This is a genomic window from Streptomyces iranensis (genome assembly GCF_017874715.1).
Lineage (GTDB): Bacteria > Actinomycetota > Actinomycetes > Streptomycetales > Streptomycetaceae > Streptomyces > Streptomyces iranensis.
Genome location: NZ_JAGGLR010000032.1, coordinates 114,726 through 170,794, shown reverse-complemented (window position 1 = coordinate 170,794; position 56,069 = coordinate 114,726). Strand labels below are relative to the sequence as shown.

The window sequence follows — 56,069 nt, the reverse complement described above, 5'->3', positions numbered from 1 at the left end:
CCGGGCCCCCCCCCGGGAGCGGGGCCGCCGCGCCGCGCGACCCCCGCGGCCCGGCCCGCGGGGGCCGGGTGTCCCCCGCGGGGCGCCCGCCGGCCCCCGCCCGCGCCGCCCCCACCCCGCCGGCCGGGTGATTCAGCGGGCTTCACAGGCGTCGACCAGGCCCCACTCCAAGGCGGTGCGCACATCGATCGATGCACCGCTGAGGACCAAGTACGCCGTTCGCCACCGCCCGATGCGCCGCGTCACGCTCACCGTGCCACCCGCCCCGGGAACCAGCCCCATGCGCAGCTCGGGGAGCTGGAAGGAGGCCCCGGGGATGGCCTCGACCCGGCCCGCGAACGCCGGGACCTCGATGCCGGCACCGATGCAGGCGCCGTGCACCCGGACCCGGATACGGCCGGCAGCCCGATGCACGGCATGGCCGGCGCTCTGCCGGACGCGGATCAGATGGGCGGTCGCCGCGTCGGGGGTCGTACCGAACTCGTCGAGGTCGCCACCGCTGCAGAACGACGGACCGTTGCCGCTCAGCTCCACTTCGGTGATCGTCGGATCGAGACGAGCGAGGTCGAGGGCCTCGAGGAGGCCGTCCCGCACCTCCCGGCTGAAGGCGTTGTGGCGTTGCGGCCGGTTGAGGGCGACACGCAGGAGGGAGCCTTCGCGGGAGAGCAGGACCGGGTCGGGATGGCTCGGCACCGGCCGTCGGGGCGAGCGTGCGCGCCAGGCGCTGAACTCGGGACCGGCCAACAGTGTCGAGTAGGCCAGCGACTCAGCGGTCAGGCCCTCGGCGACCGGCAGCCGTTCGGTGAGTCGGAGCAGGCCGACCAGCGTCACGGCGGCTCGGGGCGCGGCCCCCGCGTACTCGGCGACGCTCCCGGCGGTTGCCCAGGGGTCGGCCACGCCGACCCGCTCGGGCCCGCCGGCGCCCTGTCCCGCCGGTACGAGCGTGAACGCCAGCGTGTGCAGCAGGGGCGAGAGGCGGTCCGGCAGGGGGGCCTCGGCCACTCCGATCAGTACGCGGTGCGGCTCGTCGGCCGGTACGGGCACCGGATCGTGCGGGCCCCAGCGATCCAGGTCGACGAAGACGACCGGTGCGACCGGGTCCCCGTCCGGGGCCAGCTCCAGGCGCGTGATGCCTTCGTCCGCCAGTTCACGGGGGCCGAGGCGGTCCTCTGCGGGCATCGACGCCTCAGGTGACCGGGTGCCGGGCCGCCAGCAGCAGTCGGCACACGCGTTCGTAGTGCGGGGCGGCGTCGCCGTACAGGACCTCGTCGGCCTTGACGCGCCGCAGGTACAGGTGCAGATCGTGTTCCCAGGTGAAACCGATCCCGCCGTGGATCTGGAGGGCCTCGCCGGCGAGTTCGCTCGCCTTCTCGGAGGCGAAGGCCTTGGCGATGCTCGCGGCACGGCCGGCGTCGGGTGCACCGGCATCGGCGGCCATGGCGGCGTAGTACACGGCGGCCCGCATGCCCTGAACGGCCATGCGCATGTCGGCGGCCTTGTGCTTGATCGCCTGGAAGCTGCCGATGGGCCGCCCGAACTGGACCCGGACCTTGGCGTAGTCCAGCGTGGCGTTCAGCAGCCACTCGGCCGCGCCCAGCGCGTCCGCGGCGGTCAGGACGGCTCCCGCGTCGCGGAGGGCGCTCACGTCCGGGGGCCCGCCGTCCAGCCGATGACCGACCGGGACGTGCACCCGGTCCAGGGACACCTTGTACAGATTGCGGGTCAGGTCCATGGACTGCTGGCGGCGCACGATGACGCCATTGGCGTGGCGGTCGACGAGGAAGTTGGCAGGCTCGCCGTCGAGCAGCGCTGTGACCAGCAGCCAGCGGGCGCTGCCGGCGTCCTGCACGGTGGACTTGGTGCCGTGCAGCAGGAAACCGTCCTGTCGGGGTGTCGCCTTGGTGAGCAGGTGCCGCGTGCTCCATTGGCCCCCTGGTTCCGCGAATGCCCAGGTCGCGCGGGCGGCTCCGGCCGCGATAGCGGGCAGGACCTCGGCCCGCAGCTCGGCGGAGCCGCCGCGGCTCACGGCGAGTCCGACGAGGGCGCTGGTGAGGAACGGGCCGCGGGCCACAGCCCGTCCCAGTTCCTCGGCCGCGAGGGCCAGCTCCGTCAGTCCCTGGCCCGTGCCTTCGTACTCCTCGGGAAGCGCGAGGCCCGTCCAGCCCAGGTCCGCTGCCAGCTGCCACAGCCCGGGGTCCACGTCCTCGTCGGCGTTGAGCAGGTCCCGTACCCGGTCGGGTCCGGCGTGGCCCCTGAGGGTGGCCCGAATGACGTCTCGGAGCATCCCCTGCTCTTCGCTGGGTTCGAAATCCACCGTGCTCCCTCTCTCCGCCGGGTCGAGGCCCGACACGCGGCTCCACCAGATGGGGAGGTTATGCTATCACTAAGTTAACCAAGTCGATGAGGTCTATGAGGGCCTCGGCGCACCCGATGGAGGCCACCCATGCGACTCGACACCTCCCCCGAACTCGATGCGTTCAGGAACCGTGTGCGTGCCTTCATCACCGATCATGCGCCGGGAATCAAGGCACATACAGGGGTACGCGCTCCGGAGCCCTCGCTCGTTCCGGCGATTCGGGCCTGGATGGCCCAGCTGTACGCCGAGGGTTTTCTGGGGATCGACTGGCCGGAGCAGTACGGAGGCCGCCCGGACGCTCATCCTCTGGAGGCCTTCATCGTGGCCGAGGAGCTCACGCGGGCGCGCACCTGGGAGCCGATCGGTGCCGCCGCGCTCGCCGCGGCGGCCGTGATCAAGTACGGCAGCAAGGAGCAGCAGGGCCACTTCCTGCCTCGCATCAGGGGGGCCGTGGACATCTGGTGCCAGCTGTTCAGTGAGCCGGGCGCGGGCAGCGACCTGGCGGCGCTGAGCACCAGGGCCCGACGGGAGGGCGACGAGTTCGTCATCGACGGCCAGAAGGTGTGGACGACCAACGGCCAGCACGCGGACGTCGGCTACCTACTGGCCCGTACCGACCCGGAAGCCCCCAAGCACAAGGGGATCACGGCCTTCGCCCTCGATATGCGCTCGCCGGGTGTCGACATCCGCCCGCTGCGCGAGATCACCGGCACCACGGACTTCAACGAGGTCTTCCTCGACGGCGTGCGGATCCCCGCCGACCGTGTCATCGGCGAGGTCGACGACGGATGGCGCGTCGCGATGTCCAGCCTCGCCCACGAGCGCACCGGGGTGGCCGGGCATGCGGCCGAACTCTTCCTGTACCTGGACGACGTCCTCGGCGTCGCGGCGAACGCCTCCGTCGCGGAGGGGCCCGCACTCGACGACGCCTCCGTGCGGCAGGACATCGGACGGCTCGCCACCCGGGTGCATGTGAACAACCTCATGAACAAGCTCCAGCAGTCACAGATGCTGGCGGGCCGGGAGGATCCCGCGGCGGCTCCCCTCGGCAAGATCTTCTTCGGTGAGACCAATCTGGCGCTGGCCGAGTTCGGCATGGCGCTCCAGGGTGCCGACGCCCTGCTGACCGAGGGCGACCCCGACGCGGTGTCCGGCGGTTGGTGGCAGGACGCCTTCCTGTACGCACGGGCGTACACCATCGCCGGCGGCGCCAATGAGGTGCTGCGCACGGTGGTGGCCGAGCGGGCGCTGGGGCTGCCTCGAGAACCACGGTGACGGTCGGGGCGGCGACGGGGGAGGAGGTCCGCCCGCGCCGTCCGCTCGGCCGGGCGGCGCCAGGCTCGCCCCGGTGGAGCCGCGGATCGCCCTCCTCGTTCCCCGTCACTCAAGATTCATCTAACTTAGTTTACTATGATAGCCCTGTCGGGATGGAGTGCGAGAGCGGGCGAAGAGCGGAGTGAATGTCATGTCACGGCAATCGATACCGGCGGATGTCCTTGGGGCGCGCCTGGCGAGTTCATCGCCCGTCGGCCTCCGCGTCGCCGCCCTGGAGCACGGGCACGCCCGGCTCGTCTTCCACGGTGCCGCCTCGGTCGCCGAGGTGACGGTCGCGGAGCTCCACCGGCGCGCGGACAGCGTCGCCGCGGGATTCGCGGCGCTGGGCGTCGGCCGGGGTGACGTGGTCGCCGTGCAACTGCCGCACCGGGTCGAGGAGGCCGTCGCCCATGCGGCGGTTCTTCTGCGAGGCGCCGTTCTGATGCCGCTCGACCTCGCCTGGGACGCGGGGGAGGTGGCTCGCGCGCTGCGTCGATCGCGAGCCGTGGCACTGATTACCTCGGCCTGGCGTTCCCATGACGTGCTCCGGGTGCGCAACGCGGCGGACGGCCTGCCGCATCTGCGGCACGTCGTCGCGGTCACCGGAACCTGGCCGATGGCGGGCGTGCCCGCGGACGGTCTCGAATGGGAGACGCTGGAACGCTTCCGGCCGCTGCCTCCCGAGGCGACTGCCCGCCCGGACGACGTGGCGTTGCTCCTGCACGCACCGGCGACCCGGGCGACACCGTCGCGAGCCGTCCTGCACACCCACGCCTCGCTGTCCGCCGAGCTGGCCACGATGCCACCGGCGGGTGATGTCCGCCGCCATGTGCACCTCGCCCCGCCGGGCTCGGGTGACCTCGCGGGCACGACGGCCCTGCTGCGCGCGCTGGTGACCGGGCTGCCGACAGTGTTCCTCGAGCGCTGGGACGCGCACGCCGCGGTGGAGCTGGTGCACCGACATCGCGTCACGTCAGCCGCTCTGAGCCGCTTCCATCTCGCCGGGCTGCTGGACGCGGCCGCCCGCAGCGGGGACGGCTCGGCCGGGATGGCCGAATGCCACGTCCTCGGGGCGATCACCCCTGCGGTCGTGGAACAGGCCGAGCGGGCCGGTGTCGCGGCCTATGGCGGCTACGGCCGGGTGGAGCATCCCACCATCGCCGTGGGGTCCCCGCGCGATCCTTTGTGTCTGCGCGGTGCGGAGGGCGGGCGCCTGCTCCCGGGCAGCGAGGTGCGGATCGTGGACTCCACGGGCCGGGACGTGCCGCCGGGACAGGAAGGACGCATCCTCAGCAGGGGGCCTGAGCTGTTCCTCGGTTACCTGGAGCAGTCCGGGGAGCCGCTGACCGCCGACGGATGGTTCGCGAGGGGCACCGCCGACAGATGGTTCGCGACCGGCGACCACGGCGCGCTCGACACCGAGGGTCGGCTGTGCCTGTCCAGGGTGGCCCGGCCGGAGGAGCCCGCGGGGGGCATGACCGAACAGTCAACATAGTTTACTAGGTAACCTGCCACGGGGTAAGGTAGCCAGGTAATAGCTCCCCCGCTTTCAGGAGGTCTCCATGCGTATTGCGGGAATGTCCGCCGTGGTCACCGGCGGTGCGTCCGGCCTGGGTCTGGGAACGGTCAATCGTCTCGCCGGGGCCGGCGCCCAGGTGGTCATCGCCGACCTGCCCTCCTCTCCGGGACAGAAGGTCGCCGACGAACTGGGGGACCAGGTGCGGTTCGTCCCCACCGATGTGACCGACGAGGACCAGTTCCGTGACGCCCTCGCCGCGGCGGGTGAGGCCGGTCCGCTGCGCATCCTGGTGCACTGTGCCGGTATCAACCACACCCTCCGGACGGTCGATCGGGACGGGCGGCCCGGGGAACTCGCCGGGTTCGGGAAAGTGATCGAAGTCAACCTCGTGGGGTCCTACAACGCCCTGCGCCTGGGCGGCGCGGCCATGGCGGCCACCGAGCCTGTGGACGGTGAACGGGGCGTGATCATCCTGACCGCGTCCGTGGCGGCGTACGAGGGCCAGATCGGTCAGATCGCCTACAGTGCCTCCAAGGGCGGAGTGGTGGCGATGACGATCGTCGCCGCGCGGGACCTCGCCGGCCGCTCCATCCGTGTGAACACCATTGCCCCCGGTCTGATGAAGACCCCGCTGTTCGACGCCCTGCGCGAGGACGTCCAGACCTCCCTGGCGGCGACCGTGCCGAACCCCAAGCGCTTCGGCTCACCCGACGAGTACGGCCATACGGCGCAGTTCCTGATCGAGAACGCGTACGTCAACGGCGAAACCGTCCGCCTCGACGGTGCCATCCGCATGGCGCCCCGCTGACTTCTGAAGGAGATCCCCGAGCAATGTCCGACGAGGTACTGGTCGAGCACGCCGACGGCGTCACGCTCATCACCATCAACCGGCCCGAGGCCCGCAACGCCGTCAACCGCGCCGTCAGTGAAGGCGTCGCCGCGGCCCTGGACGAGTTCGAGTCCCGCAGGGACCTGACAGCCGCCGTCATCACCGGTGCGGGCGGCAGCTTCTGCTCCGGCATGGACCTGAAGGCGTTCGTGGCCGGTGAGACGGTGGCCCTGGAAGGCCGGGGCTTCGCCGGTATCACCAGGCGGCCCCCGCGCAAACCCGTGATCGCCGCGGTCGAGGGGTACGCCCTGGCCGGTGGCTGCGAGATCGTCCTCGCCTGCGACCTGGTTGTGGCCGCTGAGGACGCCAGGTTCGGAATTCCCGAGGTCAAGCGCGGTCTGGTGGCCGGAGCGGGCGGGCTGCTGCGGTTGCCGAGGCGGATCCCCTATGCCGTCGCCATGGAACTCGCCCTCACCGGTGACTTCCTCCAAGCCGCACAGGCTCACCGCTACGGCCTGGTGAACAGGGTGACCGAGCCCGGCAAGGCCCTGGAAGGAGCCCGGGAGCTCGCAGCACGCATCGCCGCCAACGGGCCGCTGGCGGTCGCCGCCACCAAGGAGATCATCGTCCGCTCGGCCGACTGGTCCGCCGACGAGGCGTTCGACAGGCAAGCCGCGATCATGACCCCCGTGCTGCAGTCCGCCGACGCGCGCGAGGGCGCGATCGCGTTCGCGGAGAAGCGCCCGCCGGTGTGGCGGGGCGAGTAGACAATCCGACTCTGAGACGAGGAGCAGCAATGGAGCTGGCTGGTGGAGTCGCCCTGGTCACGGGTGGTGCGGGCGGACTCGGCGAGGCAACGGTACGGCGTCTCGCGGCTGCCGGGGCCAAGGTCGTCATCGGCGACCTCGCCGATGAACGCGGCGAGGCGCTCGCCAAGGAACTCGGTGACGACGCGGTCTTCGCCCGGACCGATGTGACCGACGAGGACAGTGTCCTGGCGGCGCTCGACGTCGCACGCGGTCTGGGCGAGTTGAGGATCGCCGTCAGCACGCACGGCGGTCCGGTCGCTCACGCCCGCGTGCTGGATCGGGAGGGCAACCCGTACGCCCTCGACCTGTTCAAACGCACTCTGGACGTGTACCTCACCGGCACGTTCAACGTGCTGCGTCTGTCGGCCGCGGCGATGGCGAAGAACACGCCGAACGGGTCCGGCACCCGTGGCGTGGTGGTCAACACGGCCAGCATCGCCGCCTTCGAGGGCCAGATCGGCCAGTCCGACTACGCCGCGGCCAAGAGCGGGGTCGTCGGCCTCGGCCTCGTCGCCGCTCGCGACCTGGCGGCGGTCGGCATCCGCGTCATGACCATCGCGCCGGGCACCTTCTTCACGCCCGCCTTCCGCACCCCCGAGGAGCAGGCGCAGGAGACCTGGGGCTCCAAGGTGCCCTTCCCGAAGCGTATGGGGCGGCCGGAGGAGTACGGGGCCCTGGTCCAGCACATCGCCGAGAACGACTACCTCAACGGCGAAGTGATCCGTATCGACGGCGCTCTGCGCTTCGGCCCCAAGTGACGAAGGCGGCGACGAAGTGACGAAGGCGGCGACGATGAGTACGGCAGCCGAAGAACTCCGGGCCCACCTCGACGGGATCGCCCCCGGCCTGCACCGCGCCTGGCCGGACAACCGCTCCTTCGAGGCCCGCCTCGCCTGGCAGCGCGCTCTGCACGAGCGCGGCTGGGCGGCCCCGCACTGGCCCGTCGAGGACGGCGGCCGCGGCCTCGGCATCCTGGACCGCCTGGAGTGCGACGCGGAGCTCGCCCGCGTCGACGCCCCGGCCATCGCCGGAGTCTTCGGCATCAAGAACGTCGGCCCCACCATCTCCCGCTTCGGCACCCCCGCACAGCGCGCCTCACTTCCCCGGATCCTGTCCACGGAGGAGATCTGGTGCCAGGGCTTCAGCGAGCCCGACGCGGGAAGCGATCTCGCGTCCTTGCGCACCCGGGCGGAGCCCGACGGGGAGGGCTTCCGTATCAACGGCCAGAAGGTGTGGACATCGGACGGCATGCGGGCCACCCACTGCGTACTCCTGGCGCGCACGGACCCCGAGGCCCGGCCGCACCAGGGCATCTCGGTCCTGCTCGTACCGCTGGACACACCCGGCATCGAACGTCGTCCCCTGCGCCAGATCACGGGCGACTACGAGTTCGCCGAGCTGTTCTTCACCGACGTGCACGTCCCGGCGGGCGCCCTGCTCGGCCCGCTCAACGAGGGCTGGCGTGTCACCATGACCACACTCGGTCACGAGCGGGCGGGCGTCGTCGAACTCGCCAACTCCCTGCAGCGGGACGTGAAGAGAGCGGTGTCCGGCTTCCCGGACGGAGTGGCCGACCCCGTGCTGCGTCAGGAGCTGGCCCGGCGTTACGTCGAGGCCCGCGCCCTCGGCCTGCTCGGCCGGGATGTGCTGCACGCCCTGAGCGCGGGAGCACAGCCCGGCCCCGCCCAGTCCGTCATCAAACTCGGCTGGAGCCTGACCACGCAGCGTCTCAGCGAGACCCTGCTGGATGCGGCGGGCCCCTCCGCCATCGCGGGCGGGGACGGTCCCGAGGTCCACCGCTACCTGCGGGGACGGGCTTCGACCATCGCCGCGGGCACCACCGAGATCATGAAAAACATCCTGGCCGAACGCGTCCTCGGCCTGCCGAAGGGATGAGCGCCGTGAGCGACCGGAACGACGGGCACGAGGAACTCCGCAAGGCCGTCCGTGCCTTCCTGAAGAACGCCTCGCCGAGCAGCGAGGTACGACGGCTGATGGCGACCGCCGAGGGATACGATCCCGAGGTCTGGCGCCGCCTCGCGGACGAGCTGGGTCTGGTCGGCCTGATCGTCCCCGAACGCTTCGGAGGAGCCGGTGCGGGCGCCGCCGAACTCGCGGTCGTCATGGCTGAGATGGGCCGCACGCTGCTGTGCTCCCCGTACCTCTCCTCGGCGGTGCTCGCGCCGGCCGTGCTCCTGGAGAGCGGCGACGAGGCGGCGTGCGCCGCGCTTCTTCCGGGCATCGCGGACGGCTCGGCCCTGGCGACCCTCGCGGTGGCCGAGGACAACGCGGATATCCGCGACTTCGACGCCATACGGACGACAGCGCGGGCCGACGGAGACCGGCACCTTCTCCACGGCACCAAGGAGCGGGTCAGCGACGGATGTACGGCGGGGCTGCTGCTGACCGTCGCGCGCACGGACAAGGGCCTCTCGCTCTTCGCCGCTGAGCCGGAAGGGGCGGAGCGCGAGCCGCTGCCCGTGCTCGACCCCACCCGCAAGCTGGCCCGAGTCGGCTTCGACGGGACACCCGCCCGGCTGATCGGTGCCGAGGGTGCGGCCGCAGCCGTTCTCGGCAGAGCGCTTGACCTGGGGACTGTCGCGCTCGCCGCCGAACAGACGGGCGGTGCTGAGCGGTGCCTGGAGCTGTCCGTGGAGTATGCGAAGACACGGGAGCAGTTCGGGCGGCCGATCGGCGCCTTTCAGGCGATCAAGCACAAGTGCGCTGAACTGCTGCACGAAGTGGAGTCGGCGAAAGCGGCCGCGCAGGATGCGGCGCGCCTGTGGTCGGATCCGACCACAGGGGAGCAGGGGCTGGCCGCGTCGGTCGCAGGGGCCTACTGCTCCGAGGCGTACGTCCACGCCGCCGCCGAAACCATCCAGATCCACGGCGGCATCGGCTTCACCTGGGAACACGACGCCCATCTCTATCTGCGCCGGGCCAGATCCTCGGCACTGCTTCTCGGCAGTACCTCCTGGCACCTCGAAAGGGTCGCCGAGGACATCGGTCTCGTCCCCACCGCATAACCCCCTGACCCTTCGACCCCAAGGAGGCCCGATGCCCAGCGCCACGGCTCAGGACACCGGCACGCCCTCCGCGCGCCGAGCGCACTGGAGCGTGCGACTCGCGGAGTTCCTGGACGCCCACGCGGGCAGGCCACCCCGCGACAAGACCGAGCGCCTGGCCTGGGCCCGTGCCTTCCACGCCGAGCTGCAGGAGACCGGCCTCGCCGCTCCCGGCTGGCCGACCGAGGCCGGCGGCATGGGGCTGGACCTGGCCGACCAGATCGCCTACCACCAGCAGATGACGGCCGTCCGGGCTCCCAAGCACCCCTGCGGGCTGTCGTTCATCGTGGCACCCACGCTCATCAAGCACGGCACCGCTGAGCAGAAGAAGCGGTTTCTGCGCCCACTGCTGCGCGCCGACGAGTTCTGGTGCCAGGGCTTCTCCGAGCCGGACGCGGGCAGTGACCTCACCTCGCTGACCACCCGGGCCGAACGCGCCGGCGACGAGTACATCGTCAACGGACAGAAGCTCTGGACCACCATGGCCCACCTGGCCGACTGGATGTTCGCCCTGATCCGCACGGGCCCCGCCGGACCCGGCGGAGCCGGGATCTCCTACCTGCTCATCCCCATGAAGAGCCGGGGCATCACCGTACGTCCCCTGAAGGACATCAGCGGCGGCACGCACTTCTCCGAGGTGTACTTCGACGACGTGCGCGTGCCCGTGGAGAACCTGGTGGGGGAGGAGCACGGAGGCTGGGCCATCGCCCGCACCAGTCTGGGCCACGAGCGCGCCACCGCGTTTCTCTCCGACGAATTCCGTTTCCGGCGAGTCGTCAACGAACTGCACCGGCTCGCCAAGACCTCGGGCGCTGCGAACGACCCTCTCGTGCGGCAGGACCTGGCCAGGATCGAGGCATCGGTGCGGGTTCTCGCCTCCAACAGCCGACGAGCCCTCGACGCCGTGCTCCAGGGCCGGGACCCCGGCCCCGCGGCCTCGGTCAACCGGCTGGTCCGCGCCGAGTTCGACCAGCGCCTGCACGAGGTCGCGCTGCGGGTGCTCGGACCCGACGCCGTGCTGGGCCAGCGTGAGCCGACCGCACCGGAAGGCGGACGGTGGACCTACGGATATCTGATGAGCCGCTCCTCGACCATCGGGGCCGGCACCGCGGAGATCCAGCGCAACACCATCGCCGAGAGGGTCCTGGGATTGCCCTCGGGGAGGAAGCAAGCATGACGACCCCACCACCGGGCACGAACGGGCTGCCGGACTTCCGGACGATCCTCGCCGAACTCGGCGAGGACCACGTCCTGACGGTGACTCTCAACCGTCCCGAGAGGTTGAACGCGTTCAACCAGCAGACCCTGGACGACTTCTCCGCCCTGTGGCGGTACGCGGCCGAGGAGGACGCCGTTCACGTGGTGGTTCTCCAGGCGGAGGGCGAGCGGGCCTTCTGCACCGGCGTCGACGTGGTGGAGGGCATCGACCGGCACGGCAACCCCTTCAGCGACCTTGATCCGGGCACCAGCCTGTCGCCCAAGCTGAACCGCTGCTGGAAGCCCCTCGTCTGCGCGGTGCACGGCATGGTGGCCGGCGGGGCCCTCTACTGGCTGAACGAAGCCGACATCATCATCGCCGACGAGGACGCCACATTCTTCGACCCGCACACCACCTACGGCATGGTCGCGGCTCTGGAGCCGATCGGGCTCGCCCGCCGCATCCCGATCGGGGAAGTGCTGCGGATGGTGCTGCTCGGCAACGACGAGCGGATGTCGGCACGCCGGGCCTGCGAGATCGGCTTCGTCAGCGAGGTCGTCGAGCGGACGCGGCTGAGGCAGCGGGCGCACGAACTGGCCGCGCTGATCGCGGCGAAACCGCCCGTCGCGGTCCAGGGGAGCGTGAAGGCGATCTGGGAATCCCTGGACACCGGACGGAGCCAGGCGCTGGCCACCGGCCTTGCCTACACCCAGATCGGCAACCCGATCGGCAAGGCCCAGACCGACCGCGAAGCCGCCAAGAGCCGGAAGTACGAGGTGCGCTGATGACCGCCGACGCGGAGACCGAGAAGGAACTGCGGGAGACGCTCGGCGGACTGCTGCGCCGGCGCTGCGACATCGAGACGGTGGCCGCCCTGGCCGACGGGCCCGAGAGCTGGGACCGGGACTTGTGGCGGGAGCTCGTGGCCATGGGTGTGCCCGGACTGACGGTCCCGGAGGAGAACGGGGGAGAAGGCGCCGGCTTCTCACTCGCGGTCGCCGCGCAGGAGGAGCTGGGGCGCCGGCTCGCGCCAGTGCCCATGGTGTCGGTGGTCGCCGCCCGGACCGCGTTGGTGGCGGCGGGGACCGACGAGGCCGCGCGGTTGCTGGGCCGCGTCGGGAGCGAGGGCATGACGGCCACGCTCGCCGTCGGACGCACCACTGACGGCTGGACTCCGGCCGAAGGGGTGCTGGCCGTGGAAGGCTCCGCTGGATGGACCCTGGACGGAACCGTTCCGGTGATCGCCGACGCGCCGTGCGCCGCCGTGTTCCTGGTCGCGGCGGAGACCGGTGTGGGCCCCGCGCTCTTCGCCGTGGAACCGCAGGACCGCTGCGTGATGACGCCTGTCGATGCCCTGGACCCGACCCGTCCATTGGGCGCCGTCGGACTGACGGCCTGCCCGGCCCGGTTGGTGGCCGGCCCCGACGCCTTCGACGACGTACTGCGCTCCGCCGAACGCGCCGCACTGGTCCTGCTGGCCGCGGACGCCGTGGGAGTCGCCGCGGAAGCGATGGACCTCGCCGTGGAGTACGCCAGGACCAGGCAGCAGTTCGGCCGTGCCATCGGTTCCTTCCAGGCCGTCTCGCACCGCTGCGCGAACATGCTCGTCGCCGTCGAGTCGGCGCGGGCCCTGGTCGCCGCCGCGGCCGGCGCACTCGACGAGCTCGGCCCGGACACCGACACCGCGGTGTCCTTGGCTGCCGCCGAGGCGCTGGAGACAGCGGTCGTCGTGGTGCAGGGCTGCCTCCAGGTGCACGGGGGCATGGGCTTCACCTGGGAGCACCCCGCCCACCGTTATCTGCGCCGCGCCAAAGCCGCCGAAGCGCTGGTCGCGCTGCCGGACCGGTTGCGGGAGCGGGCCGCGACCGGCATGCTCCCGGCTGCGTAGGTCACGGAGTCCCACCACGCCGTCGCAGGACGCCGTACGTATCAGGGGCGTCCGTACGCTCGGCGAGCACTCACGTCCATCACGGTTACCCTGGTCGTCCCGGGTTTTCGTGCGGGGTAGCTGGAGAGGAGGCCGCGCCCGTGCCGACGGAGTCTGCTGAGCGCGAGCGGATCATCAAGGCGGCCTACCGCTGCCTGGCCGAGGTGGGGGGCGCAGGCGCCTCGGTGGGTGAGATCCTGCGTACCGCCGGGCTGGGGACACGAGCGTTCTATCGGCATTTCGACTCCAAGGACGATCTGCTCCTCGCCATGTTCCGGCGGGACAGCGAGCGGCTGCTGACCGAGCTTCAGAGTGCTGCGGCGAGTGCGGCCACCCCCGTGGAGGCGCTGCAGGGCTGGGTCGAGGCGATGCTGCGCCTGACGTCAGAGGCGCGCCGACGCCAGCACGTGCGGATTCTCTCCTCCGAGGGAGCCCAGCGCACCGCGGGTTACGCCGCGGAGCGGGCCCGGGTGGCGGCAGGGCAGGAGGCCGCTCTGGCACAGATCCTGCACCGAGGGCGCCAGGACGGCTCGTTCCCGTGGGCCGAGCCCGAGTCCGACGCCCGGTTCATCCGGGCCGTCATCGCGCAGGCATTTGACGAGCAGATGGCGCCGACGGCGTCCATGAGCGCGACCGAGGCCGCCGCCCGTGTGCGCGACTTCGTGCTGAGGGCGCTCGGAGCGACGACAACGGTTGCGGCGGCAGGCTGGCAGGAGCGGCCCTGACGGTCTATACGCCGGTGACCCGGAGCCCGGCGGGTGCCTTCTTCGGGTCCTGGAGCAGGACCGTCGGCGCGATTCGATTCAAGGATTGAAAATAATGTTTTCGGTGTGTGTCGCAAGTGTGGCGTCGGGCGGACGGAAGCTTACATGGACCTGCGAGATCGGACAGCGGTTGTCGGCGTCGACGCGCCCTCCGCTCCGTATGCGTGTCCGTATGCGTGGGGGCCTGCCCCCGCATGGCCGACCGCACTGCGCCGGGAGCCGCTGACCGAGGAGAATCATGACCAGCCCGCCGCGTGAACTGCACCCCCGGCACGGCATACACGAGCCGACGTGGGGCAGCCCTGCCCGCTCACCAGGATCGATTCGTCGTACCACCACCATCGACATGCTCAGGCCCGCCGGTTCGGACGGTCCGCTCGTTCTGGCCGGCCGGGGCCGCGATCTCCGCACCGCCGCCGATGGGACGGTGAGCGTGGTGGCGGAGGCTGCCTGTCATGCCGTGGTCGACTTCGCCGGTGCGCGGGTGCTTGAGGAACTGACGACCGAACCCTTTCGCCCAGGGCTCGCCGCCCTGATCGGCACCCGTACCTCCTCGGGGTTCCGGGCCCGACTGAACGAGTGCGACCCGTCGCTGACCGCCGAGCACGACTTGCTCCATCTGCTCCTGGACGACTTCCCCGTGGTCACGCTCGTCTCCGGGCACGCGGTGAACGCGGACCGCACCGGCCCGGTCGAGTCGGGAGGCCGTCCGGCGTTCCGGGAGAACCAATGCGCCGGCTTCGCCACGGGTGGGACCATCATGGTCGAGCTGCGCCGCGAGAGGAAACCGCCCGTCGTCACGGGCCCTGAAGCCCTCCCGCTCACCGTCGTGAACGACCCACTCGCCTGGCACGACACCGCCGAACTGCCGCCAGGAGCCATGCGCAGGGCTCGCCGCACAGACGTGCGCCCAGGGCGCGGCGCGACCGTCGACGGGCTTTTCCGGGACTCATACGTGCTGCCGGACGGCACCGAGACCGTCATCCATGAGTACCTGCTGAGCGCGGTCATCGACACGTCCGCCGCCACGGTCGTCTCCTGCGAGGCGGCACCTCGCGTCCTGCCCTGGGTCGAGTGCCCAGCAGCCGCGGCGAGCGCGGGCGGCCTCGCCGGCCGGCCGCTCTCCGGACTGCGCCGCCACGTCCGGGAGACCTTCGGTGGTACGAGCACCTGCACCCACCTCAACGACATGTTGCGAGGACTGGCCGACGTACCGGCCCTGTTGTCCGTCCTGGAAACCCGGCCGATCGGCCTCGCTCCTTCGGAGGTGACCACGAGTTCCACCAATGGCTGACCGACACGGTCCGCGGCGGCGCTGCCCTTCCCACCTCGTCCGTCGGGGCGTTGGCCCGTCACCGCCTGCCCGACGGTGAGCCGCTGGACATCGAGGTGGCGGCATGGGTGGGGCCGAATCTCCCGTACTGGGTCTGCTGTCCTTCCGGGCGCCCCTGCGCGTCACCGCCATTCGGTGAACGGACAGCCGGCTGTGTGACCGATGACACGATCGGTGGCCCGTACTCAGTGTGCACAATGAGGAACTGAGTCCGGAATTAGCTGACTGAGGTAACTGAGTGCCGAAGGTGATCGCCGGCTGACCTTGCGATAACACGGACTCACGTCGTCGGCACACATCAAGCACTGCGAAGGGGCACTTGGTGAGCCTGAGAATCGTCGTCACTGTGAAGTATGTGCCCGACGCCACTGGCGACCGGCACTTCGCCGATGACCTGACCGTCGACCGGGACGGCGTGGACGGTCTGCTCTCCGAGCTCGACGAGTACGCGGTCGAGCAGGCGTTGCGGATCGCGGAGGCCGCCGACGCCGCCGAGGTCACCGTGCTGACCATCGGCCCGGAGGACGCCAAGGACGCGCTGCGCAAGGCGCTGTCGATGGGCGCCGACAAGGCGGTCCACGTGGAGGACGAGGAGCTGCACGGCACCGACGCCATCGGCACCTCGCTGGTGCTGGCCAAGGCGATCGAGAAGGCCGGCTACGACCTGGTGATCTCCGGGATGGCCTCCACCGACGGCGCCATGGGTGTCGTACCCGCGCTGCTGGCCGAGCGGCTGGGCGTGCCGCAGGCGACCCTGCTGTCCGAGGTGTCGGTCGAGGACGGCACGGTCAAGGGCCGCCGGGACGGCGATGCCGCCTCCGAGCGGCTTCAGGCGCGGCTCCCGGCCGTCGTGTCGGTGACCGACCAGTCGGGTGAGGCGCGTTACCCCTCGTTCAAGGGCATCATGGCGGCCAAGAAGAAGCCGGTGGAGTCCTGGGACCTGGCCGACCTGGAGATCGACACCGAGGAGGTCGGTCTGGGGGGTGCCTCCACCACGGTCGAGGCCGCGGCGGAGCGTCCGGCGCGCGCCGCGGGCACGATCGTCAGGGACGAGGGCGAGGGCGGCAAGCAGCTCGCCGAGTTCCTCGCGAGCCAGAAGTTCATCTAAGGCTCATGAGCCTCACCACCCGTCCCTCAGACTGCGCAATCCGCGAGGAGATCCGTTCCCATGGCTGAAGTTCTCGTCTACGTCGACCACGTGGACGGTGCCGTCCGCAAGCCCACGCTGGAGCTTTTGACCCTGGCCCGTCGCATCGGCGAGCCGGTCGCCGTCGCGCTGGGAGGCGGCGCCGCCGACACCGCCGCCACGCTCGCCGAGCACGGCACGGTGAAGGTCCTCACGCACGACGCCGCCGAGTACGCCGAGTACCTGGTCGTGCCGAAGGTGGACGCCCTGCAGGTCGCCTACGAGCGGGTGTCCCCGGCCGCCGTCCTGGTCCCGTCTTCCGCGGAGGGCAAGGAGATCGCCGCGCGTCTGGCGCTGCGCATCGGCTCGGGCATCATCACCGACGCCATCGACCTGGAGGCCGGCGACGAGGGTCCGGTGGCCACCCAGTCGGTGTTCGCCGCCTCCTTCGTCACCAAGTCCCGGGTCAGCAAGGGCACCCCGGTCATCACGGTGAAGCCGAACTCGGCAGCCGTGGAGGCCGCCCCGGCCGCGGGCACGGTCGAGGCCCTCGCTGTGTCCTTCTCCGAGAAGGCGACCGGCACGAAGATCACCGGCCGTACGGCGCGTGAGTCGACGGGCCGTCCGGAGCTGACCGAGGCCGCGATCGTGCTCTCCGGTGGCCGTGGTGTGGGCGGTGCGGAGAACTTCGCGCTCATCGAGACCCTGGCCGACTCCCTGGGCGCGGCCGTCGGCGCCTCGCGTGCCGCGGTGGACGCGGGCTGGTACCCACACACCAATCAGGTCGGCCAGACCGGCAAGTCCGTGTCCCCGCAGCTGTACATCGCGAGCGGCATCTCCGGGGCGATCCAGCACCGCGCCGGTATGCAGACCTCGAAGACGATCGTGGCGATCAACAAGGACGCCGAGGCCCCGATCTTCGACCTGGTCGACTACGGCGTCGTCGGCGACCTCTTCGAGGTCGTCCCCCAACTCACCGAAGAGATCAAGGCCCGCAAGGGCTGAGGGAGCCGACACAGACCCTGGACGCCCATCGCATCGAGAACATATCGAGGCCCTGCTGCGGGCGTTCCCGTAATTGATCTTCCATGATTGATCAGCGGGTTGTTTTCCCGGCGGGGAAAGGGGGGTTGGTGTCCAACTCTCGGCATAGTGATGATGTTGGCCATGAGTCTCTTGATCGCGCCTGTCATCTCGGCGGGAAGTCTGTCCGGTTCGGTCCAGCCTTCGCTCCTGTCGTCCGATGGGAGGCTGCTGTTGCGGCCTTGGGCGGTCGATGACGCCCTGGTCTTGCGGAGTGCCTTCGAAGACGCGTCGATCCGGCGCTGGGCTGTGCGTCGCATGACCTCGCGGGCGGAAGCCCAGGAGTGGATCGTGGCCGCCGGCCGGCAGTGGCGGGAGGAGCGCGGGGCCCAGTGGGCGGTCACCAGCGCAGTCGGTGGCGAGGTCCTGGGCCGGGTGGCCTTGCGCCGGATGGACCTCTTTCAAGGGCTTGCTGAATGTGCGTACTGGGTTCTGCCCCACGCACGCGGCCAAGGGGTTGCCCCGCGCTCTCTCACGGTGTTGTCCATCTGGTCAATGAAGGAGGCGGGCTTCCACCGTCTGGAACTTGCGCACTCCGACCGCAACGAGGCGTCTTGCAAGGTGGCGACCAAGGCCGGCTTTGCGTTCGAGGGCATTCGGCGCAGTGCGCTTCTGCATGAGGATGGCTGGCATGACATGCACCTGCACGCCCGGATTCAGGGCGATGCCTGAGTCGCTACCCAGCGAGGGCGAGGTTGTGTAGACGGGCGATGCCCTGTTGTCGTTCTCTTGCCGGGCCGGGAGCTGGCCCTGCCCGGCCTGGCACCGGCGCGGGATGATCAAGGTGCGGTCTTCGAGCGAGAGCTCCCGCGGCCGCCGCCCTCGCCGCCCGTCGCTCGCGGTTACGGCGTACCGCGGTAACCAACTTGCAGAAGGAACGCGGACTCAGCCCGGTGAACGGACCTGTCCAGGACGACTCCGACGCCGTGATCACACCTGCCACATCTAGATCGCCTCAACCGGGCCCAGTCGCTACGGGACAGCCCCTCCGGTCTCCGTGCCGACGTCGGCCTCCGCCTTGCGGGCGCCACGGAGCCGCGAGGGCGTTCTACGTGTGAGGGCGTTCTACGTGTTCCGCGGCTGAAGACTCACGACAGCGGCCGGGCGTCGTACTCCTCGCGGGCCGCCAGGATGTCGTCCATCGAACCCTCCACGCAGTGGATGAGGTCGAGTAGCCGCTCGGCGACCTGGCGGCCCAGGCGAGTCAGGTCGTAGTCCACGCGGGGCGGATTGGTCGGCCGGGCCTTGCGGTGCACCAGGCCGTCGCGCTCCAGCGCGTGCAGGGTCTGGGACAGCATCTTCTCGCTCACCCCGTCGACGCGGCGGCGCAGCTCGTTGAAGCGCAGCGAACCCTCGTGGAGCGTGCCGAGCGTCAGTCCGCCCCAGCGGCCCGTGACGTGCTCCAGCGTGCCGCGCGACGGGCATCCCTTGTCGAACACGCTGTACGCGAGGTCGATCTGCTCCTGCTCCTCGGTCATGCCGCTCATGACGTAAGCATACGCGAAGACAGCGCTGGCCATCAGGTTGCGCTAACCAGAAGTTAGTGCTTTCCTGTGGTCACTGCTTTCGAGCTGCCCGTTCGGGCTATGCGAATGCCCCCAGAGGAGTAATTCATCGTGACCACCCCCGCCCCCGTAGTGTCCATCGCGTACCACTCCGGCTACGGCCACACCGCCGTGATCGCCGAGGCCGTCCGCGCCGGCGCCGCCGAGGCCGGCGCCGAGGTGCACCTGATCAAGGTGGACGAGATCACCGACGAACAGTGGGAGACGCTGGACCGCTCCGACGCGATCGTCTTCGGTTCGCCCACCTATATGGGCACCGCGTCCGGCGCCTTCCATGTGTTCGCCGAGGCGTCCTCCAAGCGCTGGTTCCAACTGGCCTGGAAGGACAAGCTGGCGGCCGGCTTCACCAACTCCGCCTCGAAGAGCGGCGACAAGCTGCACACCCTGCAGTTCTTCCAGATCCTCGCCGGTCAGCACGGTATGCACTGGGTCAACCTCGGTCTGCACCCCGGCTGGAACAGCAGCACGGCATCCGAGCACGACCTCAACCGCCTCGGCGTCTTCGCGGGCGCGGCCGCCCAGACCAACAGCGACGAGGGTCCGGAAGCCGTGCACAAGGCCGACGTGGCCACGGCCGGACACTTGGGACGCCGGGTGACCGAGACGGCAAAGGTGTTCGCGCGCGGGAGCGTCGCCGCGTAGACGGGCTGCGGGCCCGAACCGATCCCGAACCGATCCCGGGCCGTTCTCGTATGCGCTGTCCGCACACCGTCCTGGCCCGCGGACCGGCCCGACGCCCGGATGCCGCCCCCTTGCTGCCAGGCAGCAAGGGGGCGGCATCCGTCATGGTGCCGTGTGGCCCGCGGATTTGATCGCCGCTGGTGGGCTCGGGTGTTGTCGTCCGGGTTCCGGATGACACGCCCTGTCCTGGCGCTGGCACGCGCGGCGACCGTACTTGACATCCCGCTGGTCGTCACCACCACCGCGGCCGACAGCATGTGGGGGCCGACCGCGCCTGAAACTGGTCCAGGCGCTGCCGGGGCAGGAGATCATCGACCGCAGTACGGTCAACGCCTGGCACGACGGCCGGGTCCGCGAGGCCATTGAGGCCACCGGCCGGAAGAAGCTGATCTTCGCTGGCGTGTCGCTCGAGGTATGCGCGGCGCTGCCCGCGATCGCTGCCACGGCCGCCGGATACGACGCGTACGTCGCCGTGGATGCTTCGGGCACCTTCAGTCAGGCCAAGCGGGAGGCCGGGCTGCTGCGCATGCAGCAGGCGGGCGTCATCGTCAGCGACTACGCCACTCTCATGGTGGAGGCTCTGGCCGACAACGCCGCCGCTCAATCCGGCGCCCTCTACGCCGCCCTCGACATGCCGTTCGCCGTCCTGGCAGGCCAGGTCTCCGCCGCCTACCGGGCCTAGAGAGCCACCTGGGCGCGGACGGCCGCTGCCGCCCGCTGTCCGAGAGGTGGCGGTCTCGAGCCCCGTTGTCGGACCGCACCACTACGGTGGCGGGCGTTCACACACCCACCACGGGAGGCTGGCGATGGGCGCGAGCGGCTGGGACTACCTGACTCGGTACCAGGGCGGTGTCGAGGCGACGTTGGTCGCGGTGCAGAAGCAAGTCCTGGCGAGCGGCGACTACATCTGGCCCTGGGAAACCCGGGCCGAATACGGCGTCGCGGGCGACGAGTCGTTGCCGCGACCGTCGTCGTTGGACGAGCTCGACGCGGCCAAGGAAACCGATGAGTTCTGGGACGAGGGCACACACACGATCCTCGACATCGGCGAGGTGGTCCACACGGCCGAGGCACCCGACCCGTACGATCCCGACGACTCCGGGACGCTACGGCCACTCCGGCACGAGCGCATACGGCATCACTTCGGCACCGACCGGCCGACGCCTGCCCAGTTCCAGGAACTGCTCGCCCGCAACAGGGACGGGTCGATCCAGCCGAACCTCGACCAGGTGCTGACCGACGAGTGCCGGATGCGGTGGACCGGCTTGTACGTCATCCTCTACACCGACGGCGAACCCAGCCACGTGGGAATCTTCGGATACTCGGGGGACTGAACGAAAGGCAGCGATCCGCCCGCCCGCGGCGCCACGTCTGTCGTGCTCAGTCGAGGGGCCTTGAACGGCCGGAGGAAAGGGTTGTCGATCGCCCTTATAGGGTCCCATCAACAACGTCGGATGAGAAGGTTGCCAGCCGTGCCACTGCCGAATGATCTGGTCGATGTACTGCACACACCGGCCATCTGTTTCCTGACGACCCTCATGCCCGACGGTTCGCCCCAGATCACCGAGACCTGGGTCGACACCGACGGGCAGAACATCATCGTCAATACGGTGGCCACCCATCAGAAGACGCGGAACATCGAGCGTGACCCGCGAGTCGCCGTCGCCATCGCGGACCCGGCCGCGCCAGCGCGTTACTGGGCGGTCCGCGGCCGAGTCGTGCGCTCCACGACGGAGGGCGCCGAGGAGCACATCAACGAGGTGGCGCACAAGTATCTGGGGCGACCGTACCCGTGGTTTGGTGGCCGGGCACAGAAGCGTGTGTTGCTCTTCATCAGCGTCGACAAGTTGCACACTCCGCGTGCTTGAGTCAGCCGGCGCGGCGGGATTTCCAGCTCCGACCAGGATTCATCCCGTGCCTCTTGTGCTTCCCGGAGACCGTCGGGGCCGCCGAGTTCGTCCGCGTGCGTCTGCAGGCCGCTTCGCCCGCCGACTGATCAACGCCTCGGCGCGCCGGCGGTCGGTGCCCAGGACCCGTCGAGCGTCACGCCCGCGGCTTCGGCAACCCGGGCGCGGGACTCCAGCAGCCGGGTGCGCAACGCCGGCAGGTCGGCGTCGAGCAGCCGGCCGTTTCGCTTGACCGGCTTTCCGGCGATGAAGACGCTGTCCACCAGCCCGGGGTGACCGGCGGAGACGACCGTGCCGATGGGATCTGTGACCGGGAAGACCGTGAGGTCCTCGGCGTCGAGGAGGATGAAGTCGGCGTCCTTGCCGACGCTGAGGCTGCCCGTCCGGGCGTCGAGTCCACACGTGCGGGCGCCGTCCACCGTGGCGAATTCGACGAAGTCCCGCGCCGTGAGGCCGCCGTTCAGACCACGCTGGACGGAGAACGCCGTGCGCATGGTGGCGAACATGTCGCCACCGGCGGACGGGCAGTCGTCGACGGACAGTGACGGGCGGATTCCGGCGGCCAGCATGCGGCCGGTCTCGGGCCAGCCGAAGCCCATCTTCAGCTCGACGTCCGGGCTGATCGACACGGAGCAGCCCGCGTCGGCCATCATCGCCACCTGGTCGTCGGAGATGCCGTTGCCGTGTACGAAGGTCGTGCGGTCGTCGAGCAGTCCGCGGTCACGCATGTCCGCGATGGGGCGGTCACCGCTGGGCCAGCCCGTGGCGGCGTGTACGTGGACGCTCACCCGCAGCCCGAGTTCCCGTGCCAGCGCGACATCGGCGGCGGTAGTGTCCATCGAGGACCGCTGCGGACCGCGCAGCCCCAACGCCATGCCCTCGTCCGGCAGTTGGGACCGTACCCGCTTGACCTCGGTGGCGATCGACTCGTCGGCCACGCCCGCGCCGTAGCAGAACACCGAGTGGCCGGGCGCGTCACGCAGCGCCTGGATCGCGGCGTCGGCGTTCTCCGGGCGGTCGGAGCAGTGGAACCAGTCGAGCATGGTCGTGACGCCCGAGCTCAGTGCCTCGATCCGGCCCAGCAGGTTGCCCAGGTACACGTCCTCCGGCCGGTAGTGCGGCCGGAGCGTGCCGTGCATGGCGACGCCGTACTCGCGGAATGTCCAGTTGGCGCCGATGCCACGGAAGGCGGTCTGCCAGGTGTGCCGGTGGGTGTCGACGAAACCGGGCATCACGATCTTGCCGCGGGCGTCGACGACCTCCGAGTCGGCCGTGTCCACGTCGGCGGCGACCGCCGCGATCCGGCCGTCCTCGATGAGCAGGTCCCCCTGCGGGAGATTGCCGACGGCCGGGTCCATGCTGACCACCATGCCGCCGCGTACCAATGTCCTCATCGGGTGAGCTCCTCTCACGCAGTTGACGCATCAACTCTAGGCGATGGTGTTGATGCGTCAACTGTGTGGGCTCCGGCGGGTAGGATTTCCGCCATGACGGAGACCCGCGACCTGGACCCCGAGGAGTGGGAGCTCTGGGGCGCTTGGACGCGCGCGCAGCGGCTGCTCGCCCAGGAGCTCGACCGTGCCCTCCAGCGTGAGTTCGGCATCTCGAAGGCCGAGTTCAGCGTGCTGATGACCTTGTGGCGCGCGGCCGGGCCCGAGCTGCGCGTCGGCGAGCTCTCCGAGTCGCTCGGCTGGGAGAAGAGCCGAGTCTCGCACCAGCTGACCCGCATGGAGAAGCGCGGTTTCGTGGCACGGACCGAAAGCGGCGCCCACGGCCGCCGTACCGGGATCAAGCTGACCGCCGAGGGGCGTAGTGCCGTGCAGAGTGCCATCATCGGGCACGCCGGCAACATCCGCCGCCACTTCTTCGACACGCTCACTCCGCGGCAGGCCGATGCCATCCGGGCATGGAGCGAGCAGACGATCGAGCGCATCGAATCGCACGGCGACGTCTCCGCCTGACGGCCATCGGAGACAGACGGCCATCGGAGACAGACGGCCATCGGAGACCGACGGCCATCAGCCACAGAGGTCCGTCACGCATGCGACGCACCTTCACAAGAAAGCCGTCAACATGGGCGGTGACGGCCGGACAGCCACGCCGGATCGTGTCGAGGCTTCTCAGGAGGCGGTCGCATCGCTGGGGTCGGCCGTACCAGCGGCCGCTTCCGGGGCGGCAGCCGAGTAGTAGACCGACCTCTGCTGCTTGGTGCGGTGTGCTTGGCCCTTGGCGACGAGTGACTCGAGGGTGCTGCGCACGACTGTGGCCTTGATCTCGCGGTCCGGGAGGACTTGGGTGAGGGCGGCGGTGATTTCGGCCGCGGAGCGCGGTTCACCGTGCTGGGTGAGGTCGTCGCGGAGGAGGTCCCCGAGCGTGGGCACACCCTCTCGCGCCCGCTTGGTCCGGCTCCTGCCGGACTCCGCCTCTTTCCTCTTTCCGCTGGTCGTGTCGGGCTTCTTCTTCGGCTTGCGTGCCGACAGCGGCGCGGACTTCCGTGTGGGGGACGAGCCGTTCTGCAAACCGCTGACGCCGGTGTCGTCCGGTGCGTCACCGGTGGCCTCGGTGTCGAGGGTCTGCCGCATGCTGAGCAGGAGCGCCCGGTTGTTCTCCAACGCCGACAGTTGTCCTTGCATCGTCGCGATGTCGGCGCTGAGGCGTTCGTGTTCGGCTGCGTTGCGTTCGAGGTCGGCGGTGATCTGTGCCGTGTACTGGGTTTTGAGGCTGGTGTTGTCGGCAGAGGTGGCCATCACAAGCTCCTTCGTCTGGGCGCCTTTTCATGTTGGTGGTGGATGGTACCTCTGCGCGACGGCTACGCGGTTACTGACTTCAGCGGACAGGTGTGTACACGTGTGCAGGTGACGCGTCCGTCGTCCACCGCATCCCTCTTGTGATCGAGGGGCTCCGCCGAGCACTGCGCCCACCCGTTTCCCGATTTCCGGTCACTGTTCCGGGGCCTTCTCGATGACGCGGCTGCGCCCGCGAAACTCGGCGATGACTGTCGCACCCCGTAGAACGGTCACGTCGTAGATTCCGCTGCGGCCGAATCGGGTGCGTTCACCGGCGGATGCTGTCAGGACGTCGCCTTCCTCGACGGGGGCGGTGAACGCGATGTCGGCGCCTGCCGCGACGGTGACGGGGCCGTGGCTGTTGCAGGCACAGGCGAACGCTGTGTCGGCGAGCGCGAAGATGTAACCGCCGTGGGCGATACCGTGGCCGTTGATCATGGCCGCTGTCACGGTCATCCGGACAAGGGCAGAGCCGTCCCCCGTCTCCAGGAGTTCCATGCCCATGCCCTGAGAGGCCCAGTCGGTGGCGAACATCGCACGTGCCGGGTCGGTTTCCGGGGCCGGATCGCCTCTCACAGGGCCACCTCCAAGGCGTCGCCGACCGGCCCACGGTGGTGGCGGGCGATGTCGGACAGGCGTGTGAGGATCAGTTCAATGTCGTTGCGGGTGGTGCGGTGGTTGGTGACACAGGCCCGTATGCCGTGGCGGCCGTCGAGGCGTGCCGGGCCGAGGAGCGCGGTGCCTTCCTCGATCAGTGTGGCGAGTACGGCGGTGTGGTCGGCCTCGGTGGCGCCCTTGATCCGGAAGCAGACGGCTGTCAGCGGTACGGGCGCCATGAGCTCCAGATCCGGAGCTGCCTCGATGAGGTCGGCCATGTACCGGGCGAGGTCGAGCATATGGTCTATCGCGGCCCGGAAGGCGTCGACGCCGAAGGACTGCAGGGCGCTCCATACCTTGAGCGCCTTGAAGCCGCGGGACAGTTGGGGTCCGTAGTCCATGTAATCGACCATCAGGGGGTCTTCTGCCACGGTGAGGTACGAGGAAGAGAAGGCGTAGGCCTGCGCCAGCTGGGTGCGGTCGCGTACCAGTAGACAGCCCGCCTCCAGGGGGGCGAACAGCAGCTTGTGCGGGTCGAGGGCGATGGAGTCCGCTCGAGCGCACGCCGCGAAGGCCTCACGTTTGCGTTCGGACAGCACGAACAGCGCGCCGTATGCGCCGTCAAGGTGCAGCCACAGATCCTGGCGCGTGCACACATCCGCTATGTCGGCGATCGGATCGATGGAGCCGCTGGTGACCGTTCCCGGGGTGGCGACGGCGCAGAACGGCTCCAGCCCGGCTGCCCGATCAGCGCGGATGGTCTCCTCCAGGACGTCGACGCGCATGCGGTACCGGTCGTCGGTGGGGATATGGCGGACGTTGTTCAGGCCGATGCCCAGGATGGCGGCGGCCTTGTCGACACACCGGTGTGCTTCAGCGGAGGTGTACACCACCAGCTGGGAACCGGCCGTCTGCAGGCCCTGCTCGCGGAAGCGGGGGCGGCGGGCGTGCAGGGCGGTGGTAAGGGCGTTGAGGGTGGCGATCGAACCGCCTCCGGTGAGGATCCCGCCCGCCTGATCACCGTAACCGAACAGCCCGCACAGCCAGGTGATGACGGCGCGCTCGACCACGCTCGCGGCCGGCGAGAGCTGCCAGAAGTTGCAGTTCTGGTTGATGGTGGCGGCGATCGCCTCAGCGTATGGCGCGATGCCGTTGGGCGGGCCGAGCACGTAGGCGAGGAACCGCGGATGGGCCACTGTGGTCGAGTTCGGGAGGATCTTCTGGTTGATCTCGCGGAAGAGTCCCTCCACTCCGATGCCCTTGTCGGGGAACGGCGTCGCCAGCAGGTCGGCGAGAACCTCGCGGTCCACCTCGGGCACGAGGGGACGCTGGGCAATGGACTGCTCGTAGTCGTCGAAGAACGCGGCCAGGAGTCGGTCTGCCGTCTCTCTGTCGTCCTTGTCCAGTCCGAGTATCGGCTTGTCGGGCATCAGCGTCTCCGGGTACGTGGTGGGCGCGTTGATAGGGGCATGCTAGCCACGACCCTGCCGCACGGGATGCCAAAGATGCCCTCAATAGTCGCAGTCGTTAGCATGGAATGCTATGGATAAGACGGATCGAGCAATTCTCGCGCACTTGATGGAGAACGGGCGCCTCGCGAACACCGAGCTGGCCGACCTCGTGGGCCTGTCCCCTTCTCCGTGCCTGCGCCGGGTGCGGCAACTCGAAAGCAGCGGCGTGATCACCGGCTACCACGCGGCGGCCGACCCTGCCGCCGTAGGCCGCGGGTTCCACGTGCTGCTGCACGTCGAGATGGCGGTGCAGGACAGAGGCACCATCGAGGCGTTCGAAGCCGCAGTCGCCGAGCTCGACGAGGTGGTGCACTGCTTGCGGCTGTTCGGCCAGCCCGACTACCTGCTATGGGTCGCCGTACCCGACCTCCAGACCTACGAGCGCTTCTACATGGCCGAACTCACCGGTCTGCCGGGGGTGGCCCGAACCAACTCGCAGTTCACCATGAAGACGATCAAGAGCACCCCAGGGCTGCCCATACCCTCACCGTGAGACTTCCCTGCCCGCGCTGTGCCCCGCCCCGGCCGGCGACCTGGCCCGCTTCGTCCCCAACGACCACGGGCAGCCCCGGACAGCCGCCTCACCGACGGATTGGTGTGACGCGGGGGGCGGACTACGGTGTGCGTCATGGCGAGAGAGACCGATCGTGCCGCCCTGGCCGCTGAGGTGTGTACCGCGCTGAAGAGATGTTGCCCGGGGTCGAGTGCGGAGCCGACCGGCTCGCTGGCATCAGGGAAGGCGGACTCCTTCAGCGACATCGATATCGCGTGGGTGGTGCCGGACGCGCGGTTCCCGGACTGCCTGGCTCGTGGGGTGGAGGCGCTGGGAGAGGTCCGGCCGTTGGACAGCGTGCGCAGTGACCCGGACTTCCACCGCTCCGATCGCCGGCGCCTGCTGTTCGCCCGCTTCGCAGGGGTGCCGCTGTTCTGGCGGCTTGATCTGGACGTCCGCACCGCATCGGTCGCGGATGACCCGCTCTACGACGCGGGGAACCCGGCAGCACGCGCCCGTGAAGACGAGTGGTCGCGGCCGGCCAGCGCCCTGGCCAATGCCGTCGGCGCAGTCAAAGCGGCTGCCCGGAAGAGGGAGGACGAGGCCCGCGGTCTGCTGGACCGGGGGTTCGCCCGGATCAGCGAGGATGACCGGGCCACCGGCGACTGGGCAGCCGACGTGACCCGACTCGCGCACGCCGCCGCACTGCGCGATTCCGCCTTGACGGACCTGGCCGCCCAGGTCATCGAGCTCGCAGCCCGGCACCTCGGCGGCAGCAGCGCCTGACGCGCCTTCAACGCCTCGTGCGGTTGCCCGAGTGTCCAGGATCTGCCGGGCAGCCGTCGATCGATCGCCTGCGCACCCCGGACGGGCCGCCGGTGTAGCCCCGGCAGGCGCCCGAGAAGGCGACAGACAGGTGCGGCCTGAATCCGCCGGCGCTCTCGACACACGTGGCGGGTACCGGCTGTCCTTCCGGGCTTGACCTTCGGGTCGGGTCGAAGGTTTACGTTCGGGGGCTGTGAGCATGATGCGGATCTCTCAGCTTGCCGAGCGCACTGGCTTCCCGGCCACCACGTTGCGCTTCTATGACGACGCGGGACTGCTGCCGGCCGGACGGAGTCCGGCCGGATACCGCCTGTACGGCGAGGACGCGGTCGCGCGGCTGACGTTCATCGGCGCGGCCAAGCACCTCGGCCTGCCGTTGCAGGAGATCGCCGAATTGCTCGCCGTTTGGGAATCCGGTGCCTGCAAGGAGGTCAAAGCCGACCTCGAGCCCCGGATCACCGCCCGCCTGGACGACGCCCAGCAGCGCATCGCCGAACTGTCGTCCCTCACCGCCTCGCTGCACGCCGTGCTGGAGCACCTGGAAACGCTGCCCGACCGCGACCAGCCATGCGACCGACACTGCGGCTTCCTGAACTCGCCCCGCCCGGCGGCCACTGCGGTGGAGGAGGCGCTCGAAGCCAGCCGCCAGGTCCCCGAGCAGGAAACCGAACGGTGGCGCGGCGCCCCCGTCGCCTGCTCCCTGACCGGTGGCCAGATGGCCGAGCGCGCCGCCTCCTGGCGCACCGCCGTCGAGGGCGCCGAGCGCACACCGGTCCCCGGCGGGCTGCGGTTGACCCTGCCCGCCGACCGAACGGTCACCGTCGCCGGTCTCGCCGCGGCCGAGCAGCGGTGCTGCCCCTTCTTCGACTTCCGCCTCCGCCTCGACGGCCGGGTCCTCCACCTGGAAGTCCGCGCCCCGGCAGACGCGGCCGACCTGCTCGCCGAGCTGTTCGGCCCGGCCGCCTGACCGTCCCCGACGGGTGGTGCGCTCCTGGCCGTACTTCGGCGGGCCCGGGGTTGCCCGGACCCGCCGAACTGAGTGGGTCGGGGTGCCGACGCCGTACGGGTCGGGAAAATCCACGATTCAGCGAAGCCATGCGGGAGCGGGGTCAGTGCGGGAATCGGCGCCCTGGACGGGGCATGGTGCGGCCGCTCAGCGGGGACGTGGTCACACCGTGACCACGATCTTGCCGTGGACGTGGCGTCCGGCCTGCAGCGTCACGGCGTCACGGATCTGCTCGATCGGGAAGGTCGCGGCGATCGGCACGGTGATCCTGCCGGCGAGGATCCCGTCGGTGATGCGCTTCAGGGCGTCCGGCCCCGCGTCGGTGCCGCCGGTCGCGCGCACGCCGCCGGGAGGGTTGGGTCCTGCGGCGATCGTGGAAATCCGCTTTGGCGGTACGCCGAGCGCGAGCGCGGTCTCGGCCGTCTCGGTGCCGAACAGGTCGGTCGCGGCGGTCACGCCATCGGGAGCCAGTGTCCGTACCCGGTCCGCGAGCCCCGGGCCGTATGCCATGGGCTCGGCACCCAGCTGCCGCAGGAACTCGAAGGTGCTCTCCGATGCGGTACCGATCACTCTGGCTCCGGCGCGCTTCGCGAGCTGTACGGCAAACACGCCTACACCGCCGGCGGCGCCGCCTATCAGGACGGTGTCGCCGGACCGCAGGTCGATCGCCGCCAGAGCGGCGGCGGCGGTCAGACCGGCCACCGGAAGCGTGCTCGCCACCTCGTCGCTGATGCCCTCCGGCGTGTGAAAGAGCGCATCGGACGCCTCGGTGGACGTCTTGACCACCACGAAATCGGCGGCGGCTCTGCCCACCGCGCCTCCGTAGACGCGATCGCCCACGGCAAAACCCGTGGCGCCACCGCCGACCTCGTCCACAACGCCGGCGAAGTCGCATCCGAAGCCGGATGGCACGGTGACGCCGAACTGATCCGCCACTTCGGGCAGAGAGGCAAGGAGCCAGTCCATGGGATTCAGTCCGACGGCTGCTACGCGGACACGCACCTCGCCCAAGCCGGCGTGCGGCTCCGAAACGTCTCGCAGTTCCAGCACCTCGGGGCCTCCGAACGCCTGATAGATGACGGCTCGGCTCATGGGTGGACCTCCAGTTGAGCGAACAAACCCGTGATGGGACTTGGTCCCGTCGCTATACATAGGTGACGGGACCAAGTGCCGTACACTGTCGTCATGGCCCGCTGGCAACCCAACGCACCCGAGCGACTCGCTGTCGCCGCCCTCGAACTGTTCGAGGAGCGGGGCTACGAGAACACGACGGTGATCGAGATCGCGGAGCGCGCGGGGCTGACGAAGAGCACTTTCTTCCGCCACTTCCAGGACAAGCGGGAAGTGCTCTTCGGCGGGGGCACGATGGCCGGACTGCTCGCCGAGGGGATCGCCGCGGCTCCGGCGACCGCCGAGCCGTTCGAGGCGGTGGCTCATGCTCTGGACGCGGTCGGGAGGGACGCGTTCCACCCCGCTCGCCGCGAATGGAGTGCCCGCAGGCGGGCAGTGATCGCCGCCAACCCGGAACTGCGGGAACGCGAGGCGCTGAAGGGCCTCGGCCTCACCGCATCGATGACCGACGCACTCAAGCGGCGCGGCGTTCCCGAACTGACCTCGTGCGTGGCCGCGGAACTGGGTGCGCTCGCGTTGAAATTCGCCTATGAGCGCTGGACTGACACGACTGACGGCGACGACTTCGGTGACGTCGCGCGGCGTGCCCTCCGCGATGTGCGGGCAGCCAGCACCCTGTGCTGACGCGGACGGAGCGGTGCAGTGAACGGGGGGCGGCGCTCGGCCCTTGGAATCTCCGTGCTCCTGCGCTGTCTCCAGCCGCCGCGGCCGCCCGGATCGACGGACGACCTCCTGCCGATGCCAGGCAGAGAGCCTGGCTCAACTTGTCAGCCAGTCTGTTGCGGATCTGGCGACTGGGGTACCTGCGCGTTCATGGTTTCCCATATCGAGTGGGCGGCGTTCTTCCCGTCGGCGGTCTTGCTTGCTGCTACGCCCGGAGCCAATCAGTTGTGGATCCTGCGTAACGGGTTACGCCATGGTCCGCGTCCGGCGATCAGCGCTTCCACGCGGCCCTCGGGGGGGGCGGCTGAGGTGGATGGGGCTGACTCAGCGGATCCGAAGGCTGCTTGACGCGCTGACCGGGGCGGCGATGCTGGGACTGGCCGGCCGGCTGGCGGTGGAAAACCGGTAGCAGCCCGGCTCGTTCCGTTTGTCGCGGTATCAGCCGCCGGTTGTGACCGGGGGATGGGGGTCCTCCCTCGGCGGCGGTAGGCGGCGGGGCGGGTGGGGGCATTGTGTGGTTCCGTTCAGAGGGCTTTGAGGAGGCGTTCGGCCAGGTGGGATGCCGATGCGGGGTTCTGTCCGGTGTACAGGTTGCGGTCGACTACGGTGTAGGGCTTCCATTTCTCGCCCTTGGTGAAGTCGACGCCGAGTTCGATGAGCTCGGTCTCCAGTGTCCAGCGGGCCCTCTTGGCGAGGCCGACTTCCTCCTCTTCCTCGTTGGTGAAGCCGGTGACCCGGTAGCCGGCGAATGGCGATTTCCCGTGAATCCTGGTCGCCAGCATCGCTGCCGGGGCGTGGCAGACGATGGCGAGGGGTTTGCCGGAGGGCAGGGCCGCCGTCAGCAGGCGGCCGGCGTCGGCGTCGGCGCTCAGGTCTTCCATGGGGCCGTGGCCGCCGGGGAAGTAGACGGCGTCGTAGTCGTCCAGCCGGACGTCGGCGAGGTGGATCGGGCGCCGCATCACCTCCGCGGAGCGGATGATCGCCTCCAGATCGAGTGCGATCTGCGCGCTGCCCGCCATATCGGGCCGCAGGCTCATCATGTCCACCGTTGGAACGGCCCCGCCGGGGGTGGCGACGGTGATCTCGTGGCCCGCCTCGGTGAGGGCCTTGTAGGGGGCGGCGAACTCCTCGGCCCAGTATCCGGTCGCGTACCTGGTGCCGTCCTTGAGCGTCCAGTACGGCGTGCCGGTCATCACGAAAAGTATCTTGGCCATCGCGCAACCGCCTTCCTGTCCGTATTCAATACGTTTAGCGCATATATCTCCTTTAAGGCATGGTATGAGCGAGCGGTGGTCCGCCGCACCCGCGGTGGCCGTAGGCACGTAAAGCCGCAGCTGACCTGCACCTACCTCCAGGGTCGGACATGACCGGTCTTCGGCATTCCGGCGTGAGAGAACGGACAGCGAGGGGCGCTGGCGCCATCGGATGGAACACCACTCCGGCTGACTGGGGGAGCCTCCGACTCCGTCGGCATTGCGTTGGTTCTACGGCCCGCGCGAGCGGTCCGCCGCGCCGGTCCGCGCACACGACGCGAGGATGCGGGTTTCCGCGAGGCGGGGGAGTGGGTCGAGACCGGCACCCGCCTGGCGCTCCGGACCGAGCCGGGGGCGTCCGGGGCCGGCTGCGGGTTTTGCTGGGTCAGGGGATGAGTGAGCGGTGTGTGGGTGCCAGTCTCAGTGTCCGGGGAGCTGCTGTCTGTTCTCTCTCAATGCCCGTGAGGATTTCCCGGGTGCGGGGGTGGGCCTGTATCTCGGCGAGGTGCCGCTGATGCGCGTGTTCGTCGGGGTAGGAGGTGAAGACGGCGGCGACGTTTTCCGCGGTGCGGACCGGCAGCCTGGCGAAGGTGTTGTGCGCGGTCTCGGTGGTCAGGGCGGCCAGTGGTGCGGGTCCTGTTTCGTGGAGGAGGGGCAGGAGGCCGTTGCGGATGAGCGTGATGCCCTCGGGCTCTCCGGGAGGGAAGGACCATACGGTGGCGGAGATGAACTCCTCCGGTGCCGGTGCCGGTGCCCCGGGTCGGGGCCGGTGTGAGGGGCGGACGGTGAAGCCGCTCCCGGCGGTCAGGGGCCGCAGCAGCAGGACGTCGTCGGAGTCGGTCATGGTGGCGTTGGCTCGGGGGCCGTGTTCGGCCCAGACGGGTCCGTCGTAGAAGGCTGCAAGCGCATGGTGTCGTACCGTCATGTCCTGGAACCCGCGCAGCCAGACGAAGCGGTCCGGGTCGTCGAGGTCGCGGAACTGGCCGAGTACGACCATTCCGGTCTCTTCCTGGGTCTCGATGAATTCCCGGTCGAAGAGTTCGATGAGTTCCTCACGCCGGCCGGGACGCAGCGTGTACTGGCGGAGCTCGATCACAGCAGGCTGACGGTCGGCGTCGGCGTCGGCGTGGGTGGGGGTGTGGGTGTGGGTGTGGGACACGGTGAAACTCCCGTCCGGGTGCTCTTCTCCAGGGTGTGTCACGTCCGGCTGGTTCGGTGGCAGCCGGACGTGTATGGACGCTAGGGGACCGGTGTGCCACCTGCTGTCAGGGTTTTCCGGGGAGAATGGCGTCCATGTCCGCTGGCCGGTTGCTGTCGCTGATGTTGTTGCTGCAATCCCGTGGCCGTCTCTCCGCACGCGCCATCGCCGGAGAGCTGGGGGTGTCCGTGCGGACCGCCTACCGTGACCTGGTGCGCCTGCAGGCCGCCGGGATCCCGGTCTACGCCGAGCCGGGCCGTGGGGGCGGCTATCAACTGCTCGAGGGCTATCGCACCCGCCTGACCGGAATGAGCGAGGGCGAGGCACGGGCACTGTTCTTCGCCTCACTGCCCGGCCCCGCCGCCGACCTGGGCCTCACGGCGGAGGTGACGGCGGCACGGCTGAAGCTCCTGGCCGCGCTGCCGGCCGGGCTGCGCGAGGAGGCGGCGCGGACCGCGGCGGTCTTCCACCTGGATGCCCCCGCCTGGTACCGGGAACCCGAACCGACCCCGCTCCTGCCCTTGTTCGTGGACGCGCTGCTCACCGGACGCGCGGTGGACGTGCGCTACCGCCGCTGGCGCGCACCGCAGGAGGTCGGCCGCCGCCTGTGCCCTTACGGTCTGGTGCTCAAATCCGGTGTCTGGTATCTCGTGGCCGCCGGGGGGAGCAGGATCGCCACCTACCGGGTCGCCCAGGTCCTCGAAGCGGTGCTGAGCGAGGAGCGGTTCGACCGGCCGCAGGGATTCGACCTGGGCGCGTACTGGACCTCCTACCTTGAGGATTTCCATGCCCGCCGCTGGACCGGCACCGCCACCATCCGCCTCTCTCCGCGGGGACGACGGCGCCTGCCGGACAACGTCCCCCCGGAGGTGGTGCGGGCAGTAGACTCCACCGCGGTCCCCGTCGGCGACGACGGATGGGTCGAGGCCGTCATCCCGACCGAGAGCACCGACCACGCCTGCGGCGAGCTGCTGCGGCTGGGTATCGACATCGAGGTCCTCGCACCGGCCGAACTGCGCCAGGCCATGACCGCCACCGTGGGCGCACTCGCCCGCGCCTACGGACTCCAAGACCAACATGGTCCACGACCACCACGCACCATGGAGGAAGAAACAGTGAAGCGCATCGGCATCATCGGAGCGGGCGAGATCGGCCGGGCCATCGTGACGGGCCTGTGCGACGGGGGCGACAAGTCGCCGGAGGTGTTCCTCTCCCCCCGGGGAGCCCGTACGGCCGCGGAGCTGTCCGCGCGCTACGAGGGCGTACAGGTCTGTGCCGACAACCAGGAGGTGGTGGACCGCTCGGAGTTGGTGATCATCGCCGTACGCCGTCAGGACCGGCACGGAGCACTCGCCGGCCTGAGGGTGGACGACGACAAGATCGTGGTCAACGTGATGGCCGGCGTCGCCAACGACGAGCTGCGCCGGACCCTGGCCACCGACGCCCCGCTGGTACGGGCCATCCCCCTGCCCGCCATACGCGAACGCCGCTCCGTCACGGTGACGTACCCGACGCACCCGGTGGTGGATCCTCTCTTCGAGTGCCTGGGCGGAGTGCTACCGGTCGCGGACGAGGCGGCCTTCAACGTCTTTTCCGCACTGACGGGGACGCTGACCACCCATTACTCCTATCTCGCCACGCTCACGTCGTGGGCTGCCGACCAGGGCATCGCCTCCGACCACGCCGACCGCTACATCCGCGGACTCTTCCAGGGCGTCGGCCGCGCCCTGAGCGACGAGACCCGCTCCCTGCACCAACTCGCCGCCGACCACGAGACTCCGAACGGAAACAACGAACGCATCCGCACCACGTGGTTCGGCCCGGCCAACTCCGAAGCCCTCCACAAGGCCCTCGACGGCCTCCTCGCCGATCTGACGTAGCCCCGGGCAAAGGGCTCGCACCCGAGCCCTCCGGCCGGCCCCGGGTCATCGTGGACGACATGCCGCACACCGTGCTGTGGCGCCGCGCGGCAGAGTCCCAAAGGCCGGCTCTTCAGGAGTTGGACTCCAGTGAGGGCTTTCGCGTCGCCAGGGGGGCCTTGGACCAGTCGGGCTCGCGGTAGTCGACCGATGCCGGCAGGGCGAAGAGAGCGACCAGGATGGACACCACGCATGCGGCCGTCATGTACCAGCCGAAGCTGATGTCATCGCCGGTCAGGTCGTGCAGCCAGACCGCGACCAGGCCGGCGGTCGAGCCGATCAGCGAGGTGCCGATGTTGAAGTTGAGCGCGGCCGCGCTGGAGCGCACCTCGGGCGGAAAGCTCAGTACATAGGCGATGTTCAGGGGCGCGGCCACCAGATTGTTGATGATGGTGAACACCACGACGGCGATGGCGGCAAGGACGATGGACTCGCTGTCGATGGCCATGAAAGTCGGCACGGTGAGCGCCACGAACAGGCCGTAGCCGACCAGCAGCGGCAGCCGGGCGCCGTAGCGGTCCGCGAGTACGCCGCCCCAGACGCTGGGCAGTGGCCCGACGGCATAGGTGAGCATGGAGGCCAGCAGCGCCAGCGAGGTGGGAAAGCCGGCAGTGATCAGGGCGGTGACGAAGTACGCCTGAATGGTGTACGAGCCGATGCGCTGGCCCGCGCCGAGGCCGATGGCCTTGAGCATGTCGCGCCAGTAGAGGCGCACCGCGTCCCTCAGCGGTGCCTGCTTCGTCTCGGCGGCGGCGATCTGGCGCTTCATCTCCTCGAACTCAGGTGTCTCATCGAGCCTGTTGCGGATGTAGAAGCCGACGGCCGCGATGGGGATGGCGAGCAGGAACGGGATGCGCCAGCCCCAGCTCTCGAAGGCCGACGCCGGCATGGTGACGATGAGCACGAAGGAGACGGCGGAGCCGAGCAGGGAGCCGACCGAGCAGGTGGCGTTCATCAGGCCCGCCAGGTAGTTGCGGCGGCGGCTGCCCGGTTCGTGTTCGAGCATGAACTGGGAGGCGGTGGTGTACTCCACGCTGGCGCCCAGCCCTTGGAGCACCCGGGAGAACAGCAGCAGGATCGGAGCGGCCGCGCCAATCGCCGCGTAGGTGGGCAGCACACCGATCCCGGCGGTGCCGATGCTCATCAGCAGGATGGTGAGAGTCAACACCGTCCGGCGGCCCCTGCGGTCGGCGAGCGGGCCGAGGAACAGGGCACCGAGCGGGCGGATGAAGTAGGACAGCGACACCCCGACATAGGTGGAGAAGAGCGCGACCGTCGGGTCGTCGGACGGGAAGAACAGCTTGGCCAGCACCGCCGCCAGGGTGCCGTACAGCGTGAAGTCGTAGTACTCGACGATGTTGCCGATCATGGTGGATGCGTACACCCGGCGGCGGGTGCTCTTCGCGGGGATGTCGGCGCCCATCAGCGTTCCTTGGGGGAGGTGCGGTGCCCGGGGTAGTGGCGTCCTGCGGTGCGACCGGAGATCTTGCCTGCTGCGAGGTCCCGGTCGATGGCCTCCGGGCTGCGATCCTCCGGACGGCCGTAGCCGCCCGCCCCCGCCGTCTCGATGGTCACGGTCTGGCCCGGCTGCAATACCGTGTATCCGTGGTCGACCGGCCGGGCGCCGTCGCTGAGGACGATGTTCGCGGTGGCTCCCCCCGTACCGCCGCACAGTCCCCACGGGTGGGACTTCTGCCGGCTGGTGTCCACCCAGAAGTGCACGTCGTCGCATTCCACGCGAACCCGCCGCCGGATGCCGAGGCCACCGCGGAACTCACCGGCGCCGCCGGAGTCGTCGATCAGCTCGTACGCCTCGATGATCAACGGGTACTCCGTCTCGAGGCTCTCCACCGGCAGATTGGAGGTGTTCGTCATATGCACCTGCACTCCGTCCAGCCCGTCCTTGGTGGCCCGCGCGCCGGAGCCGCCGCCGATGGTCTCCAGGTAGACGAACTCCTTTTCGGACAGCGGATTGTGTCCGGAGAAGTGCACGCCGGTGTTCGCACCATTGCTCGCCGCGGTGACCCGGTCCGGGACCGCGGTTGCCAGGGCACCATGGATCAGGTCGACGATGCGCTGGCAGGTTTCGCTGCGCCCGTTCACCGCCGCGGGGTAGCCGCAGTTCACGATCGAGCCAGTGGGCGCATCGATATGGATGGCCCGGTACATGCCGGCATTGGGCACGATGTCGGCGTCGATCAGGCTTTTGACCGAGTAGTAGACCGTGGCGTAGAGCGCGGTCCACACCACATTGACGCTGGCCCGCACCTGCGGCGGATTGCCCGCGAAGTCGAAGAAGACCTCGTCGCCGGCTACGCGCACGGCCACCCGCAGCTCCAGCTCCTCGTCCAGCTCCGGGCAGTCGAAAAGATCCGTGAACCGATAGGAGCCGTCAGGGATGGCGGTGATCGCGGCCCGGGTACGCCGCTCGGTGTAGTTGAGCAGCTCGTCCCCGGCACGCATCACCATGTTCCGGCCATAGCGGTGGCACAGCTCGCGGTAGCGCAGCACGGCGAGCCGGTTCGCCGACGCCTGCGCACGCAGGTCCGCGCGGCGCTCGTCCGGCACCTGGCAGTTGAGCAGGATCAGCGCGAGCAACTCGTCCTGCTGCACTCCCGCGCGCACCAGCCGCACGGGCGGAATGCGCAGCCCCTCCTGGAAGATGTGCGCGTGCCCGCGGTCACCGAAGTCGGCGTGGTGTGCCAGGGTGGCCGCCCACGCGGTGAGCTCGCCGTCCACGAAGACCGGGGTGGCCAGCACGATGTCCGGCAGATGTGAGCCGCCACCGTTGTACGGGTCGTTGCCGATGAAGACGTCGCCGTCCTCGATCTGTTCGACCGGGTGGCGTTCCAGAATGCTGCCGACAATGCCCATCAGCGAACCGAGGTGCAGTGGTGAGCCGCCCTCGTCCTGGGCGATTCCGTTGCCCGCGGTGTCGAACAGCCCGGCCGTGCAGTCACGGCGTTCCTTGATGTTGGTGGAGAACGCGGCCCGGACGAGGGTGCCGCTCATCTCCTCCACGACGGTCGCCAGTGCCGAGCCGATGACCTCGACCAGCACACCGTCCAGTTCCCGCTGTGTCGTCACGGTCAGACCCCTCGGGTTCGAATGATCAGGTTGCGTAGTTCGTCCACTTCGCAGGTCTCACCGGGCAGCAGCAGGGTGGTGCTGTCCATCTGCTCGATGACCGCGGGCCCTTCGAGGCGGTGTCCCACCTCGAGCCGGGCCCGGTCGTACACGGGGCAGTCCACTTCGGCGCCGGCCTCCTTCAGATGCACTCGGCGGCGGGTCGTGACGGCCTCGTCGGGTGTGCCGCCCCGGGGGGCGGAGCGCACCAGCTCGGCGCGGGAGACCGCGCCCACGGCCTGTGCCCGGAAGGTCACCGCCTCGACGGACTCCTCCGCCAGTTGGTAGCCGTACATCCGGTCGTGCGCGTCCCCGAAGTCCGCCAGCAGTTCGCGCACCGTGTCCACGGTGACCGGGCCGTCGTCCGGAAGGTCCACGCCGAGTTCGTAGTTCTGGCCGCGGTAGCGCATGTCCACGGCACGGGTGATGCTCCGGCGGGCGGGGTCGATGCCCTCGCTGTCGAACCATTGCGTCGCGCTCGCGACCAGCTCGTCCAGCACCTCGGACAGCTGATCGGCGGTGCCCTGGTGCACCGGCAGCCGACAGGTGCGCATGAAGTCGCTGCGTACATCGGTCATCAGCAGCCCCAGCGCGGACTGCGCGCCCGGGGTCTCGGGGACCACGACGGTGGTGCAGCCCAGCTCGGCGGCGAGCCGGGCCGCGTGCAGCGGGCCGGCCCCGCCGAACGGCACCAGCGCGTAGTCGCGCGGGTCATAGCCGCGGTGGACGGAGATCACCCGGATCGCCCGTGCCATGTTGGCGGTGACGACATCGATGATGCCCTGCGCGGTTTCCGGTACGGACAGACCGAGCCGCTCCGCCAGGCGCCCCACGGCGCGGTGGGAGGCATGGTGATCGATCTTGAGTTGGCCGTTGAGCAGATACTCGGGGTTGAGCACCCGCAGGACCACATTGGCGTCGGTGACGGTGGCTTCCTCGCCGTGGCCGTAGCAGGCCGGCCCGGGGAACGCTCCGGCACTGGCCGGCCCGACCCGCAGGTGCCCGCCGCTGTCGATCCACGCGATGGAACCGCCGCCCGCGCCCACGGTGTGGATGTCCAGCATCGGCGAGCGCACCGGACGTCCGTCGATCTCCAGACTCGCGGTGACCTTGGGCTCGCCGTTCTGCACCAGCGACACATCCGAGGAGGTGCCGCCCATGTCGAAGGTGATGACGTCGCCGAAGCCGGCCGCCGAGCAGATCGCCGCGGCGCCGACCACCCCGGTGCTCGGCCCGGACAGCACCAGCCGGACCGGCAGCCGTTCGGCGGTGACGAACGGGATGATGCCGCCGTTGGACTGGGTGACATGCGGTTCGCAGCGCAGCCCCGAGGCGGTCAGGGTGCCGCGCAGCCGTGCCAGGTAGTCGGCGACCACGGGGCCTATGTAGGCGTTGGTGACCACCGTGGACAGCCGCTCGAACTCGCGGAACTCCGGCAGCACCTCACAGGAGAGCGAGATGTGGGCGTCGGGCATCTCGGCGCGGATGATCTCGCCGATCTTCCGCTCATGGTCCGGCCGGACGTAGGAGTACAGCAGACAGACCGCGATGGCCGCCACGCCCTGTTCCTTCAGCACGCGCACGGCCTGGCGCACCTCGGCCGGGTCCAGCGGGATCTCCACCCGGCCGTCGTGCCGGACCCGCTCGGTCACCTCCAGGCGCAGATCGCGCGGCACGAAGGGGGCGGGCTTGTCGGCCTGTGCGTCGTACATGTCCGGGCGGCGCCCGCGGCCGAGTTCGAGCAGGTCCCGGAAGCCCCGGGTGGTGATCAGGCCCGTGGGCACGCCCCGCCCGGTGAGCAGCGCGTTGGTGCCCACCGTGGTGCCGTGGGCGAAATAGCCGACCTCGGCCATGTCCCGGCCGCCGATCTGGCCGAGCAGCTCGTGAAGTCCGCGCACGATGGCCCGGCCGGGGTCGTCCGGAGTGGACGAGACCTTGCGTACGTGGATCTGTCCGGTCGCCTCGTCATACGCGCACACGTCCGTGAAGGTGCCGCCGGTGTCCACACCGATTCTCAGGCTCATGGATGCCTTGCCTCGTGAGATGTCCAATGCGCCGGGATGCTGGTGGCCCGACCTTCATTCCGGGAACGTTCCCGGAAGAGTGGCGTCACTCTAGGTGGGCCTGATTCGCGGGGTCAAGACCCGCGCAGGCCCCTGTAGTGCGACGAAACATGTCGATAACGCAACGATCACGGCGCCGTCGTTTGACCGCTCTCGACGGCGATGCATATGGTCGGCACAGGAGATTCCGGGAACGTTCCCGGAGTGAGGGCAGGTTTCCGGACGGCGGTCCCGCAGCCGACGGACAAGGGAAGAAGAGGCATGACTTCCACAGCACAGGAGATTCGCGTCGCCGTTGTCGGCGGCGGCATTCTGGGCGTCTCCACGGCATACCGGCTGGCCCGGCGCGGCGCGGCCGTCACGCTGGTGTCGGACGGCGCTCTGGCCGGGGGAGCCTCCGGGCGCTCGCTCGCCTGGCTGAACTCCGCCGCCGTCCGCTCGCCCGAGTACCACCGGCTGCGGGTGCTGGGCATCGACCGCTACCGCACGCTGGCCGCCCGCGAGCCCGGCCTGGACTGGCTGCGCTTCGACGGCGGGCTGGCCTGGGGTACGGCGGAGCAGGAGGCGGATTTCCGTGAGCGGCTCGCCCACCAGAGGGCCAACGGCTACGAGGCGGACTGGCTGAGCCCCGCGGAGATCGCGGGGGTGACGCCCGGTGTCAATCCGGCGGCGGTGCCGGGATGTGGAGCGATCTTCAACCCGGGCGAGGGCTGGGTGGACCTGCCGCCGCTGATCGAGCTGCTGGCCGAGGAGCTCACCGGACTCGGCGGCGAGGTCGTCACCGAAGCGGGGCCGGCCACCGTACGGACCGCGGGCGGCCGGGTGACCGGCGTGACCACCCGGTCCGGGCTGAGCTGGGACGGCGACGCGGTGGTCCTGGCCACCGGCGCCAGCACACCGGCCATGCTGAGCAGGCTCGGTGTGTCTCTCGGCGACCGCACTCCCATCTCGCTGCTGGTGCGCACCGAACGGGTGAACGCCCCGCTGCGCGCCGTGTTGAACACTCCGCGCGTATCGATCCGGCCCACCCCGGACGGCGCTTTGGTACTGGACTCGGGATGGTCCGAGGAGGAAATCGTGCGGCATGAGGACGGCACCTTCGAGGTGCGTCAGTCCACCGTGGCGGGCCTTCTCGCCGAGGCGTCAGCCGTGCTCGCGGGCACGCCCAGGCTCCCGCTCCAGTCCTATGCGGCCGGTCCGAAGCCGATTCCCGCGGACGGTGAGCCCGTGTTCGGACGCCTGGAGGAGATCGCCGGCTGCCATGTCGCGTTCACCCACAGCGGTGCCACCCTCGGCCTGATCGCGGGCGAGCTCCTGGCCGACGAGATCGTCACCGGCCGCCCGCACCCGCTGCTGTCCGCCTTCCGGCCGGGGAGGTTCCGCCGATGACCATCCGTACCGCGATCATCGGCTTCGGTACGGCGGGCCGGGTCTTCCACGCCCCCTTCGTCGCCGCTGATCCGCACTACGCGCTCAGCGCGGTCGTCACCCGGGACGAGGGCCGCCGGGCGGAGGCCGTCGCCCGGTATCCCTCCGCGCGTGTACTGCCGGATGTGGACGCGCTGCTGACGTTGGCGGCCGACGAGGACTCCTTCGTAGTGCTGCGGCACGACTCGGGAGTGCACTCGTACCTGTGGATGAACGGTCTGGCGGCTCAGGTCGGCCCGCGCTTTCATGTGCTGGGCTCGCGGGGCGCGTACACCAAGTACGGGCTGGACCCACAGCTGGACCCACAGGAAGCGGCACTCAAGGCCGGTGCCGCGCCCACCGACCCGTCGTTCGGCGGTGAACCGGAGCCGGCGTGGCGGCTGCTGGGCATCGACGGCGCGGCCCGGCCCGTACCGACGCTGGCCGGCAGCTATGCGCAGTTCTACGCCCGGCTGGCCGATGCCCTGCTCTCCGGCGGACCGCTGCCGGTGGACCCGCGGGAGGCGGTCCGGGTGATCGAGCTGGTGGAGCGGATCCATCAGCGATCGGTGGTTCAATGTGGTCCGGCCGCGCGGCCGACCGCGTGACGGGTAGGGGAGGGAGGTGGGAGCTGTCGTGACACGGCCCGCTCAGCAGTCCGTCACCATCGTCGATGTGGCGAAGGCCGCAGGGGTGTCGAAGTCCACGGCCGGGCGCGCGCTCACCGGTGCCGGCGAGGTCAGCGCGCGGACCAGGGAGAAGGTCGCCCGGGTAGCGGCGGAGCTCGGCTATCGGCCCAACGGTGTGGCCCGCAGCATGATCACGGGAAACACCGAGACAGTGGGCGTCGTCATCCCGGACATGAGCAACCGGTTCTTCTCCGCCGCACTGCAGAGCATCGCCCGAACGATCCGTCAGCACGGTTATGAGTTGCTGGTCAGCAGCACCGAGGGCGAGCCCACGCTGGAACGCCGGTCGGTGGAGGTGCTGGCCACCAAGCGGGTGGACGGGCTGATCGTGGCACCTGTGGGCGGGGCCGACACCCACCACTTGAGGCAACTCGCCGAGAGCGGCACCGCGCTGGTCCTGCTGGACCGCCCGGCTCCGAAGATCACCGGAGCGAGCTTTGTCTCCGTCAACAACATCGAGGCGTCCCGGCTGGCAGTGAACCATCTGATCGGGCTGGGGCACCGTCATATCGGGATCATCAGCGAGGCGCGGTACGACGCCGCGTCGGCCGGGGACGCGGTTCCCGCCCCCACCGTCGACCGGCCCAGCACCCTGCGGCTCGCCGGCTATGTGCGGGCGATGGCCGACGCGGGTCTGACAGTGCGGCCCGAGCACGTCGCGCACAGCGCCTACTCCAGCACGGCCTCCTATGCGGCGACCCGCAGGCTGCTCCAGACCACGCCCCGGGTCACGGCGATCTACTGCACGGACAATGTCCTGTCCGTCGGCGCGTTCGCGGCCCTGCAGGACAGCGGGCGGCGTTGTCCGCAGGAGGTGTCGTTGATCGGTTTCGACGACCATGAGTGGGCACCCCTGGTCCGGCCGCGCCTGACCGTGGTGGCCCAGCCGACGGAGGACATCGGGGTCACCGCCGCGGAGGACCTGCTGGCCGCCATCGCCGACCCCACCCGCGAACCGGCGACCCGTCTGCTGCCCGCGCGGCTGATCACCAGGGACTCCACCGCGTCCCCGGACCACCCCGGCTGACCTCCCATCGCCCGCCCGGCCCGCTGCGGGGTGGCGCGGGATCGATGCATTTTGGCGGCGGTCTGCGTGGGCGGCGGCGGCCCGGAGGCGGCGCAAGACATCGCCGCGCTTGGACATCACCCAGGTCGCCGACCCATCTAACGGACCGCAGGCGGTCTCATCCTGCTGCTCGGTCGCCGTGGCGACGGGGTCGATGCGTAGGACGTAGCCGGAGTGGCGGATGTAGCGGGTGGGGTTGTTGTACTCGGCCGTGGTGATCGTCGTGATGCCGCAGTGCTTGGAGTTGACGGGCTGGGTGTAAGTCCTCTGGTCGAGCGCGGTCCAGGTGCCGGAGGCGAGGTCGGTGCTCCGCCAGGCGTAGAAGAGACCGTTGGGGGTGTAGGTGTCTCCCCACAGGGGTGGTGTTGGGGGTTATCGTGGTGTGTGGCGGCAGGCTCTGGTGGGTTGCCTGCCGCGCGGCGGTGGGGCTCGCCGTATCCGAACTGCAGCAGTGTTGCCGCCAACGGTCCCTGCTTGTGATGACACGTGCCGACGGTTTGTGGGTGCGCCGCACGAGTAGGAGAGGTATGTCCCCTCGATTCCCGGTCCTCATGTGGCTGGGTCAGGTGCCCTTTTCGCTGGAGGGTTGGTGTCTGCTCGGTGGTCTGCTGCGCCGTTGCATGGGTGGTGGCCGGTGGTGGCTGTGTGGTGGCGGGTGTGTTGATGGTGGTGGCCACCGGAGTGTGGGCGGTTCACTGGCTGGTGTATCCGTTTTTCGGTACGGGTGTGCTGGGTGGTTTCACCACGTTTTCCGCTTGTGTGGTCGATGTCTGGCATCTGCTCCGGGGGGGGTATGTGTGTACGGGTCTGGCCTGTCTGGTGCTGAATGTGGCCGTGGTGCTGGCCGCGGTGTGGTGTGGGGCTGCCGTGACCTGTGGCCTGGCCGTGTGGAGGCGGGGATGACGGGGCTGGCCGGGGCGGGCGTCTGCCGCGGTGTTGAGGGCTTCCGTGCCGAGAGGGGTGCGGCGTTCTTTGTCGAGCGCCGACATCGCCGCCGACATCGCCGTCGGCGTGGTCGCCGGCCTGGGGGCCGTGTTCACCGGTGCCGCTCTTGCGCGGGCCGTCTGGGTTTGACTGTCCAGGGCCGCTGTGCCGGGGCTTGAACTCTGGCCACAACGTAGAACGGGGAAGTGGGGAATTGATGAGATTCGGAATACACCTGGGGCTTCCGTACACGACGCCGGCCGAGGTCAGGGATCTTGCGCAGCAGATCGAGGATCTGGGCTTCGACTGGATCTCGATCTTCGATCACATGTACTCGAGTAATGGTACTTCTGATCGTCACTGCCTTGAGGCGGTGGCGATGCAGACGTTCTTGGCGACGGTCACGAAGCGCCTACGGATCGGCTGCCTGGTGTATGTGGCCGGTTATCGCCCGCCGGGCACGCTCGCCAAGTCGGTTGCGACGATGGATCACATCAGCGGCGGCCGGATCACCCTCGGGCTCGGCGCCGGATGGAACCGCAGAGAGTTTTCTTCATTTGGGCTGCCGTTCCTTCCCCCGGCCGAGCGCAGTGACCAGCTGGAAGAGTATGTCGCGGTGGTCCGGTCGCTCCTGGTCGGGAGTGGGCCGGTTACCTTCGCGGGTTCGCATTTTTGTGTGGAGGCGGCTGTGTGTGAGCCTCGGCCTGTGCAGTCGCGGTTGCCGATCTGGATAGGTGGCACTGGTGAGCGGCGGACGCTGCCGATGGTTGCCCGGCTGGCGGATGGCTGGAATGCGCCGTTTCTGTCTCCTGAGGCGTGTGCGAAGAAGCGGATGATACTGGCGGAGGCCTGTGAACGTGTCGGCAGGGACGTCAGTGAGGTCACGTGTTCGGTCAATATCGGTCTGGCCTGGTCGGAGGAGTCGCTGGTCGGTCAGTTCGGCCGCCGTGCGGATGACATCCGCAAGGCGACGCTGTTCGGCAGTCCACAGGAGATGAGTGGTCTTATCGAGCGCTATCGGGAGGCCGGGGTGGATCAGTTGAATATCTCGCTGCGGGCAACGGCGTCGCAACGGGCCGGGGGGCGAGTCCATGATGCTGAGGGGCTGACTCGTCTGGCGGATTTCCTGCCGCTGGAGTCGTTGCGCACCGGATCCACCGGTCGGTAGCGGCGGGTGGTTTGGTGTTTTGGGTTGTGGTGTTCTTGTGGGTGGGGGATGGGTTTGGGTAGGCTTTTGGGTGGTCCTCTTCGTAGTGTTTCCGGTGTTTTTGGTGGCTTCTCTGATTGGGGATGGGGTGGGGATGGTGGGTGTTGGTGATGTGAGGAGTGGTGGGCGGCCGTTGGTTGATCCGGTGTCGTTGTTCCGTCTTCGGGAGGGTGTTTACGCCACTGATTTGCTTATTGTGGCGATTGCGGAGCTTGATCTTTTTACGTGGGTCGGTCGGAGGGGTCGGGTGTGTGTGGTGGAGGTGGGGGAGGAGTTCCGGCTTGATCCCCGGGCGCTTGATGTGTTGATCACTTATGTTGTGGCTGTGGGGTTGATGGAGCGTTGTCCGGGTGGGGAGGTGCGGTTGACTCCGTTGGCTGCGGAGTATCTGGTTGCGGGTTCGCGGTGGGATATGCGGGCGTATTTCGGTTCTTTGAGTGAGCGTCCTGGTTGTGTGGAGATGTTGGCTGCTCTGCGTACGGGGGAGACTGCTTCGTGGTCGAGTTCTCCTGGTGATGGCCGGGACTGGTCGGACCGGCTGGTTGATCCGGGTTGGGCGGGTCGTGTGGTGGCGGCCATGGATTCGCGTGGTCAGTTTCTGGCGGGGGAGTTCGCTGCGGCTCTGGACGGGCTGGGGGATGTCGGGCGGTCGTTGGACATCGGTGGTGATTCGGGGGTGTATTCGTGTGCTCTGGTCGATCGCAGGCCTGGGTTGCGTGCGTCGGTTCTGGAGCGTTCGCCGGTGGATCGGATGGCCCGTCAGCTGCTGGCGGAGCGTGGTTATGCGGGGCGGGTGGACGTCATCACGGGTGATATGTTCAGCGGTCCGTTGCCGGGTGGGTTTGATCTGCATGTGTATTCGCATGTTCTGCATGACTGGTCCGGGGAGCAGGTCCGTGGTCTGTTGGCGGCTTCTTTTGCTGCGCTGGAGCCCGGTGGCTGGATTGTTGATCATGATGTGCATATCAATGCGGATAAGACGGGTCCGCTTCCTGCGGCCGAGTATTCGGTGATGATGATGCATGGGACGCGGGGGAAGTGCTGGGCGGTCTCGGAGTTGGGGGCGATGCTTGCCGGGAGCGGGTTTGTCGGTGTCCGGTGTGAGGGGACCACGGGTGACCGGAGTGTGGTCGTTGCGCGGAAGCCGGCCGGGTGAGGCGGCGGGGGGCGTTTGGGCGGGGGATGGCGTCGGCGGGGCCGCCGGCGGGGGTGTCGGGGGGGTCCGTCGGTGGTGTCTATGCGCGGCGTGCGGCTGTTGCCAGCATGGTGGGGGCGGTGTTCGAGTGGTATGACTTCTATCTGTATGGCATAGCCACTGCGCTGGTGTTCAACAAGGTTTTCTTCACGGCTCTTGATCCGGCGGTGGGTCAGCTGGCTGCTTTTGCCACGTATGCGGTCGGTTTTGTGGCCCGTCCGCTGGGGGCGGTGTTCGCCGGGCAGATAGCGGACCGGCACGGCCGGCGGCGTGTGCTTATCTTGTCTTTGGTTGTCATGGGTGTGGTCACTACTTTGGTGGGGGTGCTGCCGACTTACCGCCAGGTGGGTGTGGCGGCGCCGGCGGCGTTGGTGTTCCTGCGTCTGGTGCAGGGTCTGGCGGCGGGGGGTGAGCAGGGCGGGGCTGCGGTGTTCATGGTGGAGCATTCCGGGGCGCGGCAGCGCGGTATGTGGGGCAGTCTGGCGACTTCTGGGGCGGGGCTGGGGCTGCTGTTGGCTTCGGGTGCATTTTTCCTGCTGCAGCACTTCGTCAGCACGGCACAGATCATGGGCGGTGCCTGGCGTATTCCGTTTCTGGTCAGTCCGGTGCTGATCGTGGTCGGGCTGGTCATCCGGGCAAAGGTTCCGGAGCCGGAGGTTTTTGAGCGCACTCATCGGGTGACGCGGGGCAGGCCGCGTGTTCTGGCCGATCTCCTGTGCAATCACCGCAGGCAGCTTGTGCTCGGTATCGGTCTGCGGATCTCGCAGACCACCGCGTCGTATTTCTATACCGTCTTCTCGGTGTATTACGTCGGTGTGGTGCTGGGGAAGACGTCGTCGGTCGGGTCGGCTTCGGTGGCGGTCAGTTCGGCGTTGAGTCTTTTCAGTGCTCCTTTGTGGGGTGTGGTCTCGGACCGGACGGGGCGCCGCCGCTCGTATCTGTTCGGTGCTGTCGGCAGTGCGTTGTTCCTTGTGCCTTTCTTCCTTCTGGTCGATACACGGTCGCCGGTGCTGATCGGGGTGGGTGTGGTCTGCGGGCTCAACGTCTTCCATGACGCGATGTCCGCGCCTCAGCCGGCCTGGCTCAGTGAGCTGTTTCCCACTGTGGTGCGGGGTAGTGGTGTGGGGATGAGCTATCAGATCGGTGCGGTGCTCGGTGGTGGGATCCTGCCGCTTGTGGCGGCGTTCCTGCTGATGGCCGGCTCCGGCCGGCCGTGGCTGATCGTCGCCTATTTCGGGGCGTTGTCGGTACTGACGGTGACAGCGGCCTGCCTGGCCCCGGAGACGGGTGCCCGGACGCTCGAACCGCTGGAGCAGGCCAGAGTGTGAGCCCCCGGGGGGCTGGCCGTCTCCGGGACCGCGTGCACGCCGTCCGCCGGGTATGCTCCCGTGCTCCCGTGCTCCCGTGCTCCCGTGCTCCCGTGCTCCCGCTGCGGCGGGCGGCGGTCTCATGCCCGCGCGTGCGGCCAGCACACCGCCCCGCCCTCGCAGCCCGGGGACCGCGGCCCCGGGATCAGCCCGGGGTCCGCGGGCCCGAAGACCGTGCCCGGGGACCGCATGTCCGGGTTCGGCCCGGGGTGATGGCGATTCCTGAAAGTGGCCAGGGACGCTCCTCGCCTCACATCGTTGGCGCTGACGCAGCTCGCTTGTTCTGCACGACGACGAGAAGGACGGGTCCCGCTGCCCCGCCAGCCCCGACTTGGACGGCCGCGCGGTGGCGGTGGGCCTTTCCTGAGGCGCCGCGACTGCCGCAATCTGAGTGCCGTGCCGGCTGCGCGCGCCGGAATACCAGGTGTGTGCGGCCGCGACCGTCATCTACCGTGCCTGGCATGCGCGTCGTTTTCACTAAAGGTCCCGGTAGGAGTTACGGCATCGCCGTGCATCGCGAGACCGGTGCCGTGCTGGCCCCGCGCAACGGGCCCGGCGGGCATGGCTATCTTCCGCACGACCTGGTGCACTTCCTCGTCGAGGCGGAGGCGGGCATCAAGCTCGGGGTCTATGGACGGCTGGCCGCTGGCGACAACGGTATGTTCTGGCCCGCCGGCCGCGTGGAGCGCGCCAAGGCCGCTCGGCGCCGCAAGTCGAAGCGAAGCAGGCCGTCCCTCCAGGCGAAGGCCGACATGGCCATGTCGGAGGAGCTGGCGGGCATCGCTGTACCCGTGTGGGAGGTACGGCACGGCCACGCGCGGGAGCTTCCTGCATATGTCACGGCGGGGGAGATCCCCCCGGTGGTCGGCCGGATCGTGTCCCGGTTCGACGATTACGCCCACCACTGGCACACGCTGCCGGTCGGAGGTTCGCTGACCTTGACGTGGTGACGCTGGCTCAGTCCGTTAATCCATCTGCCCCTCATTGGATGGGGAGATCACCAGAGCAGGTCTGTTTCATCCCTGAGCGGCAAGTGGGGAAATCCACGGCTCTGTCCGCAGTTTCGTGAAGGCCATGGCTGAGGAACCGACGGAATCCGTTGACCTGCTGAAACGCAGATCACGCTGTGCGGAGGTCACGCGTTGACGTGTGGAGATTCCCGGTGAGCCTTCGACGAGCTTCGCCGGGCCATCCCAGGCCCACGCATGGGGACCGCAACCCGCCCTCCACCACGACTGCGGAGGCCCACCGGGCTCTCGCGCTCGCTACCGGGTTCATGCACCAGGGGCGGGCCGAGGTCCCCGGTGGAGAAGCAGACCGATGAGTTCTTGTTCCACGGGTCGTCTGCCTATGTGACCGCATCGCGCGACCGAGGAGAAAAAACCCGTGATCGACCTGAAGCCAGTCTGCCGCCAGATGATCGACGTGTTGGCAGGTGTGAGCAATGAGCAACTCACCAGTCCTACGCGCTGTACCGAATACACCGTCCATGACCTCATCCTCCACGTTGACGGGGCTTCTCAGGGATTCATCGGCATAGCTCGCAAGGACGCTGACACAGCCGCCGCTGAGCCGTCTGCGGCGAACCTTGGCGACGACTGGCGGGTAAGCATCGTCGAGAACGTGCGTGCACTCGGCGACGCCTGGCACGACCCGGCGGCCTGGCAGGGCAGGACCGACGCCGCGGGCGTCGATCTGCCGAATGACACATGGGGGAGGATCGCGCTCACCGAGATAGTGGTGCACGGCTGGGACATCGCCAGGGCCACCGACCAGCCCTTCGACCTCCCCGACGACACGCTGCGAGCCTGCTACGCCCACGTAGCCGCATTCGTCCCGAACGCTCCCGTCGAGGGCTTGTGGGGCCCGGCCGTCGAGGTCCCCACCGAGGCTTCGCTCCTCGACCGGATCGTGGCCATCACCGGTCGGCGCCCGTAGCGGCACCGGCGGCAAGTCCCGCCTGCTGATCGCTTTGGGCACCGAGGCGGCGATGCACGGCTTCCGCGTCCGTTACGTGCTGGCCACCAAGCTCCCGCGTTCCCGCCGCTGACCTGGGGATTCACGGACCTGCGGACAGAGCCGAATCCACATATCGCCATCGGGGGACCGCGGGCCCGAAGACCGTGCCCGGGGACCGCGGGCCCGGGGACCGCGGGCCCGGGGACCGTGCCTGGGGACCGGATGTCGGGGTTCGGCCCGGGGGCCGCGGGGCCGGGGTCCGTATGTCGGGGGTCGGCCCGGGGTCCGCGGGCCCGGAGGCCGTGCCTGGGGTCCGGGGGCCTGGAGGGCCGTATGTCTGGGGGTCTGCGGGTCTGGGGGTGTGGGGGTGTGGGGTGGTTTCATTGAATTGTTCGAATGTTGTGTTGGGGAGTGATGTGTCTGGTGTAGGTTGACGCGCGGCTTGATCTATGTGGTCAAGGGGCTGCGTGGCAGCTGGGTGTGAGCAGTACGGGGGGTAGGTTTGTTAGCGGACGTGTCTGTTCGGGCTTGTTTGTGTTGTCTCTTCCCGGGGGCGGGCGGTTCTGGCGCGGGTGTGCGGCCGTGGATCTGAGTGCGGTGTGTCTTCCCGGTGGTGTGCGTGCGGTGGGGCGTGCTGCGGCTCTTCCGCGGCGGGGGTGGGATGCGCTGACGGGTGTGTCGGATCTGTTTCTGACGACTCGTTGGCTGGATGTGGTGGAGAGTACGGCCGGGGTTCCTATGGCTTATCTGTGGGTTGAGCGTGGGGGGCGGCCTGTTGCGGGGCTGGCTACTGCTCTGGCGGGGGTGGAGGCGCCGTGGCCGTTGGGTCGTCCCGATTATGTTCTGGAGAAGAGTGTTGCGGCGGGGTTGCCGTATGCGGCTGATTTCCTCGGTGGTCTGTCCGGGGAGCCGACTGCGGCTTTGATGCCGTCGCTTCTGGCGGGTGGGCGTCATCTGGGTAATACGCGTGTGTTGTGGGGGGAGCAGGCGTCGGCCGGTGATGTTGACAGGCTTGTGGCTGCTGCGGAGAGTCTGGCCCGGACGGCCGGTGCGGTCAGTGTTGCTTTTCTGCATGTGGATGAGACGGATCGCGGGCTGAGGCGTGTTCTGGCCGGTCGTGGCTACCGGTTTTACACTTCGGGGCGTTACAGCTCGCTGCGTGTGCCGGCGGATGGGTTCTCCGGGTATCTGGCGGGGTTTGCGCGTAAGCGGCGTGTGTCCATTGCTGCTGAGCGTCGCAGGGTGCGTGAGCAGGGGTGCCGGGTTTCGGTGGAGCCTTTCGGCGGGGCTGATCTGGTTCGTTTCGCTTCGCTGGAGGCGGAGTTGATGCGCAAGTACGGTATCGGGTGGCGGGAGGATCAGTCGTTGCCCACCTATGCCGGGATCCGGGACCGGTTCGGTGAGGATGCGTTTGTGCTCGTCGCCCGTGCCGGCGGGCTGGTCCGGGGGTTCGCGTTGATTCTGCGGCACCGTGGTCACTGGTATGCGCGGCAGAGCGGTTTCGACTACGCCTACCAGCAGAACAAGCGGTTGCCGCTGTATTTCGAGTTGCTGTATTACCGGTTGGTGGAAGAGGCTGCCGCGGCGGGTGTGACCACTGTCTACTACGGACATGGCAGTGAGGAGACCAAGCGTTCACGCGGGTGTGTGGCCACTGATCAGTTCTGCTATGTGCTGCGCCTGTGAGGGCGGGTTGCCTTGAATTATTCATTACACCGAAGGGGCCGGTGTGCCGCACAGTAACGAGCGATGTGTGTTCGTGGTTGTCGAGAGTTTCATGGGTGCTTTGGGGCGTACTCCGCTGCATGCGGCGCGTGCGCAGGGGCTGCATGTTGCGTTCGTGACTCGTGATGTCTCCCGTTACACGCCCGGCCGTGAGGCCGGTGAGGCGTTCGGGGGGTGTGTGGACGATGTGATCGAGGCGGATGTGCGTGACAGTGCCGCGGTGGTTGCGGCTTTGGACCGGGTCTACCGGCGTGGTGAGCTGTGTGGTGTCTATACCACGCTTGATCATTATGTGCCGGTTGTGGCGGAGGTTGCGCGTGTGCTGGGTCTGCCGGGTCTGGATCCGGTCGCGGCCGGTGTGTGCCGTAACAAGCTGGAGATGAGGCGGGTGGCCGAGGCGGGTGGTGTGGGTGTGCCCGCGTGGGGCTGGGCCCGTTCGGAGCGGGAGGCGGTGACGGCGGCGGGGCGTGTCGGGCTGCCGTGTGTGGTCAAGCCGATGACGGATGGCGGGAGTCTGGATGTCAGGCTGTGCCGTACCCGGGGGGAGGTGGCCGCGCAGTACCGCTGGATTGCCTCGCGTCCGACCGATTATTTCGGCGGGCGGCGTGTTCCCGGGGTGCTGGTGGAGGAGTACCTCATCGGGTTCGAGGCGAGTGTGGAGTGTTTCACTTTCCGTGGTGAGCGCACGCTGCTGGGGGTGACGGACAAGAGGCTCGGTGGGCATCCCTACTTTGTCGAGGCCGGTGAGCTCTTTCCTTCGCTTCTTCCGGGCAGTGTGCAAAAGGAGTTGGTCGGTACGGCGTTCGCTGCTCTGGATGCGGTCGGGCACGATTTCGGGTGTGCTCATACCGAGGTCAGGATGACCGCTTCCGGTCCTAGGCTGATCGAGATCAATGCCCGGATGCCGGGGGGGCAGATCACCCGGCTGATACGGGAGAGTACGGGGCTGGATGTGCAGCGTGAGCAGGTGCGGATGCATACCGGCAAGGAGCCGGATTTCACGTTGCGCGCGCTGGGTGCTGCGGCGGCGCGGTTTGTCTCGGCGCCGCGGAGCGGGGCGGTGCGCGCGGTGCATGGCGGGGATCTGGTGCGGCGTGTCCCGGGGGTGGTGGAGGTGGACTTGCATGTGGCGCCGGGGGATGAGGTGCGGATCCCGCAGAACAGTGTCGATCTGTTGGGCAGTGTCGTGGCGTGCGGTCAAAACGGCGGTGAGGCTCTGTTGAGGGCTGATGCGGCGGTTGGCCAGATAGGGATCGAGGTGGAGTGATGGCGCGGGCCGCTGCTTCTTTGGAGGCCTATCCGTGGACCGGGCGGACGATGGTGGAGCTTTTCGCCGAGGCGGTCCGTAAGGATCCTGACCGGATGGTGGTGGAGGGCGGCGGGACCGGTATGACGCTGGGGGAAGTCGACCGCCGCAGCGCTGGGGTCGCGGGCGAACTCGTCGCGGCCGGTGTCGGGGTCGGCGATGTGGTTGCCGTGGTGCTGGACCGCAGTGTGTATCTGCCGGCCGCGCTGCTGGGGGTGATGCGCAGCGGTGCCGCGTTTGTGCCGGTCGATCCTGACTATCCGGCGCAGCGGCGTGTGTATATGCACGGGGATGCGGGTGCGCGGGCGACGGTGACGGTGAGCCGGTTACGCGGCGAGGTGGACGGTACCGGCCCGGTGGTCCTCCTCGATGCCCCCGCCGGCGGGGTCGCGCGGGGGGCTCTGCCCGTTGTGCGTCCCGCCGATCTGGCCTACATCATGTACACCTCGGGTTCCACCGGGCGTCCCAAGGGTGTGGAGATCGCCCATCAGGCGTTTGCCAAGGGTGTGCTGGTGATGGCCTCGGTGGTCGGTCCGCGCGGCGACGATGTCTGGCTGTCGGTCACCTCTCCTTCCTTCGATCCGAGTCTGCTGGATCTTTTTCTTCCTCTGCTGACGCAGGGACGCGTTGTCATCGCGGACAATGATCAGGTGGTGGCGGGGGATGCGCTGCATGCTCTGCTGGTTCACAGCCGGGCGACGGTGTTGCAGGCCACTCCGCTGACCTGGCGGATGCTGCTCGCGGACGGCTGGGCGGGGCGGCTGCGGCTGGCTTTGTGTGCGGGTGAGGTGATGCACCCGGCTCTGGCGAGGGCTCTGTACGAGCGGTGCGGGGAAGTGTGGAATGCCTACGGGCCGACCGAGACCACCATCTATGCCAGTGCGTATCGGGTCGGCCCGCAGGAGGCGGGGGTGGTTCCCGTGGGGCGGCCGCTGCCCGATACGCAGGTGCGTGTGCTGGGTGAGGATCTGGCCGGGGTGGAGCAGGGGGAGAGCGGGGAGCTGTGGATCGGCGGCGCGGGGGTGGGTGTCGGTTATCGCGGGCGGCGGGAACTGACGGCGGATCGTTTCCGCACGCTGCCGGGTGATCCGCCCGGACAGCGGTTCTACCGGACCGGCGATCTGGGCCGCCGGCGGGTGGACGGGACGATTGAACTGTTGGGGAGGGCGGACGACCAGGTCAAGATCAGGGGGCATCGCATCGAGCCCGGCGAGGTGGAGAACCAGCTTGTGGAGCACCAGGGTGTGGAGAGCGCCGTGGTGGTGCCGCGCACCGTCCCCGGGGCGGCCGGTGTGCAGCTGGTCGCCTATGTCCGGCCCGCCGGAGGGGGTGAGATCTCCGCGCGGCGGCTGCTGGACTTTCTCGCCGCCCGGCTTCCGAAGTACATGGTGCCCTCGTTCGTCGTCCAGGTCGCGCAGTGGCCGCGTACCGCCACCTACAAGATCGACCGCAGCCGGTTGCCGGACCCGGGCACGGCCGCGGACCGGACCCGGCCGGGTTCGGCTCCCCTGACGAGAACCGAGCGGGCACTGGCCCGGCTGTGGGAGATGGTGCTGGAGGGCGGGCGGGTCTGCCGTGAGGACGACTTCTTCGCCCTGGGCGGGCATTCGCTGCTGTCGATGCAGCTGGTCGCCCGCATCCGTGAGGAGATGGGGGTGGCGGCCACGGTACGTGACCTGATCGATGCTCCCGTCCTCAAGGATCTGGCCGAGCGTATCGACCACGCGCCGGTGGCGGCCGGGGTGCCGGTGGCGGCCGGGGTGCCGGGGCTGTTCCTGCCCCTCTCGCCGGAACAGCATCTGCGTCTGGCCAGGGAGCAGCGGCGGCGGGAGCAGGGGCTGGGCCCCGGCACCCATAATGTCTCCCTGGCGTGCACGGTCCGGGGCCCCTTGGACCTGGAGGTGCTGGAGCGGGCCCTGACCGATGTGGTCGGCCGTCACGAGGCGCTGCGGGCACGGTTTTTGCAGGATGACGCCGGCGCCGCGGTCCAGGAGATCGCTCCGGTTTCCCTGGTGGGCATCCGCCGGGAGAGCGCACCGCCGGGGCAGGAGATGCCGTCACCGGCGGTCCTCCGTGTGGCCAACGAACCTTTCGATCTCGGCTGCGGTCTGCTGCTGCGGGCGGCCCACTGGGCCTGCGGGGAAGAGGGGGGTGTTCTGCTGCTGGTGTGCGATCACGTGGTCACCGACCTGGTCTCGATGGCCGTCATCATCGATGACCTGCGGCGTGCCTATGCCGCGCGGCTCGCCGGCGCGGCAGTGCCGTGGGAGGGCCCGGACCCGGCCTACCGGGCCTTCCTCCTCGAAGAGGCGGCGTGGCTCTCCTCACCGCAGGCCGGTGAAGCCCTGGCGGCCTGGCGTGCGCATCTCACCGGTGAGGCACCGTACTGCCTGCTGCGGGGCCTGTCGCGGCCCGCTAAGAGGGCGGCGCACGAGCCGCTGGCCGGATCGATGACGGTGTATCTGCCGGCCACGGTCACCGGCCGGCTGGCGGCTGTGGCCGGTGAACACGGTGCCTCTCTGGCCCATGCCCTGCTGGCGCTGGTCGCCATGGGCCTGTCCCGGATGACCGGTCAGGAGCGCATCGGGGCGATCATTCCCATGGCCAACCGTGAAGCGGCAGGCTCGGACCGGCTCGTCGCCTACGCCGCACACGGTCTGCCGGTCCACCAGGACATCGCCGGCGCGGCGTCCTTCACCCATCACATCGAGCAGGCCGCGCAGCGGACGATGGAGGTCCTGGCCCGCCAGCGCCTGGCGCTGGCGGAAGTCATACGCCGGCTGGACCCCGGAGCGTGGGGCGCACCGCCCTCCCTTCCGTATGCGATGGTCAATTTCATCGCGGCGGATCTGCTCAATGCCTCGCTCACCCCGGTACTGGACCGGGTGCGCATGTCCCCGCTGAGTGTGGGGGCCACCGAGCCGGCAGCTCCGGTCATCGTCGAGCTCCTGGAGACCCCGGAGCGCCTGAGTGTGCACATTGTTCATGACCGCAGGTTCATCGAGGACACCGATGCCCGGCGCCTGGCCGGCCTGCTCATCTCTTTGGCCACGGCGGCGGCGGCCGCACCGGAGGCGACCGTCGCCGAACTGCTGGCCGCTGAGGGAAACCAGAGGTGAGCACGGCACAGGCCACGGACGCGGACAGTCCGGCGCGTATCCTGCCCCGCGGACCGGG

The 56,069-nt window shown here is 69.2% G+C and carries 50 protein-coding genes and 3 pseudogenes; 38 read left to right on the top strand and 15 right to left on the bottom strand.

Features of this window, described 5'->3' with window-relative positions:
* Positions 1 to 132: 132 nt before the first annotated feature.
* Complete coding sequence (locus J2Z30_RS43560; protein WP_044580557.1) at positions 133 to 1,179, bottom strand: enoyl-CoA hydratase/isomerase family protein; 1,047 nt, start codon at positions 1,177 to 1,179, stop codon at positions 133 to 135.
* Positions 1,180 to 1,186: 7 nt separating this feature from the next.
* On the bottom strand, positions 1,187 to 2,314 hold the full coding sequence (locus J2Z30_RS51530; protein ID WP_044580558.1) for an acyl-CoA dehydrogenase family protein: 1,128 nt from the start codon (positions 2,312 to 2,314) through the stop codon (positions 1,187 to 1,189).
* Between the two features lie 129 nt (positions 2,315 to 2,443).
* On the opposite strand from J2Z30_RS51530, the gene J2Z30_RS43550 reads away from it, so the two are divergent.
* From J2Z30_RS43550 to J2Z30_RS43480, 15 genes are all read left to right on the top strand, one after another.
* Positions 2,444 to 3,631, top strand: coding sequence for an acyl-CoA dehydrogenase family protein (locus J2Z30_RS43550; RefSeq protein ID WP_044580560.1), 1,188 nt, complete (start codon positions 2,444 to 2,446; stop codon positions 3,629 to 3,631).
* A 190-nt stretch (positions 3,632 to 3,821) separates the two neighbouring features.
* Entirely contained in the window at positions 3,822 to 5,165 is a 1,344-nt protein-coding gene (locus J2Z30_RS43545; RefSeq protein ID WP_052701961.1) for an AMP-binding protein, read from the top strand.
* 67 nt (positions 5,166 to 5,232) lie between these two features.
* The gene (locus tag J2Z30_RS43540; RefSeq protein WP_044580561.1) at positions 5,233 to 5,997 is read left to right on the top strand and encodes an SDR family NAD(P)-dependent oxidoreductase; all 765 of its coding nucleotides are present in this window, start codon (positions 5,233 to 5,235) and stop codon (positions 5,995 to 5,997) included.
* 23 nt (positions 5,998 to 6,020) lie between these two features.
* Positions 6,021 to 6,785: a crotonase/enoyl-CoA hydratase family protein gene (locus J2Z30_RS43535; protein ID WP_044580563.1), complete on the top strand. Its 765-nt coding sequence runs from the start codon at positions 6,021 to 6,023 to the stop codon at positions 6,783 to 6,785.
* A 29-nt stretch (positions 6,786 to 6,814) separates the two neighbouring features.
* Positions 6,815 to 7,585: an SDR family NAD(P)-dependent oxidoreductase gene (locus J2Z30_RS43530; protein WP_044580565.1), complete on the top strand. Its 771-nt coding sequence runs from the start codon at positions 6,815 to 6,817 to the stop codon at positions 7,583 to 7,585.
* A 34-nt stretch (positions 7,586 to 7,619) separates the two neighbouring features.
* Positions 7,620 to 8,723 (top strand): acyl-CoA dehydrogenase family protein, encoded by a 1,104-nt coding sequence (locus J2Z30_RS43525; RefSeq protein ID WP_052702181.1) that lies wholly within the window; start codon positions 7,620 to 7,622, stop codon positions 8,721 to 8,723.
* Entirely contained in the window at positions 8,720 to 9,853 is a 1,134-nt protein-coding gene (locus tag J2Z30_RS43520) for an acyl-CoA dehydrogenase family protein (protein WP_044580566.1), read from the top strand. The genes J2Z30_RS43525 and J2Z30_RS43520 overlap by 4 nt, the downstream gene beginning before the upstream one ends.
* 31 nt (positions 9,854 to 9,884) lie before the next feature.
* Complete coding sequence (locus J2Z30_RS43515) at positions 9,885 to 11,069, top strand: acyl-CoA dehydrogenase family protein (protein WP_078957222.1); 1,185 nt, start codon at positions 9,885 to 9,887, stop codon at positions 11,067 to 11,069.
* The gene (locus J2Z30_RS43510) at positions 11,066 to 11,875 is read left to right on the top strand and encodes an enoyl-CoA hydratase/isomerase family protein (protein WP_044580568.1); all 810 of its coding nucleotides are present in this window, start codon (positions 11,066 to 11,068) and stop codon (positions 11,873 to 11,875) included. The genes J2Z30_RS43515 and J2Z30_RS43510 overlap by 4 nt, the downstream gene beginning before the upstream one ends.
* Positions 11,875 to 12,978 carry an acyl-CoA dehydrogenase family protein gene (locus J2Z30_RS43505; RefSeq protein ID WP_044580569.1) on the top strand — a complete coding sequence of 368 codons (1,104 nt, stop codon included), beginning with the start codon at positions 11,875 to 11,877 and terminating at the stop codon, positions 12,976 to 12,978. Before J2Z30_RS43510 ends, J2Z30_RS43505 begins: the two co-directional genes overlap by 1 nt.
* A gap of 140 nt (positions 12,979 to 13,118) precedes the next feature.
* Positions 13,119 to 13,742 (top strand): TetR/AcrR family transcriptional regulator, encoded by a 624-nt coding sequence (locus tag J2Z30_RS43500; RefSeq protein WP_044580570.1) that lies wholly within the window; start codon positions 13,119 to 13,121, stop codon positions 13,740 to 13,742.
* A gap of 277 nt (positions 13,743 to 14,019) precedes the next feature.
* Positions 14,020 to 15,075, top strand: a complete 1,056-nt coding sequence (locus J2Z30_RS43495) for a DUF2889 domain-containing protein (RefSeq protein ID WP_052701963.1) — start codon at positions 14,020 to 14,022, stop codon at positions 15,073 to 15,075.
* 361 nt (positions 15,076 to 15,436) lie between these two features.
* Positions 15,437 to 16,222: an electron transfer flavoprotein subunit beta/FixA family protein gene (locus J2Z30_RS43490; RefSeq protein ID WP_044582598.1), complete on the top strand. Its 786-nt coding sequence runs from the start codon at positions 15,437 to 15,439 to the stop codon at positions 16,220 to 16,222.
* Between the two features lie 60 nt (positions 16,223 to 16,282).
* On the top strand, positions 16,283 to 17,245 hold the full coding sequence (locus J2Z30_RS43485; protein ID WP_044580573.1) for an electron transfer flavoprotein subunit alpha/FixB family protein: 963 nt from the start codon (positions 16,283 to 16,285) through the stop codon (positions 17,243 to 17,245).
* A 162-nt stretch (positions 17,246 to 17,407) separates the two neighbouring features.
* Entirely contained in the window at positions 17,408 to 17,995 is a 588-nt protein-coding gene (locus tag J2Z30_RS43480; RefSeq protein WP_044582599.1) for a GNAT family N-acetyltransferase, read from the top strand.
* A 102-nt stretch (positions 17,996 to 18,097) separates the two neighbouring features.
* On the opposite strand, the pseudogene J2Z30_RS50405 reads toward J2Z30_RS43480, so the two are convergent.
* A pseudogene (locus tag J2Z30_RS50405) lies at positions 18,098 to 18,266 on the bottom strand (IS5/IS1182 family transposase); the annotation flags it as partial.
* Positions 18,267 to 18,411: 145 nt separating this feature from the next.
* The gene (locus tag J2Z30_RS43475) at positions 18,412 to 18,810 is read right to left on the bottom strand and encodes a winged helix-turn-helix transcriptional regulator (protein ID WP_044582600.1); all 399 of its coding nucleotides are present in this window, start codon (positions 18,808 to 18,810) and stop codon (positions 18,412 to 18,414) included.
* Positions 18,811 to 18,939: 129 nt separating this feature from the next.
* Between J2Z30_RS43475 and J2Z30_RS43470 the strand changes: the two genes are divergently transcribed.
* The 4 genes from J2Z30_RS43470 (at position 18,940) to J2Z30_RS43455 (ending at position 21,437) form a co-directional block, all read left to right on the top strand.
* The gene (locus tag J2Z30_RS43470) at positions 18,940 to 19,530 is read left to right on the top strand and encodes a flavodoxin family protein (protein ID WP_044580574.1); all 591 of its coding nucleotides are present in this window, start codon (positions 18,940 to 18,942) and stop codon (positions 19,528 to 19,530) included.
* A gap of 253 nt (positions 19,531 to 19,783) precedes the next feature.
* Complete coding sequence (locus J2Z30_RS43465; RefSeq protein WP_245389099.1) at positions 19,784 to 20,251, top strand: isochorismatase family protein; 468 nt, start codon at positions 19,784 to 19,786, stop codon at positions 20,249 to 20,251.
* A gap of 124 nt (positions 20,252 to 20,375) precedes the next feature.
* Positions 20,376 to 20,903 (top strand): hypothetical protein, encoded by a 528-nt coding sequence (locus J2Z30_RS43460; RefSeq protein WP_044580575.1) that lies wholly within the window; start codon positions 20,376 to 20,378, stop codon positions 20,901 to 20,903.
* A gap of 138 nt (positions 20,904 to 21,041) precedes the next feature.
* On the top strand, positions 21,042 to 21,437 hold the full coding sequence (locus J2Z30_RS43455; protein WP_044580576.1) for a TIGR03618 family F420-dependent PPOX class oxidoreductase: 396 nt from the start codon (positions 21,042 to 21,044) through the stop codon (positions 21,435 to 21,437).
* A 128-nt stretch (positions 21,438 to 21,565) separates the two neighbouring features.
* On the opposite strand, the gene J2Z30_RS43450 is transcribed toward J2Z30_RS43455, so the two are convergent.
* Entirely contained in the window at positions 21,566 to 22,870 is a 1,305-nt protein-coding gene (locus J2Z30_RS43450) for an amidohydrolase family protein (RefSeq protein ID WP_044580577.1), read from the bottom strand.
* Between the two features lie 93 nt (positions 22,871 to 22,963).
* Here J2Z30_RS43450 and J2Z30_RS43445 point away from each other — a divergent pair, with 93 nt between their 5' ends.
* Entirely contained in the window at positions 22,964 to 23,437 is a 474-nt protein-coding gene (locus tag J2Z30_RS43445) for a MarR family winged helix-turn-helix transcriptional regulator (protein WP_044580579.1), read from the top strand.
* 159 nt (positions 23,438 to 23,596) lie between these two features.
* Here the strand turns inward: J2Z30_RS43445 and J2Z30_RS43440 are convergent, their stop codons facing one another.
* The 3 genes from J2Z30_RS43440 to J2Z30_RS43430 all read right to left on the bottom strand — a co-directional run bounded on the left by J2Z30_RS43440 (position 23,597) and on the right by J2Z30_RS43430 (position 26,289).
* Positions 23,597 to 24,223 (bottom strand): hypothetical protein, encoded by a 627-nt coding sequence (locus J2Z30_RS43440; protein WP_044580580.1) that lies wholly within the window; start codon positions 24,221 to 24,223, stop codon positions 23,597 to 23,599.
* A 192-nt stretch (positions 24,224 to 24,415) separates the two neighbouring features.
* On the bottom strand, positions 24,416 to 24,796 hold the full coding sequence (gene paaI, locus J2Z30_RS43435) for a hydroxyphenylacetyl-CoA thioesterase PaaI (protein ID WP_044580581.1): 381 nt from the start codon (positions 24,794 to 24,796) through the stop codon (positions 24,416 to 24,418).
* Positions 24,797 to 24,834: 38 nt separating this feature from the next.
* On the bottom strand, positions 24,835 to 26,289 hold the full coding sequence (locus J2Z30_RS43430) for a pyridoxal phosphate-dependent decarboxylase family protein (protein WP_052701966.1): 1,455 nt from the start codon (positions 26,287 to 26,289) through the stop codon (positions 24,835 to 24,837).
* A 112-nt stretch (positions 26,290 to 26,401) separates the two neighbouring features.
* Between J2Z30_RS43430 and J2Z30_RS43425 the strand changes: the two genes are divergently transcribed.
* From J2Z30_RS43425 to J2Z30_RS43415, 3 genes are all read left to right on the top strand, one after another.
* The gene (locus J2Z30_RS43425; protein ID WP_044580582.1) at positions 26,402 to 26,863 is read left to right on the top strand and encodes an Lrp/AsnC family transcriptional regulator; all 462 of its coding nucleotides are present in this window, start codon (positions 26,402 to 26,404) and stop codon (positions 26,861 to 26,863) included.
* 135 nt (positions 26,864 to 26,998) lie between these two features.
* A complete protein-coding gene (locus tag J2Z30_RS43420; protein ID WP_044580583.1) occupies positions 26,999 to 27,649 on the top strand; it encodes a nucleotidyltransferase domain-containing protein in 651 nt (216 codons plus the stop codon).
* A 238-nt stretch (positions 27,650 to 27,887) separates the two neighbouring features.
* Complete coding sequence (locus J2Z30_RS43415; protein WP_245389121.1) at positions 27,888 to 28,655, top strand: MerR family transcriptional regulator; 768 nt, start codon at positions 27,888 to 27,890, stop codon at positions 28,653 to 28,655.
* 201 nt (positions 28,656 to 28,856) lie between these two features.
* Here J2Z30_RS43415 and J2Z30_RS43410 read toward each other — a convergent pair whose 3' ends face one another.
* Positions 28,857 to 29,786: an NADP-dependent oxidoreductase gene (locus J2Z30_RS43410; protein ID WP_044580584.1), complete on the bottom strand. Its 930-nt coding sequence runs from the start codon at positions 29,784 to 29,786 to the stop codon at positions 28,857 to 28,859.
* A gap of 93 nt (positions 29,787 to 29,879) precedes the next feature.
* On the opposite strand from J2Z30_RS43410, the gene J2Z30_RS43405 reads away from it, so the two are divergent.
* Entirely contained in the window at positions 29,880 to 30,449 is a 570-nt protein-coding gene (locus J2Z30_RS43405; protein WP_044582603.1) for a TetR/AcrR family transcriptional regulator, read from the top strand.
* Between the two features lie 563 nt (positions 30,450 to 31,012).
* On the opposite strand, the gene J2Z30_RS43400 is transcribed toward J2Z30_RS43405, so the two are convergent.
* A complete protein-coding gene (locus J2Z30_RS43400; RefSeq protein ID WP_044580585.1) occupies positions 31,013 to 31,702 on the bottom strand; it encodes a type 1 glutamine amidotransferase domain-containing protein in 690 nt (229 codons plus the stop codon).
* A 424-nt stretch (positions 31,703 to 32,126) separates the two neighbouring features.
* Complete coding sequence (locus tag J2Z30_RS43395; RefSeq protein ID WP_044582604.1) at positions 32,127 to 32,837, bottom strand: NIPSNAP family protein; 711 nt, start codon at positions 32,835 to 32,837, stop codon at positions 32,127 to 32,129.
* Positions 32,838 to 33,034: 197 nt separating this feature from the next.
* Here J2Z30_RS43395 and J2Z30_RS52285 point away from each other — a divergent pair, with 197 nt between their 5' ends.
* Positions 33,035 to 34,819, top strand: a complete 1,785-nt coding sequence (locus tag J2Z30_RS52285; RefSeq protein WP_078957223.1) for a WCX domain-containing protein — start codon at positions 33,035 to 33,037, stop codon at positions 34,817 to 34,819.
* 112 nt (positions 34,820 to 34,931) lie between these two features.
* Here J2Z30_RS52285 and J2Z30_RS43380 read toward each other — a convergent pair whose 3' ends face one another.
* From J2Z30_RS43380 to J2Z30_RS43370, 3 genes are read right to left on the bottom strand one after another with little or no spacing between them, the layout of a single operon-like run.
* On the bottom strand, positions 34,932 to 36,281 hold the full coding sequence (locus tag J2Z30_RS43380) for an MFS transporter (RefSeq protein ID WP_044580586.1): 1,350 nt from the start codon (positions 36,279 to 36,281) through the stop codon (positions 34,932 to 34,934).
* Entirely contained in the window at positions 36,281 to 37,945 is a 1,665-nt protein-coding gene (locus tag J2Z30_RS43375; protein WP_308280255.1) for a hydantoinase B/oxoprolinase family protein, read from the bottom strand. The genes J2Z30_RS43380 and J2Z30_RS43375 overlap by 1 nt, the downstream gene beginning before the upstream one ends.
* A 2-nt stretch (positions 37,946 to 37,947) precedes the next feature.
* Positions 37,948 to 40,008 (bottom strand): hydantoinase/oxoprolinase family protein, encoded by a 2,061-nt coding sequence (locus tag J2Z30_RS43370; protein ID WP_044580588.1) that lies wholly within the window; start codon positions 40,006 to 40,008, stop codon positions 37,948 to 37,950.
* A 300-nt stretch (positions 40,009 to 40,308) separates the two neighbouring features.
* Between J2Z30_RS43370 and J2Z30_RS43365 the strand changes: the two genes are divergently transcribed.
* From J2Z30_RS43365 to J2Z30_RS43355, 3 genes are read left to right on the top strand one after another with little or no spacing between them, the layout of a single operon-like run.
* The gene (locus J2Z30_RS43365; protein WP_044580589.1) at positions 40,309 to 41,436 is read left to right on the top strand and encodes an NAD(P)/FAD-dependent oxidoreductase; all 1,128 of its coding nucleotides are present in this window, start codon (positions 40,309 to 40,311) and stop codon (positions 41,434 to 41,436) included.
* Complete coding sequence (locus J2Z30_RS43360) at positions 41,433 to 42,062, top strand: Gfo/Idh/MocA family oxidoreductase (RefSeq protein WP_044580590.1); 630 nt, start codon at positions 41,433 to 41,435, stop codon at positions 42,060 to 42,062. The genes J2Z30_RS43365 and J2Z30_RS43360 overlap by 4 nt, the downstream gene beginning before the upstream one ends.
* A gap of 28 nt (positions 42,063 to 42,090) precedes the next feature.
* Entirely contained in the window at positions 42,091 to 43,170 is a 1,080-nt protein-coding gene (locus tag J2Z30_RS43355; protein WP_044580591.1) for a LacI family DNA-binding transcriptional regulator, read from the top strand.
* Between the two features lie 189 nt (positions 43,171 to 43,359).
* Here J2Z30_RS43355 and J2Z30_RS50395 read toward each other — a convergent pair.
* Positions 43,360 to 43,566: pseudogene (locus J2Z30_RS50395) on the bottom strand (alpha-L-arabinofuranosidase); the annotation flags it as partial.
* 129 nt (positions 43,567 to 43,695) lie between these two features.
* On the opposite strand from J2Z30_RS50395, the gene J2Z30_RS51980 reads away from it, so the two are divergent.
* From J2Z30_RS51980 to J2Z30_RS43305, 10 genes and pseudogenes are all read left to right on the top strand, one after another.
* The gene (locus J2Z30_RS51980) at positions 43,696 to 44,112 is read left to right on the top strand and encodes a fluoride efflux transporter FluC (protein WP_345665209.1); all 417 of its coding nucleotides are present in this window, start codon (positions 43,696 to 43,698) and stop codon (positions 44,110 to 44,112) included.
* A 238-nt stretch (positions 44,113 to 44,350) separates the two neighbouring features.
* Positions 44,351 to 45,301 (top strand): TIGR03619 family F420-dependent LLM class oxidoreductase, encoded by a 951-nt coding sequence (locus J2Z30_RS43345; RefSeq protein ID WP_052701970.1) that lies wholly within the window; start codon positions 44,351 to 44,353, stop codon positions 45,299 to 45,301.
* 70 nt (positions 45,302 to 45,371) lie between these two features.
* On the top strand, positions 45,372 to 46,496 hold the full coding sequence (locus tag J2Z30_RS51525; RefSeq protein ID WP_078957224.1) for a methyltransferase: 1,125 nt from the start codon (positions 45,372 to 45,374) through the stop codon (positions 46,494 to 46,496).
* 26 nt (positions 46,497 to 46,522) lie between these two features.
* Positions 46,523 to 47,863 carry an MFS transporter gene (locus J2Z30_RS43335; protein ID WP_052702183.1) on the top strand — a complete coding sequence of 447 codons (1,341 nt, stop codon included), beginning with the start codon at positions 46,523 to 46,525 and terminating at the stop codon, positions 47,861 to 47,863.
* Positions 47,864 to 48,363: 500 nt separating this feature from the next.
* Positions 48,364 to 48,852: a hypothetical protein gene (locus tag J2Z30_RS43330; protein WP_044580592.1), complete on the top strand. Its 489-nt coding sequence runs from the start codon at positions 48,364 to 48,366 to the stop codon at positions 48,850 to 48,852.
* 436 nt (positions 48,853 to 49,288) lie between these two features.
* On the top strand, positions 49,289 to 49,840 hold the full coding sequence (locus J2Z30_RS43325; RefSeq protein WP_044582719.1) for a TIGR03086 family metal-binding protein: 552 nt from the start codon (positions 49,289 to 49,291) through the stop codon (positions 49,838 to 49,840).
* Positions 49,839 to 49,934: pseudogene (locus tag J2Z30_RS43320) on the top strand (IS21-like element helper ATPase IstB); the annotation flags it as partial. The gene J2Z30_RS43325 and the pseudogene J2Z30_RS43320, both read left to right, overlap by 2 nt.
* 602 nt (positions 49,935 to 50,536) lie before the next feature.
* Positions 50,537 to 51,547 (top strand): GNAT family N-acetyltransferase, encoded by a 1,011-nt coding sequence (locus J2Z30_RS43315; protein ID WP_308280254.1) that lies wholly within the window; start codon positions 50,537 to 50,539, stop codon positions 51,545 to 51,547.
* A gap of 67 nt (positions 51,548 to 51,614) precedes the next feature.
* Positions 51,615 to 52,853, top strand: coding sequence for an ATP-grasp domain-containing protein (locus tag J2Z30_RS43310; protein WP_052702219.1), 1,239 nt, complete (start codon positions 51,615 to 51,617; stop codon positions 52,851 to 52,853).
* 50 nt (positions 52,854 to 52,903) lie between these two features.
* A complete protein-coding gene (locus tag J2Z30_RS43305) occupies positions 52,904 to 56,011 on the top strand; it encodes a non-ribosomal peptide synthetase (RefSeq protein WP_052702217.1) in 3,108 nt (1,035 codons plus the stop codon).
* Positions 56,012 to 56,069: the final 58 nt, after the last annotated feature.

Bases quoted from the DNA above. Each gene is read 5' to 3' on its own strand.
- J2Z30_RS43520 (WP_044580566.1), top strand. From the start codon at position 8,720: ATGAGCGCCGTGAGCGACCGGAACGACGGGCACGAGGAACTCCGCAAG.
- J2Z30_RS43485 (WP_044580573.1), top strand. From the start codon at position 16,283: ATGGCTGAAGTTCTCGTCTACGTCGACCACGTGGACGGTGCCGTCCGC.
- J2Z30_RS43460 (WP_044580575.1), top strand. From the start codon at position 20,376: ATGGGCGCGAGCGGCTGGGACTACCTGACTCGGTACCAGGGCGGTGTC.
- J2Z30_RS43560 (WP_044580557.1), bottom strand. From the start codon at position 1,179: ATGCCCGCAGAGGACCGCCTCGGCCCCCGTGAACTGGCGGACGAAGGC.
- J2Z30_RS43530 (WP_044580565.1), top strand. From the start codon at position 6,815: ATGGAGCTGGCTGGTGGAGTCGCCCTGGTCACGGGTGGTGCGGGCGGA.
- J2Z30_RS43525 (WP_052702181.1), top strand. From the start codon at position 7,620: ATGAGTACGGCAGCCGAAGAACTCCGGGCCCACCTCGACGGGATCGCC.
- J2Z30_RS43480 (WP_044582599.1), top strand. From the start codon at position 17,408: ATGAGTCTCTTGATCGCGCCTGTCATCTCGGCGGGAAGTCTGTCCGGT.
- J2Z30_RS43510 (WP_044580568.1), top strand. From the start codon at position 11,066: ATGACGACCCCACCACCGGGCACGAACGGGCTGCCGGACTTCCGGACG.
- J2Z30_RS43335 (WP_052702183.1), top strand. From the start codon at position 46,523: ATGGCGTCGGCGGGGCCGCCGGCGGGGGTGTCGGGGGGGTCCGTCGGT.
- J2Z30_RS43380 (WP_044580586.1), bottom strand. From the start codon at position 36,281: ATGGGCGCCGACATCCCCGCGAAGAGCACCCGCCGCCGGGTGTACGCA.
- J2Z30_RS43445 (WP_044580579.1), top strand. From the start codon at position 22,964: ATGACGGAGACCCGCGACCTGGACCCCGAGGAGTGGGAGCTCTGGGGC.
- J2Z30_RS43405 (WP_044582603.1), top strand. From the start codon at position 29,880: ATGGCCCGCTGGCAACCCAACGCACCCGAGCGACTCGCTGTCGCCGCC.
- J2Z30_RS43540 (WP_044580561.1), top strand. From the start codon at position 5,233: ATGCGTATTGCGGGAATGTCCGCCGTGGTCACCGGCGGTGCGTCCGGC.
- J2Z30_RS43450 (WP_044580577.1), bottom strand. From the start codon at position 22,870: ATGAGGACATTGGTACGCGGCGGCATGGTGGTCAGCATGGACCCGGCC.
- J2Z30_RS43475 (WP_044582600.1), bottom strand. From the start codon at position 18,810: ATGAGCGGCATGACCGAGGAGCAGGAGCAGATCGACCTCGCGTACAGC.
- J2Z30_RS52285 (WP_078957223.1), top strand. From the start codon at position 33,035: ATGTCCGCTGGCCGGTTGCTGTCGCTGATGTTGTTGCTGCAATCCCGT.
- J2Z30_RS43495 (WP_052701963.1), top strand. From the start codon at position 14,020: ATGACCAGCCCGCCGCGTGAACTGCACCCCCGGCACGGCATACACGAG.
- J2Z30_RS43400 (WP_044580585.1), bottom strand. From the start codon at position 31,702: ATGGCCAAGATACTTTTCGTGATGACCGGCACGCCGTACTGGACGCTC.
- J2Z30_RS43515 (WP_078957222.1), top strand. From the start codon at position 9,885: ATGCCCAGCGCCACGGCTCAGGACACCGGCACGCCCTCCGCGCGCCGA.
- J2Z30_RS43440 (WP_044580580.1), bottom strand. From the start codon at position 24,223: ATGGCCACCTCTGCCGACAACACCAGCCTCAAAACCCAGTACACGGCA.
- J2Z30_RS43330 (WP_044580592.1), top strand. From the start codon at position 48,364: ATGCGCGTCGTTTTCACTAAAGGTCCCGGTAGGAGTTACGGCATCGCC.
- paaI (WP_044580581.1), bottom strand. From the start codon at position 24,796: ATGTTCGCCACCGACTGGGCCTCTCAGGGCATGGGCATGGAACTCCTG.
- J2Z30_RS43430 (WP_052701966.1), bottom strand. From the start codon at position 26,289: ATGCCCGACAAGCCGATACTCGGACTGGACAAGGACGACAGAGAGACG.
- J2Z30_RS43550 (WP_044580560.1), top strand. From the start codon at position 2,444: ATGCGACTCGACACCTCCCCCGAACTCGATGCGTTCAGGAACCGTGTG.
- J2Z30_RS43360 (WP_044580590.1), top strand. From the start codon at position 41,433: ATGACCATCCGTACCGCGATCATCGGCTTCGGTACGGCGGGCCGGGTC.
- J2Z30_RS43420 (WP_044580583.1), top strand. From the start codon at position 26,999: ATGGCGAGAGAGACCGATCGTGCCGCCCTGGCCGCTGAGGTGTGTACC.
- J2Z30_RS43425 (WP_044580582.1), top strand. From the start codon at position 26,402: ATGGATAAGACGGATCGAGCAATTCTCGCGCACTTGATGGAGAACGGG.
- J2Z30_RS43365 (WP_044580589.1), top strand. From the start codon at position 40,309: ATGACTTCCACAGCACAGGAGATTCGCGTCGCCGTTGTCGGCGGCGGC.
- J2Z30_RS43545 (WP_052701961.1), top strand. From the start codon at position 3,822: ATGTCACGGCAATCGATACCGGCGGATGTCCTTGGGGCGCGCCTGGCG.
- J2Z30_RS43305 (WP_052702217.1), top strand. From the start codon at position 52,904: ATGGTGGAGCTTTTCGCCGAGGCGGTCCGTAAGGATCCTGACCGGATG.
- J2Z30_RS43345 (WP_052701970.1), top strand. From the start codon at position 44,351: ATGAGATTCGGAATACACCTGGGGCTTCCGTACACGACGCCGGCCGAG.
- J2Z30_RS43410 (WP_044580584.1), bottom strand. From the start codon at position 29,786: ATGAGCCGAGCCGTCATCTATCAGGCGTTCGGAGGCCCCGAGGTGCTG.
- J2Z30_RS43370 (WP_044580588.1), bottom strand. From the start codon at position 40,008: ATGAGCCTGAGAATCGGTGTGGACACCGGCGGCACCTTCACGGACGTG.
- J2Z30_RS43535 (WP_044580563.1), top strand. From the start codon at position 6,021: ATGTCCGACGAGGTACTGGTCGAGCACGCCGACGGCGTCACGCTCATC.
- J2Z30_RS43415 (WP_245389121.1), top strand. From the start codon at position 27,888: ATGATGCGGATCTCTCAGCTTGCCGAGCGCACTGGCTTCCCGGCCACC.
- J2Z30_RS43505 (WP_044580569.1), top strand. From the start codon at position 11,875: ATGACCGCCGACGCGGAGACCGAGAAGGAACTGCGGGAGACGCTCGGC.